The 43,134-nt window shown below is 72.0% G+C and carries 33 protein-coding genes and 1 tRNA gene; 25 read left to right on the top strand and 9 right to left on the bottom strand.

Annotated elements, in window-relative coordinates:
• Positions 1–728, top strand: a 728-nt coding sequence (locus AOJ26_RS26720) for an MFS transporter (RefSeq protein WP_159044397.1), incomplete at its 5' end; no start/stop codon positions are given.
• A gap of 112 nt (positions 729–840) precedes the next feature.
• On the opposite strand, the gene AOJ26_RS26715 is transcribed toward AOJ26_RS26720, so the two are convergent.
• Positions 841–1,419, bottom strand: a complete 579-nt coding sequence (locus AOJ26_RS26715) for a TetR/AcrR family transcriptional regulator (RefSeq protein ID WP_053850902.1) — start codon at positions 1,417–1,419, stop codon at positions 841–843.
• A gap of 176 nt (positions 1,420–1,595) precedes the next feature.
• Between AOJ26_RS26715 and AOJ26_RS26710 the strand changes: the two genes are divergently transcribed.
• The 7 genes from AOJ26_RS26710 (at position 1,596) to AOJ26_RS26680 (ending at position 10,532) form a co-directional block, all read left to right on the top strand.
• A complete protein-coding gene (locus AOJ26_RS26710; protein ID WP_053850901.1) occupies positions 1,596–3,023 on the top strand; it encodes an MFS transporter in 1,428 nt (475 codons plus the stop codon).
• An 82-nt stretch (positions 3,024–3,105) separates the two neighbouring features.
• Positions 3,106–3,179, top strand: a tRNA-Pro gene (locus tag AOJ26_RS26705).
• 161 nt (positions 3,180–3,340) lie between these two features.
• On the top strand, positions 3,341–5,161 hold the full coding sequence (locus AOJ26_RS26700) for a glycoside hydrolase family 15 protein (protein ID WP_053850900.1): 1,821 nt from the start codon (positions 3,341–3,343) through the stop codon (positions 5,159–5,161).
• Between the two features lie 88 nt (positions 5,162–5,249).
• Positions 5,250–7,928 (top strand): LuxR C-terminal-related transcriptional regulator, encoded by a 2,679-nt coding sequence (locus AOJ26_RS26695; RefSeq protein ID WP_053850899.1) that lies wholly within the window; start codon positions 5,250–5,252, stop codon positions 7,926–7,928.
• A gap of 112 nt (positions 7,929–8,040) precedes the next feature.
• On the top strand, positions 8,041–9,672 hold the full coding sequence (locus tag AOJ26_RS26690; RefSeq protein ID WP_053850898.1) for an MFS transporter: 1,632 nt from the start codon (positions 8,041–8,043) through the stop codon (positions 9,670–9,672).
• A gap of 16 nt (positions 9,673–9,688) precedes the next feature.
• On the top strand, positions 9,689–10,207 hold the full coding sequence (locus tag AOJ26_RS26685) for a hypothetical protein (RefSeq protein WP_053850897.1): 519 nt from the start codon (positions 9,689–9,691) through the stop codon (positions 10,205–10,207).
• Between the two features lie 127 nt (positions 10,208–10,334).
• Positions 10,335–10,532 (top strand): hypothetical protein, encoded by a 198-nt coding sequence (locus AOJ26_RS26680; RefSeq protein ID WP_053850896.1) that lies wholly within the window; start codon positions 10,335–10,337, stop codon positions 10,530–10,532.
• A 37-nt stretch (positions 10,533–10,569) separates the two neighbouring features.
• Here AOJ26_RS26680 and AOJ26_RS26675 read toward each other — a convergent pair whose 3' ends face one another.
• Positions 10,570–11,979, bottom strand: coding sequence for a DUF2252 domain-containing protein (locus AOJ26_RS26675; protein ID WP_053850904.1), 1,410 nt, complete (start codon positions 11,977–11,979; stop codon positions 10,570–10,572).
• Positions 11,980–12,224: 245 nt separating this feature from the next.
• Here AOJ26_RS26675 and AOJ26_RS26670 point away from each other — a divergent pair, with 245 nt between their 5' ends.
• From AOJ26_RS26670 to AOJ26_RS26645, 6 genes are all read left to right on the top strand, one after another.
• On the top strand, positions 12,225–12,881 hold the full coding sequence (locus AOJ26_RS26670) for an HdeD family acid-resistance protein (RefSeq protein WP_053850895.1): 657 nt from the start codon (positions 12,225–12,227) through the stop codon (positions 12,879–12,881).
• A gap of 39 nt (positions 12,882–12,920) precedes the next feature.
• Positions 12,921–14,273: a hypothetical protein gene (locus tag AOJ26_RS26665; RefSeq protein ID WP_053850894.1), complete on the top strand. Its 1,353-nt coding sequence runs from the start codon at positions 12,921–12,923 to the stop codon at positions 14,271–14,273.
• Between the two features lie 20 nt (positions 14,274–14,293).
• Complete coding sequence (locus tag AOJ26_RS26660) at positions 14,294–15,265, top strand: YhjD/YihY/BrkB family envelope integrity protein (protein ID WP_078960035.1); 972 nt, start codon at positions 14,294–14,296, stop codon at positions 15,263–15,265.
• Positions 15,262–15,723 (top strand): SHOCT domain-containing protein, encoded by a 462-nt coding sequence (locus tag AOJ26_RS26655; RefSeq protein ID WP_053850893.1) that lies wholly within the window; start codon positions 15,262–15,264, stop codon positions 15,721–15,723. The genes AOJ26_RS26660 and AOJ26_RS26655 overlap by 4 nt, the downstream gene beginning before the upstream one ends.
• A 31-nt stretch (positions 15,724–15,754) precedes the next feature.
• Positions 15,755–16,201 carry a DUF7144 family membrane protein gene (locus AOJ26_RS26650; protein WP_053850892.1) on the top strand — a complete coding sequence of 149 codons (447 nt, stop codon included), beginning with the start codon at positions 15,755–15,757 and terminating at the stop codon, positions 16,199–16,201.
• A gap of 61 nt (positions 16,202–16,262) precedes the next feature.
• Positions 16,263–17,627, top strand: a complete 1,365-nt coding sequence (locus AOJ26_RS26645) for a diacylglycerol/lipid kinase family protein (protein WP_053850891.1) — start codon at positions 16,263–16,265, stop codon at positions 17,625–17,627.
• A gap of 66 nt (positions 17,628–17,693) precedes the next feature.
• On the opposite strand, the gene AOJ26_RS26640 is transcribed toward AOJ26_RS26645, so the two are convergent.
• Positions 17,694–20,654 carry a GH59 galactosidase gene (locus AOJ26_RS26640; protein WP_234358682.1) on the bottom strand — a complete coding sequence of 987 codons (2,961 nt, stop codon included), beginning with the start codon at positions 20,652–20,654 and terminating at the stop codon, positions 17,694–17,696.
• A 164-nt stretch (positions 20,655–20,818) separates the two neighbouring features.
• On the opposite strand from AOJ26_RS26640, the gene AOJ26_RS26635 reads away from it, so the two are divergent.
• Positions 20,819–22,636, top strand: a complete 1,818-nt coding sequence (locus AOJ26_RS26635) for an ABC transporter ATP-binding protein (protein WP_373413160.1) — start codon at positions 20,819–20,821, stop codon at positions 22,634–22,636.
• 27 nt (positions 22,637–22,663) lie between these two features.
• On the opposite strand, the gene AOJ26_RS26630 is transcribed toward AOJ26_RS26635, so the two are convergent.
• From AOJ26_RS26630 to AOJ26_RS26620, 3 genes are all read right to left on the bottom strand, one after another.
• Positions 22,664–23,716, bottom strand: coding sequence for a TolB-like translocation protein (locus AOJ26_RS26630; protein ID WP_373413159.1), 1,053 nt, complete (start codon positions 23,714–23,716; stop codon positions 22,664–22,666).
• Positions 23,717–24,121: 405 nt separating this feature from the next.
• A complete protein-coding gene (locus AOJ26_RS26625; protein ID WP_053850887.1) occupies positions 24,122–25,426 on the bottom strand; it encodes an MFS transporter in 1,305 nt (434 codons plus the stop codon).
• 27 nt (positions 25,427–25,453) lie between these two features.
• Entirely contained in the window at positions 25,454–26,305 is an 852-nt protein-coding gene (locus AOJ26_RS26620; RefSeq protein ID WP_053850886.1) for a glycosyltransferase, read from the bottom strand.
• 248 nt (positions 26,306–26,553) lie between these two features.
• Between AOJ26_RS26620 and AOJ26_RS26615 the strand changes: the two genes are divergently transcribed.
• The 8 genes from AOJ26_RS26615 (at position 26,554) to AOJ26_RS26580 (ending at position 37,819) form a co-directional block, all read left to right on the top strand.
• Positions 26,554–27,993, top strand: a complete 1,440-nt coding sequence (locus AOJ26_RS26615) for a sugar transferase (protein ID WP_053850885.1) — start codon at positions 26,554–26,556, stop codon at positions 27,991–27,993.
• A 23-nt stretch (positions 27,994–28,016) separates the two neighbouring features.
• Positions 28,017–29,072, top strand: a complete 1,056-nt coding sequence (locus AOJ26_RS26610; RefSeq protein WP_234358680.1) for a Gfo/Idh/MocA family protein — start codon at positions 28,017–28,019, stop codon at positions 29,070–29,072.
• A 44-nt stretch (positions 29,073–29,116) separates the two neighbouring features.
• Positions 29,117–30,091 carry an NAD-dependent epimerase/dehydratase family protein gene (locus tag AOJ26_RS26605; RefSeq protein WP_234358679.1) on the top strand — a complete coding sequence of 325 codons (975 nt, stop codon included), beginning with the start codon at positions 29,117–29,119 and terminating at the stop codon, positions 30,089–30,091.
• Positions 30,088–31,227: a DegT/DnrJ/EryC1/StrS family aminotransferase gene (locus tag AOJ26_RS26600; RefSeq protein ID WP_078960036.1), complete on the top strand. Its 1,140-nt coding sequence runs from the start codon at positions 30,088–30,090 to the stop codon at positions 31,225–31,227. Before AOJ26_RS26605 ends, AOJ26_RS26600 begins: the two co-directional genes overlap by 4 nt.
• On the top strand, positions 31,224–31,913 hold the full coding sequence (locus tag AOJ26_RS26595) for a NeuD/PglB/VioB family sugar acetyltransferase (RefSeq protein WP_053850882.1): 690 nt from the start codon (positions 31,224–31,226) through the stop codon (positions 31,911–31,913). The genes AOJ26_RS26600 and AOJ26_RS26595 overlap by 4 nt, the downstream gene beginning before the upstream one ends.
• Complete coding sequence (locus AOJ26_RS26590; protein WP_053850881.1) at positions 31,910–33,028, top strand: DegT/DnrJ/EryC1/StrS family aminotransferase; 1,119 nt, start codon at positions 31,910–31,912, stop codon at positions 33,026–33,028. The genes AOJ26_RS26595 and AOJ26_RS26590 overlap by 4 nt, the downstream gene beginning before the upstream one ends.
• Before the next feature lie 232 nt (positions 33,029–33,260).
• On the top strand, positions 33,261–36,698 hold the full coding sequence (locus AOJ26_RS26585; protein ID WP_234358678.1) for a DUF4082 domain-containing protein: 3,438 nt from the start codon (positions 33,261–33,263) through the stop codon (positions 36,696–36,698).
• Between the two features lie 74 nt (positions 36,699–36,772).
• Positions 36,773–37,819 (top strand): glycosyltransferase family 2 protein, encoded by a 1,047-nt coding sequence (locus tag AOJ26_RS26580; RefSeq protein ID WP_053850879.1) that lies wholly within the window; start codon positions 36,773–36,775, stop codon positions 37,817–37,819.
• A gap of 17 nt (positions 37,820–37,836) precedes the next feature.
• Here AOJ26_RS26580 and AOJ26_RS26575 read toward each other — a convergent pair whose 3' ends face one another.
• Positions 37,837–38,499, bottom strand: coding sequence for a hypothetical protein (locus AOJ26_RS26575; protein WP_053850878.1), 663 nt, complete (start codon positions 38,497–38,499; stop codon positions 37,837–37,839).
• A gap of 71 nt (positions 38,500–38,570) precedes the next feature.
• Here AOJ26_RS26575 and AOJ26_RS26570 point away from each other — a divergent pair, with 71 nt between their 5' ends.
• Both AOJ26_RS26570 and AOJ26_RS26565 read left to right on the top strand, forming a co-directional pair.
• Positions 38,571–40,589 (top strand): O-antigen ligase family protein, encoded by a 2,019-nt coding sequence (locus tag AOJ26_RS26570; protein ID WP_053850877.1) that lies wholly within the window; start codon positions 38,571–38,573, stop codon positions 40,587–40,589.
• Positions 40,586–41,470 (top strand): glycosyltransferase family 2 protein, encoded by an 885-nt coding sequence (locus AOJ26_RS26565; protein ID WP_053850876.1) that lies wholly within the window; start codon positions 40,586–40,588, stop codon positions 41,468–41,470. Before AOJ26_RS26570 ends, AOJ26_RS26565 begins: the two co-directional genes overlap by 4 nt.
• Here the strand turns inward: AOJ26_RS26565 and AOJ26_RS26560 are convergent.
• On the bottom strand, positions 41,463–42,254 hold the full coding sequence (locus AOJ26_RS26560; RefSeq protein WP_053850875.1) for a glycosyltransferase family 2 protein: 792 nt from the start codon (positions 42,252–42,254) through the stop codon (positions 41,463–41,465). The two genes, AOJ26_RS26565 and AOJ26_RS26560, sit on opposite strands and share 8 nt — an antisense overlap.
• 11 nt (positions 42,255–42,265) lie before the next feature.
• Positions 42,266–43,134: hypothetical protein (locus tag AOJ26_RS26555; RefSeq protein ID WP_234358677.1), on the bottom strand; the 869-nt coding region annotated here is incomplete at its 5' end.

The raw sequence follows: 43,134 nt of genomic DNA, 5'->3' as shown, positions 1-43,134 counted from the left end.
GCTTCCTGGTGGCCAAGGGCCGCACGGAGGAGGCCAGGGCCCTGGCCGAGCGCTACGACGTCGAGGTGCCCGCCGCGAAGACCGGTGGCGCCGGGGACCGCTGGACCAACCTCGCGAACCTCTTCCGCGGCAAGGAGTGGATCCAGACGCTGCTCTACTGGGTGGCCTCCTTCGGCGGTCTGCTCCTCGTCTACGGCGTCGCCACCTGGCTGCCCACCCTGATGCGGGCCGAGGGCTACGAACTGGGCTCCGCCCTGTCCTTCGTGGTCGTCTTCAACCTGGGGGGCATCGTGGGCATGCTGGTCGCGGGCCGGGCCGCCGACCGCTTCGGCGCCCCGCGCATCTCCGCGCTCTGGTTCGCGCTCACCGCCGCGGGCGTCTTCCTGCTCAGCGTCCACATGCCGATGACCGTCACGATGATCGTCGTCTTCCTCACCGGCGTCTTCCTCAACAGCGCCCAGACGATGATCTACGCCACGGTCTCCATCCGCTCCGACGCCGACAGCCGCGCCACCGCCGTCGGCTGGACCTCGGGCATGGGCCGCTTCGGCGCCGTCTTCGGGCCGTGGCTCGGCGGCCAGCTCCTCGCCTCGGGCAACGGCGACTGGGGCTTCACCGCCTTCGCCGTCGCGGGTCTGTCGTCCATGGTCTTCATCGGCATCGCCGCCCTGCGCAGCTCCCGGCGGGAACCCGCCGGCAGCGAGCGGGAACTGGTCGCCGCGCACTGAGCGCTACGCGAAACGCCGGCCACCGCGCGAGTGCGGGGCCGGCGTTCGGCGTTCCCGAGGGCGGCCCGACCGCCGTACCGCGGCCGTGCCGGGCTCCCGGGCGCTGCCCGGCTCAGCGCGACGCCCGCACCCCGTCCAGGGCGATCGACAGCACCCGGTCGCGCTGGGCGTCGTCGTCGAAGGCCGTGGCCATGATCCCGGCCACCATGCGCAGCAGCTCCACGAAGCGCATGTCCGGCCGGGCCAGGCCCGCCTTCTGTGCCCGCTCGAACAGCGGCCCGCCCGCCGCGTACATCGACTCCCGGCACGCGGCGAAGATCTCCGACTCGTCGTTGAGCGCCTCGCGCACCGCCCGCTTGGTCACCATGTAGCCCGCGAACCGGTCGAGCCAGGCGGTGAGCGCCTCCCAGGGCTCTCGGTCAGCGACCTCCTGGGCCGCCAGCACTAGCTGGTTCACCTCGTCCGCGTAGACGCTCTCGAAGAGGTGGCGGCGGGTGGGGAAGTTCCGGTACAGCGTGCCGATGCCCACGCCCGCGCGCCGCGCGATGTCCTCCAGCGAGGCGTCCGCGCCGTGCTCCGCGAACGCCTCGCGGGCGGCGGCCAGCAGGGCGTCGTAGTTGCGGGCGGCGTCCTTCCGGTGCGGCCGACGGGCCGCCACGATCTCGGTGACGGGGAACGACGGGGCGGTCACGGCTGCCTCCCGGGGCTTAAACGGAGGTTCACCTCCGGTACGGGTTGAAGCGGAGGGGTGCCTCCGCTAGAGTGGAGGCGTACCTCCACTTTAGCAGTCGAGGTGCGTCCACCGTCCTTTCCCGCGACCGCTTCCCACGAGGCTCCGGCCGCACTTCGTGTTCGGAGAGGCTCTCCATGCCCCGCACGTCCACCCGTCTCACCTTCGCCGTCCTCGCGGCCGGCGCCGGCGTGTTCTCCATGCTCCAGTCGCTGATCGCCCCGGCCCTGCCGACCGTCCAGCACGCGCTGCACACCTCGCAGTCCACCGTGACCTGGGTGATGACCGCCTATCTGTTGTCCGCCTCGATCTTCACGCCGATCCTCGGCCGGGTCGGCGACCTGGTCGGCAAGAAGCGCACGCTCGTCGCCGTCCTGGTGACCGTGACCGTCGGCTGTCTGCTCGCCGCGCTCGCGCCGAGCATCGGCGTCCTGATCGTCGCCCGGGTCGTCCAGGGGGTCGGCGGCGCCCTGTTCCCGCTCTCCTTCGGCATCATCCGCGACGAGTTCGAGGCGTCCAGGGTCAGCGGCTCCATCAGCAACCTGTCCGCGGTGATCGCCGCGGGCGGCGGCGTCGGCATCGTCGCCGCCGGTCCCATCGTGAGCGCGCTCGACTACCGCTGGCTGTTCTGGATCCCGGTCGCCATCGTGATCGCCGCGACACTGATCGCCGTACGGTACGTGCCCGAGTCGCCCACCAGGGCGCAGGGGAACGTCAACTGGTCCGGTGCCGTCCTGCTGTCCGCGTGGCTGGTCGCGCTGCTGCTGCCGCTCAGCCAGGCGGGCCGGTGGGGCTGGGGCTCGGGCCGGGTGCTCGGCCTGTTCGGCGCGGCCGCCGTGCTGTTCGCGCTGTGGCTGTACTCCGAGGCCCGTTCCCGCACCCCGCTGATCGACCTCAGGGTCATGCGCCTGCCCGCCGTGTGGACCACCAACACCGCCGCGCTGCTCTTCGGCGCCGGGATGTACTCGATCTGGTCCTTCCTGCCGGGCTTCGTGCAGACACCGTCGTCGGCCGGGTACGGCTTCGGCGCGAGCGTCACCGCGGCCGGCCTGCTCATGCTGCCGATGCTGGTGGCGATGTTCCTCGCCGGTGTCCTGGGCGGCCGCCTGGAGCCGGTCCTCGGCGCAAAGACCCTGCTGACCACGGGTGCCGCGCTGGGCGCGGTGTCCTGCGGCTTCCTCGCCCTCTGGCACGACGAGCAGTGGCAGATCGCCGTGGTCGCGGGCCTGTTCGGCCTCGGCATCGGGCTCGCCTTCGCCTCCATGGCCAACTTGATCGTGGGCAGCGTCCCGGCCGACCAGACCGGCGCGGCGACCGGCATGAACGCCAACATCCGCACCATCGGCGGCTCCATCGGCGCCGCGGTCACCAGCGTCCTGGTCACCGGTCACCTCCAGGCCTCGGGGCTGCCCCGCGAGTCCGGCTACACGCACGGTTTCGCGCTGCTGGCCGTGCTGTGCCTGGCTGCGGCGCTGGCCGCACTGCTCGTCCCGGTGCGGCGGACCGTGCGCCGGGTCGTCCCCGGGCCCACGGAGGTGCGGGAGACCGTCGCCACCCGGGGCTGACCTCCCGCCAGTCGGGCCGGCCGCGTGCGGTGCGGTAGGGTTTACCTGCGCGATCACACGGAACACCCGTGGACATCGCGGCCGGGACGTGGCGCAGCTTGGTAGCGCACTTGACTGGGGGTCAAGGGGTCGCAGGTTCAAATCCTGTCGTCCCGACGGCACGAAGGGCCTCGTGGGCAACAGCCCGCGAGGCCCTTTTTCGCGTGCCCTCACCCGTGACGGGGGATGCCTGCCTCCTCCGGCGTTGACACGCTGGCGCGGCAAGGACCCGGGACATCAAGGGGTCCGGGAGTGCGCGGCCGGAAGGAGAGCTGCTCATGCAACGCTACGCTCCGATCGAGGACCACGGTCTGGTCGGCGATCTCCAGACGGCGGCACTGGTCTCCGCGGAGGGAACGGTCGACTGGTTCTGCGCGCCGAGGTTCGACTCTCCCAGCCTGTTCGCCGCCCTCCTCGACCACGAGAAGGGCGGGCACTTCGCCGTGTCCGTCGACACCCGACGGCCCCCGGTCCAGCTCTACCTCCAGGACACCGCGGTGCTCGTGACCCGCTTCCTCGCGGAGTCGGGGGTGGGGGAGGTCATCGACTTCATGCCCGTGGAGCGCCCCGAGCACCCGGCGGACCACCACCGCCTGGTCAGGATCCTGCGCGTGACACGAGGACAGGTGCGCTTCGCACTGGAGTGCCGGCCCCGCTTCGACTACGGACGCTCCGCGCACCAGGTGGTCACGCGCGAGGACACGGTCCGCTTCCACGGCGTCGGCGGGCAGGCCGCGCTGCAGGCCGTCGGCCCCCTGCACTGGGACCGCGACGGCGACGACATACGCAGTGAACTGACCCTGGCGCAGGGCGAGTTCGCCGCCGTCGTGCTGACCACAGGCGACCCTGACGACGCGCCCCTGACACCGGTGACCCAGGCGGACGTCATGGCGCTGTTCGAGCGGACCCGCGACTTCTGGCACGCCTGGGTCCGCCGCAGCCGGTACCGCGGCCGCTGGCAGGACATGGTGAACCGGGCGGCCATCACCCTCAAGCTGCTCACCTACGCGCCCACCGGCGCCCCGGTCGCCGCGGCCACCATGGGACTGCCCGAGCAGATCGGCGGCGGACGGAACTGGGACTACCGCTACACCTGGGTGCGCGACGGCTCCCTGTCGGTCGGCGCCCTGCTCGGCCTCGGTCATGTCGAGGAGGCCTACGCCTTCCGCCGGTGGCTGGGAGACCGGCTGCGCTCGGGCCGTACGGTGAGCGGCGAGCCCCTCCAGATCATGTACCGCGTGGACGGCGACCCGGAACTGACGGAAGAGGTCCTCGACCACTTCGAGGGCTACCGCGGATCGGCGCCGGTACGCGTCGGCAACGGAGCCGCCGACCAACTACAGCTCGACATCTACGGAGAGGCGTCCCTCGCGCTGGCGCAGGCCGCGGACGAGGAAGGCGAGGTCCCGCCGTACGAGGGCTGGCGGGCGCTGTCCGAACTGCTCGACTGGCTGGTGAAGGCGTGGGACCGGCCCGACGAGGGGATCTGGGAGACCCGGGGCGGCCAGAAGGACTTCACCTACAGCCGGCTGATGTGCTGGACGGCCTTCGACCGGGGGGTGCGCATGGCCCGGCAGTTCGCCCGGCCCGCCGACCTCGCCCAGTGGACCACGGCCCGGGACGACATCCTGCGCCAGGTGATGGAACGCGGCTGGAGCACGAGCCGCCGCGCCTTCGTCCAGCAGTACGACGACACCACCCTGGACGCCTCACTGCTGCTCATGCCCAGCGTCGGCTTCGTCTCGCCGACGGACCCGCGCTGGCTGTCCACCCTGGACGCCATGGAGGACGAGCTCGTGTCGGACAGCCTCGTCCACCGCTACGACCCGGCGGCCTCCCCGGACGGCCTGCGCGGCAGCGAGGGCACGTTCTCCCTGTGCAGCTTCCTGTACGTCGAGGCGCTCGCCCGCTCGGGGCGGCTCGGACCGGCGCGGTACGCCTTCGACAAGATGCTGACGTACGCGAACCACGCGGGTCTCTTCGCGGAGGAGATCGGCCCGACGGGAGAACAGCTCGGCAACTTCCCGCAGGCCTTCACCCACCTCGCCCTGATCACCGCCGCACTCTCCCTGGACCACGAGATGGACGCGGTCGCCTGAACCGCGGTGCGCCCTCTTCGTCGGGTGAATTTCCGGGCAGGGTGTAAAGCTGAGCTAAGGGCACCGCTGCCCCAAGACCTGACGAGACATGGTGGTGAGCACCGTGGTCACAGGCGACAGGAACACCGCGGTCCCGGCCGCAGCCCGTGTCGATCCGCTCGGGGACCCGTTCTTGCGGATGCGCTTCGCCGTGCCGTCGCGCCCCGCCACCTTCCTCTCCCGGCCACGCCTGACCAAGCACCTGGCAGAGGGCCTCGGGACGCCGCTGACCATGGTCAACGGCTCGGCCGGGGCCGGAAAGACCCTGTTGGTCGCCGACTGGACCGCGCGCCTCGACCGGCCCGTCGGCTGGCTCACCGTCGAGACGGAGGAACAACGCCCCGGCATGTTCTGGGCGTACTTCCTCCATGCGCTCGGCACCGCCGGCACCCCGCTGTCCGACCGGATCCGCTGCCCGGCGGACCCCGGCCGGGTGGGCCACAAGGTGCTGTCGGAGATCGCCGAGGACCTCGTCGGACGCGACCCGGCCCCGGTCGTCGTGATCGACGAGTTCGACCGGGTGAGCGCGTCCGAGGTGGCGGAGCAGTTGGAGTTCGTGCTGCAGCACGCCGGTTCCGGGCTGCGTCTCGTCCTCGTCACCCGCAACGAACCGCCGTTCTCCCTGCACCGCTACCGAGCGGCCGGAACCCTGACGGAGATCCGGGACGCCGAGCTCGCGCTGAACCCCGGGGAAGCCGCGGCCCTCCTGGAACTGCACGGACTCAGCCTGCCCGCCGACTCCGTACGCGCCCTCGTGGAGCGCACCCGCGGCTGGGCCGCCGGCCTGCGGCTGTGCGCCCTGGCCGCGCAGGAGAGCCCGGACCCGGAGCGGTACCTCAAGGAGTTCGAGGCCGACCACAGCGCCGTCGCCGACTTCCTGCTGGCAGAGGTGCTCACCCGCCAGCCGGCGGCGACGCAGGACCTGCTGCTGCGCGTGAGCGTCCTGGACCGCTTCTGCCCCGACCTGGTGAACGGGCTGACCCACCGGACCGACGCCGGGCTCATCCTGGCCGAGCTGCACCGCGACAACGCCTTCGTCGAACACCTGGGACAGGGGTGGTACCGCCTGCACCCGTTGTTCGGGGAGATACTCCAGACCCACCTGAGGGTTCGCCACCCGGGTCTGGAACCCGACCTGCACCGGGCGGCGGCCCGGTGGATGCGCAGCCGAGGCGCCCTCCCGGAGGCACTCGCCCACGGGGCCGCCGCCGCCGACTGGGACTTCACGGCCGCGGCCGTCGTCGACGACCTCGCGATCGGAGAGTTCTTCACCCGTCTGCGCTCCGACGACCTCAACGAGCTGTTCTCCCGGATGGCGCCCGGGTCCACGGGCCCCGCGACCGAACTCGTCCAGGCGGCCCGCGACCTCGCCCAGAGCGACCTCGACCGGGGCGTGGCCCATCTGCACCACGCCGAGGCACGGCTGGCGGCCGAGGACGGGGACCCGGCGGCCGCCCATCTGAGCTGGGCCTTCCTGGAGGCGGTGGCCGCCAGGCTGACCGGTTCTCCCGCACGGGCCGAACAGGCCGCCGAGACCGCCGACGAGATACGGCCGGAGATCCCCCCGCACCTCCTGGACAAGCACCCCGAACTGTCCGCCCTCCTGCTGACGCACCTGGGGTCCGCGCGCCTGTGGGCCGGACACTACGAGGACGCGCGGGCCGCCCTGTCCGAGGCGGTCGGCTGTCCCGGCGGGATCCTCACGGTCCTGCCCCGGGAGGAGTCGATGGGCCACCTGGCGCTGCTCGACTACCTGGACGGATGGCCCGGCGAGGCCGAGCACAAGGCCCTCGCGGCGATGACCGAGACGGAGCGGTTCAGTCTTCCGCAGCCCTCCGGTTCCGGCATCGAACGGCTCGTACTTGCCGCCGTGGCGGTCGACCGCCACGAACTGGGCCGGGCCCAGGCCCTCCTCGACGAGGCCGACCGACTCGACCTCGACACCCAGGACCCGGTGACGGCCGCCGGGCGGGCGATCGCCACCGCCCGGCTCCACCTGGCCCGGGGCAACGCGCGAGCGGCCGTGGCGGCGGCGACCCCGGCCCTGTCCACCGCCGTCGCCTCACCCTGGGCGGACAGCCTGCAACGGCTGGTCACCTCCACCGTCCATCTGGCCGAAGGGCGGCCCGAGGCGGCCGCCGAAGTGCTCCGGCACCTTCCCGACGACCAGCCGACGTGGACGGTGGAAGCCGCCCGCCTGCACCTCGCCTCGGGCCGGCCGGACGCCGCGATCGACCTCCTCGACAGCGTGCCCGCCGAAAGCCGGCCGGGGCCCGCGGTGACCGTGCGGGCGGCGCTGGTGAGAGCGCAGGCCGCACAGGCGGCGGGGGACGACGAAGCAGCCCGCCGGTTCGTCGCCCAGGCCCTCCTCCTCGCTCGCAACGAACGGCTGCGCCGCCCCTTCCTCGACGCCGGGCGCTGGATCAGGTCGTTCCTGGCCGCGGCCCCGCTGCGGTCGCTGGCCGCCGAATGGCTCGTGCCCGGCACCGCCCCCGGCCCTGCGGCGGCCGGCCCGCGCCCCGGGCCGCTCGTCGTGCAGGAGCTGAGCGAGCGCGAGCACGACGTCCTGCAACGGCTGGCGCAGATGATGTCGACGGAGGAGATCGCCGCGGACCTGTACCTCTCCGCGAACACCGTGAAGACCCACCTCAAGAGCCTGTACCGGAAGCTGGCGGTGAACCGCCGCAGCGAGGCGGTGCACCGCGCACGGGACATGGGCCTGCTGTGAGGACCGCCAGGTCGCCCGCGGCGGGTGATGCGCCGGGCCCCCCGCCGCGCTGACATGGGAGGAGCGGCCGCCTCCACCGCCGCTCCGAACCGACCCGGCGAGGTGGTTCACCGTGAGACGCTGGCGCGCACTGATCGTCCTGGGCACAGCGCAGTTCCTGATGGTCCTGGACACCTCGGTCATGAACGTCTCGATCAGCCAACTGGTCGAGGACTTCGACACCGAGGTCACCACCGTCCAGGCCGTCATCACCCTGTACGCGCTGGTCATGGCCGCGTTCATGATCATCGGAGGCAGGCTCGGCGACATCCTCGGGCGTCGCCGTCTCTTCTTCCTCGGGCTGATCGTCTACGGCACCGGATCGGCCCTGACCGCGCTGGCCCCCACCGTTTGGGTCCTCGCCCTGGGCTGGTCGGTCGTCGAGGGAATCGGCGCCGCCATGGTGCTGCCGGCCATGGCGGCCCTCGTCGCGGAGTCCTATCGCGGGCCGGACCGGGCCGTCGCCTACGGCGTCATCGGCGGCCTCGCCGGCGCGGGCATCGCGGTGGGACCGCTCCTCGGCGGCTGGGTGACCACCTACCTCACCTGGCGGCTGGTCTTCGCCGGCGAGGTGGTGGTCGTCGCGGCCGTGCTGTGCTGCCGACGGGTGATCACCGACTCCCCCCGCACCGGGCACCGTCCCCGTCTCGACGGCGTCGGCGCGGTGCTGTCGGCCGCCGGGCTCGGACTGGGCGTGCTCGGCGTGCTGCAGAGCAGCACCTGGGGCTGGGTCGCGCCCCGCAACCCGCCCTTCACCGTCCTGGGGTTCGCCCCGACGCTCTTCGTCGTCGGTGCCGGAGTGGCCGTCCTGTCCCTCTTCGTCCACTGGGAGCGGCGGCGCGACGCCCGCGGCGCGGACCCCCTCGTCCATCTGCCCCTCCTCGGCCGGCCGGCGCTGCGCTCCGGTCTGCTGACCCTGCTGAGCCAGAACCTCATCCTGCTGGGCCTGTTCTTCGTCATCCCGCTGTACCTGCAGGTCGTGCAGGGCTTCGACGCGTTCCAGACCGGACTGCGCCTGCTGCCCGTCTCGGTCGCCATGCTCGCCGCCTCCCTGCTCGCCTCCTCGCTGGGGCGGGCCGTCGGACCGCGCCGGATGGTCCGGCTGGCCCTCGCCACCCTGGCGGTCGCCGTCGTGTGGCTGCTGGCGACCATCGACCCCGTCATCGACGACGCGCAGTTCGCCGGAGCCATGGCCCTGGTGGGCGTGGGCACCGGCCTGCTCGCCTCGCAACTGGGCAACGTCGTCCAGTCCAGCGCCGGCGAGGAGGAGCGCAGCGAGGTGGGAGGGCTGCAGTTCACGGCCCAGAACCTCGGCTCCGCGCTGGGCACGGCACTGATCGGGTCCATCCTCCTCGGTGCGCTGGCGCACGCCTTCACCACCCAGGTCGACGACGACCCCCGGCTCTCCGAGGCGGCCCGCACACAGACCGGTGTCGCCCTCGAGTCCGGGATCTCCTTCGTCACCACCGACCAGGTGCGCGCGGCGGCGGCGGACGCCGGACTGCCGCCCTCGGAGGTCGACGCCGTCGCCGACTCCTACGCCTCCGCCCAGCTCGACGGTCTCAAGGCGGCGATCCTCGCCACCGGCGGCGTCACGCTGGCCAGTCTCCTCGTCACACCGAACCTCCCGGCCGGCCGGAGGACCGGAACCGGGGCCCGGGCGACGACCTCGGCACCGGCCCCGTCGGCCGGACCGACGCGCTGATCCACAAGGAGCCCCGATGTCCACGACCGATGACACGACGCGTCAGAGGACCGGCTCCGAGCACCGGAACCGCGCCGACTACACCGGCGGCGTCTACGGGTCCATGCTCGCGGCCTCCGTGGTGATCGGCGCCGGCGCCCTGGGCTCGTTCCCCCGCCTGGAACTGGTGCTGCTGTTGCTGCTCACCGGTGTGGTCTTCTGGCTCGCCCATGTGCACGCCCAGCTGTTCGGGGCGCGTCTGGCGCGGGAACAGCTCGACCGCCGGGTCGTCCTCCACGCCTGTCGTGAGGAGTGGCCGATCGTCAAGGCGGCCGTGCCACCGGCCGCGGCGGTGGCCGTCAGCCCGCTGCTGGGCCTGGACGTGCAGGGCTCCTTCTGGCTGGCGCTGTCCGTCGCGGTGGCCGGGCAGGTGGGGTGGTCCGCGGCCGCGGCCCGTCGAGCCCGCGCCACCTGGCCCCTGGTCGCCGCCACCGCCTCGGTCAACCTGCTGCTCGGCCTCCTGATCATCTCCTTCAAGCTCTTCCTGAAGCACTGACCCGAGTGGTCCGGGCCACCGGACCGCCAATCACCTGCACAGGGTGAGGCCGCCGGGCACCGCCCGAGCGGACCATGGCGGAACAGGGCCCAGACAGCCTTCCCGGCAGCCCGCGGGAGTACAGCCCATGCGCTACGAGATCCGAGTCGACGGACACATGTCGGACACACTGGCGGAAGCCTTTCCCGAGCTGGACCGCGTGAACATGTCCGGGCAGACCGTCCTGTTCGGCTCCGTCATCGACGAGGCGCAGCTGTTCGGCCTGCTGGCCCGCTGCCAGTCGCTGGGCCTGCACGTGGTGGAGATGCGGCGGATGCCGGAGTGACGGGGCCGTCCGTGCTCGACGGCCCCCTCGGTGACGCTCAGAGGCTCTGCGCGGCGACCCGCCCGGAGCGCACGGCCGCGGCCAGGAGCTCGAAGTCCCGCTCGTTCCGGTCGGCGTAGGACTGGGCGAATGCGGTGAGGGCGTGGTCGAAGCGGCCACCGGCGCCCAGGTAGGCGGCGATGGCGATCGGATCGCCGGAACGGGCGTGGGCCCGGGCCAGCGAGGCACCGCACAGCCGGGCGAACAGCCCGAGCAGGCCGGGGTCCATGGTCTCCGGCCGGGCGATACCCTTCCAGTCCCGCAACTGCCGTACGTAGAAGTCGCGTTCCCGCCCGTCGATGCCCACCACGCGGGTCCAGCCGAGGAAGATGTCGCTGGTCGTCTGGATCAGGCGCTGGCCGGTCACCACCCGGCGGCCCTGGTTGTCGAAGGGGTGGCATCCGGTCGGGCCGGCCAGCACCGACTCCTGGGCCTCCTTGGCCTGCAGCAGCAGCGGGTCGTCGTCGTTCCTGCCGAGCAGGAGCAGGATCCAGCAGCGGGTGCCGACACTGCCGACGCCCACCACCTTGCGGGCCATGTCCACCAGCCGGAAGTGGCGCAGCAGGTGCCGGCGTTCGGACGGCAGGGTGAGCGCGTACTCCTCCAGAACGGTCTGGAGCTCCTTCTCCTGCTGGTTGTCCGCCGCGTCGGCCAGCAGATCCCTGAGCGGGGTGACGAGCGGCGGGTCGGGGGCGATCCGGCGGCCCTCCGGGGTGGCGCGCGTGAGCTTCGCGAAGGCCTGCAGATAGGTGCGGGTACGGGCCTGCTCCGTGGCCCAGGCGGTGCGGCGTCTGGCCTTCTTGTCCATCGAGGAGGCGAGCAGCGCGCGCAGACGGTCGGCGTCGTCCTGGGCGTACCAGATGTCCAGGGTGCGCATGCCCGCGAACTCCCGCATCCGTTCCCGGTAGGCCCGGACGCACGTCCGCACGACGGCGTTCTGCTCCTGCACGGAGAAGCCGTTCGCCCGGCCCGCAATGGCGAAGCTGGTGGCCAGGCGCTTGACGTCCCATTCGAAGGGCCCGGGCAGCGTCTCGTCGAAGTCGTTGATGTCGAAGACCAGATGACGCTCCGGCGAGGCGAGCAGCCGGAAGTTCAGCAGGTGGGCGTCTCCGCACAGTTGCACCCGAAGTCCGGTGTCCGGGACGGCTCCCAGGTCCGCCGCCATGATCGCCGCCGCGCCGCGGTAGAAGCGGAAGGGCGACTCGAGCATCCGGCCGTAGCGGATGGGCACCAACTCCGGTACCCGCGTGGCCGACTGATCCTCGATCACCTCCAGCGGGTCGAAGCGCCCCTGGCCGTCCTCGAAGCCGCCGTGGCCGGAACGGGGCGCACGGGCGCGGGCGTTCGTGCCGACGGCCGCCCGTTCGGCGGGCGACAGCAGAACGGTGGAGGAGTTCGGTACGGCCATGGCGGAACCTCCCGGATCGGTGACGAGGACCGGCACCACGACCTGCCGGCGCGCCGCACGGCGCGCACGACCGCCCCTGACCGGCGCCGCCTCGGTTCCCAGCCCACCGGTACGGCCCTCGCCGCGGATCACCCGTGACGGGTGACCCGGCCGGGGACGATGCGCGGGACGCTGGCCGCGAGAGGACCCCCGTACCCGCCCCGGCCGGCACGGGGACGACCTGTCCGACGGGGCGAGGAGGAGTCATGACCGTGCCGCGTGGTCCGGCAGCGCCCACCGCAGCCGAGCAGAGCCCCGACGGCGCCGCCCCCGGCCGCACGGCCGACGGCGCGGAGATACTGGGGCGGCTCGGCCGTTCCTGGACCTGGATCCTCGGGTCCGCGATCGCCACGCTCGTGCCGGGCGTCCTCGTCCTGGTCTGGCCGGACGAGACCCTGCACGTCCTCGCCGTCCTCATCGGCCTGTACCTGCTGGTGACCGGCGCCTTCCGGTTCGTCGCCGTCTTCGCCCGGACCGGCGAACGGCTGCCCGGTCTGATCGTCGCCGTGCTGTACGTCCTCGCCGGGGTGCTGTGTCTGCGCGATCCGCTCCAGACCATCTCCGTGCTCTCCCTGATCGTCGGAGCCGTCTGGCTCGTCTCCGGGATCCTCACCCTCTACACGGCGATCACCGCCGAGGACCTGCCACACCGGGCCTTCGTGGCGGGCGCGGCGGTGATCGGCATCGTCGCCGGGATCGTGGTACTGGCCCTGCCGGCCGAGTCGGCCCGCGCACTGACCCGTCTGCTCGGTCTGTGGCTCGTCCTGCTCGGCCTGTGCGAACTCGCCCTGGCCCTCGCCTGGCGGGCCGCGCTGCGCAGAGCGGGCATCACGGACCGCCGGGAGCCCCCGGCGAACGTCTGAGACGGAGCCCGCCCCCGTCGGACCAACGAGGGAGACACCATGAACCCCGCCTCGAGCTCCCGGGCGTCGGGCGCCGGCGCCCCCACCGTCGGCGGGCACGCCGTGACCGCCGAGGAGCACGCGGAGTACCAGCGGCTGCGCCGCGCCGCGACCGTGCGCCACCGGCGGACGCGGCGCGCGGGAGCCACCGTCCTGCTGGTGCTGACGCTGCTGCTCGCCCCCCTCGCCCTCGTCGCGACCTGGGTGCACGACCAGGTGTCCGACACCGACCGGTACGTGCAGACCGTCGCGCCGCTCGCCTCGGACCCGGACGTGCAGAACGTCGTGATCGACCGGTTGACCGCCCGTGCGGTGGCCCAGGTGGACGTGGAGGCGATCACGGCGGCGCTCACCAAGACCCTGGCGGACAACGGGGCGCCGCCCCGGGTGGTCGAGGGGGCCGAGTCCCTCACCGGCCCGCTGCGCTCCGCGGTGCAGAGCGTCGTGCACCGCACCGTGAGCCGCGTGATCACCGGCGAGGCCTTCGCCCAGGCGTGGGAGGGCGCCAACCGGCGGGCCCACGCCACGGTGGTGAACATGCTCACCGGCGACCGCGACGGTGCGGTGCAGGCCGAAGGCGACACGGTGCAGCTCGACATCGGCGCCGTGGTCGACCAGGTACGGCAGCGCCTCGTCGACGCCGGCTTCGACAAGGCCGCCGCCATCCCGGACACCGACCGCACCGTCCCCCTGTTCCGTACCGAACAACTGGGCAAGGCCCAGGACGGCATGCGGCTGCTGGACATCATCGGGACCTGGCTGCCCGTCCTCACCCTCGCCCTCGCCGCCCTGGCCGTGTGGGTCGCCCCCGGACACCGGGTGATGGTGATGATCACCGCACTCGGCGTCGGCCTCATGGCGGTGCTGCTGCTCGTCGCGCTGGTCGTCCTGCGGCGCGTCTACCTCGACTCCGTGCCCCCGGCGGCACTGCCTCCCGACGCCGCCGCGGCGATCTTCGACACCTTCGTGCGCTTCCTGCGCGCTGCCGCCCGCACCCTGCTCGTCGTCAGCCTGCTCACCGCCCTGACCGCCTACCTGTACGGCCCGGGCCGGATCGCCCGCGGTGTACGCGCCGGGTCCCTGCGCGGGGCCTCGGCGGCCGGGCGTGCGCTGCGCCGCGCGGGGCTCACCACCGGTCTCACCGGACAGTGGCTGTCCGCCCACCGGCAGTGGACCACCGGTGTCACCATCGGCGCGGGCGCCCTCGCCCTGCTCCTGTGGAACCACCCCACCGTAGGCGCGGTGGCACTGGTCCTGCTGCTGGTCGTGGTGGTGCTGGCGATCACGGCGGTGCTCGCCGCCGCACGCCCGGCACGGGACGCCACCGACCGACCGGAGCACGCGGCCGCGTGAGCCGGGACGCCGCGTGAGCCATGACCAGGAACTCCGATCCGGCACGCCGGGCCCGGGCGGCGAGGGTCGTGGAGAGCGTGCGGTCCAACGCGCTCGTCCGGTTCCTTCCCCGGCTGTCGGCGCTCAACGTGGTGGAAGGCGCCATGAGACTGGCCGCGCAGGCCTTCCTCGCCGCGCTCCCGCTGCTCATGACGGTGGCCGCGTTCGCGCCTCCCGGCGTCCAGGACCTGCTGGCCGACTCCCTGCGCACGGTGCTGGGAATGCGCGGCGACACGCTGGAGGAGGTGCGCAGGACCTTCTCCGCCACCGGCCCCACGCGGGACACCGTCGGCGTCCTGGGGGTGCTGGTGGCCCTGGCGTCCGCGACGGCGTTCAGCCGGGCCCTGCAAGCGGTGTGCGAACGCTGCTGGCGCCTGCCCCGGGCGCCGCTGCGGGCCGCGATCTGGCGCTGGCCCCTGTGGCTGGTGGTCTGGCTGGTGTTCCTCCTGGCCCAGGCGCCGCTGCGCGCGGGCTTCGGCGCCGGCCCGGCCGTGGGCCTGACGATGTCCCTGCTCTCGACGACGCTGCTGTGGTGGTGGACCCAGTACCTGCTGCTGAGCGGCCGCGTCGGCTGGGAGAGCCTGCTGCCGGGCGCCGTCCTCGCGGGGACCGGCACGGTCGCTCTGAGCGGGGCCGCCCGGCTGGTCCTGCCCGCCGCGATGGAGCGCAGCCTGGCCGAGTTCGGTGCGCTGGGACCGGTCTTCACGTTTCTGTCCTGGCTGATCGGCGTCTTCCTCGTCGCCGTGTCGGGCCTGGCCGCGGGGGAGGGCGTCGCGTCCAGCGCCTGGTACCGCTCGGCCCGCGTCCTGCGGCGCCGCGCCCCCGTCGCCGACCCGGCCGGGGCGCCCGCTCACCCGCGCCGGGTGAAGCCGCCCGCTCCCTGCCGCGGGCACGCTGAGGACGGCACAGACAGGCGGCCGGGCGAAGGCCCCGGACGGAGGAGAGTGACATGAGTGCGTCCACGTACCTCGCGTACGACTACCCGCTGCTGAGCGTCTTCTGGTCCATGCTGATGTTCTTCCTGTGGATCATGTGGTTCGTCCTGCTCTTCCGGGTCGTCGTCGACATCTTCCGTGACGACGACCTGAGCGGCTGGGCCAAGACCGGCTGGCTGGTGTTCACGATCGTGCTGCCCTTCCTGGGCGTCTTCGTCTACATGATCGCCCGCGGCAAGAACATGGGGCGGCGCGAGGTCGCCCAGGCGCGGGCACAGCAACAGGCCTTCGACTCGTACATCCGTCAGACCGCCAAGGGCGGCGGCACCACCAGCGTCGACGAACTCGCCAGGCTCTCGGAGATCCGGGCCAAGGGCGACATCACGGACGCGGAGTTCGCCCGGGCGAAGGAACTGGTCCTCAGCGGCCACGGCTCGGGGACCTCCGACGGCGTCGCCGCCACCACCCGGCGCTGAGCCCGCCGGCCGATCGAAACGAGGGGTCAGGATGACCGCTACACACACCGCACACCGGTCCACGGCCAAGCAGGACTGGGCCGCCGGCACGATGGTCTTCGCCGCCGTCATGCTGATGCTCGCCGGACTGCTCGACATCTTCCGGGGCATCATGGCCATCGCCGAGGACGACGTGTTCGTCACGACGCGCAACTACGTCTTCGAGTTCGACCTGACGAGCTGGGGCTGGATCCACCTCTGCCTGGGCGTGGTGGGCGTGCTCGTGAGCCTCGGGCTGTTCCGCGCGGCCACCTGGGCACGGGTGTCCGGGGTGGCCATCGCCGGACTCATCATCATCGCCAACTTCCTCTCCCTGCCGTACTACCCGGTCTGGTCGCTCGTGATGATCGCGTTCTCGGCCCTCGTCATCTGGGCCCTGTGCGTGGTCCGGCGTGACGACTCCTTCGAGCCGTTCGAGCGTCCCGGACGCGACATGTGACGAGCGGTCACCACGGGGTCCGTCCGCGGCAGGCGACGACACCGTAAGGGAGGGCGAGGACATGGGACGCCACCCGAGCAGCGCCGAGCAGTCCGGCAGCGTCCCCCTGGCCCGGCTCGCCCTCCTGGCCCTCCTGGGCAGCGTCCTGGTGCCCCTCCTCGCGGCCGGACTGCGCAGTGTGCTGTGGGCCCTCGTCGGCATCGGCGGCCTGGCGCTCGCCGCCGTCGGCGTGTGGTGGACGCTGGCCCACACCGGCACGCTGCGCGTCCTCGGGCTGGTGCTGTCGGTGGCCGCCCCGCTCACCGTCCTGTGCCTGTACGGCGCCTCGGGGATGCTGGGGCCGGCCGTGCTGTCCCTGGCCCTGTGGGTGCTGGCCGTCGCCTCGGCACGCCTGGCCCTGGCACCCCCGGGTGCCGTGGCCGAGCGTGTCGCGGCACCGCGCGCCGCCTGGATCGTGATGAACCCGCGTTCCGGTGGCGGCAAGGTGGCACGCTTCGGGCTGGTGGAGAAGGCCCGGGCCGCGGGCGCCCGCGTCGTGCTGCTGGACGGCCGACAGGACGTGGCGGCCCTCGCCCGGCAGGCCGTGGCCGAGGGCGCCGACCTGCTGGCGGTGGCCGGCGGTGACGGTACCCAGGCACTGGTGGCCGAAGTGGCGGCGCGACACGACGTGCCCTTCGCCGTGATCCCCGCGGGCACCCGCAACCATTTCGCCCTCGACCTCGGCCTCGACCGCGACGACCCAGCGACGGCACTCCAGGTGCTCACCGACGGCGTGGAACTCCGCGTGGACCTCGGATTCGCCGCCGACCGCGTGTTCGTCAACAACGCCTCCTTCGGGACGTACGCGTCCGTGGTGGCCGATCCCGCCTACCGCGACGCCAAGCTGCACACGACCCTGCGGACCCTGCCCGGTCTGCTCACCGGCGAGGCCGCGCCGGTGCTGCGGATCCGGGCCGGGCCCGCCCGGGTCGGCGCGCTCCAGGCGCTGCTCGTCAGCAACAACCCCTATCTGCGGGCGGTCGACTCGGCCCACCCGGGGCGCCGCGAACGGCTGGACTCGGGGCAGCTCGGTGTGCTGGGCGTGCGGGTGGCGAACGCGGCCCAGGCGGCCCGCCTGGTGCGCGGGGACCGCTCGGGGTCCGTCATGCGGCTGCGGGCCGACGAGGTCGTCGTTGACGCGGACAGCGCCGACATCCCCGTAGGGATCGACGGGGAACACGTGGTGCTGCCGACTCCCGTGGTGTGCCGGACCGCGCCCGGAGCGTTGCGGGTCCGGGTACCCCGCCATCGCCCCGGCCGGCCGGTGACCGGGGCGTCGGCCGACTGGCGCCGGGTGGCACGGCTGGCCGGGCTGTCCCGGCCCCGGCGCAGGGCGACGGCTGCCGGCGGACCGGCCCGTGACAGGTCCGCTGACTCCGGCGGTTGACGGCACCGGGCAGGATGCGTCGCGCCGGCCCGATGCCGTCACCACCGTCCGGGAGCCTCGCGTCGGTCAGCCCTCCTCGCGCACCAGACCGGCGTAGGCGGCGCCGAGCCTGGCCGCGAGCTGTTCCACGCCGAGGGTGTCCAGGCCCCGCTGTCCGGACACCGCGGCCCTGGCGGCCGTGCGTGCGGAGGCGAACAGGGCCCAGGAGCCGGCCGTCCAGTCGTCGCGGTGCGGGGTGCCCACCGCCTTCAGGGCGCTGCGCAGCGGTGTCGTGTCGACCCGTCCGTCCACGTCGCCGGAGATCGAGGTGAAGGCGTCGAGGACGATCTTCCCGGACTTCAGTGTGAACGTCGCCGTGTGCCTGCCGTCGGGCAGACCCCGCAGTGAGTAGGTCGCCTGGCGCTTGTCGGTGGCGACGGTCCGCGCGTCCCGGACGACGGGCCGGCCGTCCACCGAGACGTCGAGGACGGCGCTTCCGTCGTTGCCGCCGATGACGTCCACGCCCGTGCCGCGGAACGGAATGGTGACCGTGGCGCCGGCCGCGGTGCCGGTCGACGTCGTCCGGTACCAGTTCATGGCGTCACCGAGGGAGGCGTTGCGGCTCCAGGCACCGGCGTACTCGACCGAGCCGTCCATGTTGTCAGTCAGCGCCGTGGCGTACGGGGTGTATCCGGCGACCTTCTCCACCTTCAGGTCGTCGAACGCGGTGCGGTGGAAGTCGGTGCCGAGCTTGACGCGGCCCCCGGTCACCGGCGCCGGGTCCGTGTAGGTGGCGACGGCCCGGCCGTCGACGTACGCGGTGACGTTCGCACCCCGGGCCTCGACGGCGAGGCGGTAGCCGTCGGACGCGGCCACCGTCCCGGTGCGCAGGACCGTGCCGTACCGCGAGAGGGTCCAGCCGCCGTCCGGGCCGATCCCGACGCTGTACGCGGCGTCCGTCGCGGCCATGCCCTTCTGCTGCCGTACGCCGAGGGTGGCGGCACCGCCCCGCGGGTCCGGGAAGGAGACGTCGACCGAGGCCCGGTAGTTCTCCCAACGGAAGTCGCCCACCGTGGTGTTGGGGGTGTTCCGGTTCCAGGCGCCGGTGTCCTTCATGGACTGGTCCAGGTACTGGTGGAGGACGTTGTCGCCGTCGGCGTCCTTCCCCACCTCCCAGGCGCCCGTCTGGTCGACCAGGTAACGCGGCTGGCCGCCCCGGGACGCGAGGTACGGCTGGGACGCCTTGCGGGCTCCGTTGCCGGTGCCGACCTGGACCCGGCCCTCCTCCTCGTACCCGAAGTCGTCGGCGTACAGGACGCTGTCGCGGGTGTCGTGCCCCTTGCCGCTCGCGTCGGTGTCGAGCACGGTGCGGGCCGTGGACCGCGGCAGGCGCTGCCGGGCCGCCTTGTCGTGGCTGCGGTCGAGGGTGGTGAAGGTGACGATCGAGCGCGGCTTCACCGTGTAGGTGTAGAAGCCGTCGTCGTCGGGGCCCAGCTGCGCCGCGAGGTGCTTGAAGTTCGCGTCGTAGGCCTGACCGGGGTCGGCCGCGCGGGTCTCCCAGACCTCCATGGCGGGATCACCGCCCAGGTCCATGTTCTCGGCCCTGATCCGGTACGTCTTCGTCCGGTCGCTGTCGTTGACGGCGATCGTGGAGAAGTCCTTCTTCTTCGGGTCGGCGAGCGTCAGGTAACTGGGCGCGCCGTTGGAGCCGTCGACGTTCTCGGTGCCGCTCACCCCGCTGTAGCTCGCCTCCGGCACGGTGCGCCAGATGCCGGCCGTGTTGCCGGCGTTCTCCCAGCCGGTCTTCGCGAACTGGGTGAAGTGCTGCATCACGTACACGGCGGCGTCGTAGTGGATGCTCCCGGACCACGGGTCGCGGGCGCTGACCAGCTCCTTGTGGCTGTACTGGGCGCCCTCGTAGAAGGCGCCGATCGCCGGCTGGAAGATGTAGTGCGTCCGCTTGGAGTTGGCGTAGCCCTTCACGGAGCGGTTGGCGAGGTCGAGGGCGCTCTGCACTCCGCCGATGCCCGTGCTGGCACCGCCCGGACCCTCGGTGTTGTCGACCCGGTAGTCCGTCCAGCCGAAGGAGCCCACACCCTCGCTGTACCAGACCTCCTTGTCCTGGCCGTGGGCGTTGGCACCGGTCGCCAGCTTCGTGTACGGCCGGTAGGTGGCGCTGTCGGGAGTGCCGTCGAGCCGGTCGTCGGTGGTGTAGTGGTAGCCCACCGCGTCGACCATGCCGAAGAGTTCGGTGTCCGTGAGCATCGCCGGACCGATGTTCTTCGTGGTGTTCTCGTCCGAGGCGACGATCTTGACGGCGTGGTACGCCTTCGCCGCCGCCAGTTGCTGGCGAGGCGTCAGGCCATAGCGGGGATCGGCGAATTCGGTGTCGTTCGCCAGGGCGTTCTTGTACCACTTGACGAAGGAGATGTCGGGCTTCGTGGTCTCGTTGGTGTCCGGATCGACGTAGTCCACCATGTACCCGTACTTCTGGTACGCGTCGAGGATCGTCTCCTTGTACCACTTGTACATCTCGTCGGTGCCGGTGCCCTTGTTCCATTCGGTCTGGACCCACTGGGGCATGACCCAGCGCAGGATCGAGACCTTGAGGTCCTGGTTCACCGTCTTGGCGTCGGCGGCGAGTTGGAAGCCGGGGGAGCGGGAGGCGTCGGCGAGCTCGTCCGCCGTGCGCATGGTCGCCGGGTCGGAACCGGTCGACGTGTTGGTGTCCGAACCCATCTCGATCTTCACGTGGTTGATGAGCGGGTTCCGCCCGCCGAACAGCACCCTGACGAGCTGCCAGTAGCGGTCGGGATGCTCCGCCTTGTAGTCCATCAGCAGGTTGCTGGTGCTGTTGCAACTGAGCAGACCGAGGCCCTTGTAGGTCAGGCCGTTCACGTTGTCGGCGCGTACGTCGTTCCCGTCGACCACGATCTGCACGGGATCGTCCGCGGAGTGGGCGGCCGGCGCCGCGGTCACTCCCGCCGCCAGTGCCATGGTGGTCGCCGCGGCCAGCGAGGCCCACCCGAATCTTCGCTGCATACCCATTCGGGGGACCGTAGGTGGCAAGCGCTTTCTACGTCAATCCCCTTGCGTCACTTGAGATTTGACGGCGTTCGCCGGGCGTGACCTGCCGAAAACGCGTGGACCCCGGGGTCGCCGTCGCGGGACACTGCCGAACTCGGACCGCAACCCTTCACACACACAGGGTTATGATGCAGACGCCTGAGGCACACAAGACCGCACCGCCCAAAGGCGCGGTGATCCTCGCACTTCGTTACTACGCACGGGAGTTGGCCCGCCTGCGGTGGCTGACGCTGCCCGCCATGCTGCTGTCGGCGCTGGGCAGCATCGGCATCAACTACATCGCGCCGCTGATCGTCGCCAAACTCGCCGGCACCATCGCCGACGGCGGGGGCACGACCCTCGGCTCGGCGCTGCCGTACGTCCTGGGCTTCGCCGGGGTCCTGCTGCTCGCGGAAGCGCTGTGGCGGGTCGCCCTGCACTGCCTGAACCGTCTCGACGCCCGCGGCATCGAGCACCTGTACGTGATCGGGATGGACGAACTCTTCGCCAAGGACGCCTCGTTCTTCCACGACAACTTCGCCGGGTCGCTCACCAAGCGCGTCCTGAGCTTCGCCACCCGTTTCGAGCCGTTCGTCGACACTCTCGCGTTCCAGATCGTGGGCAGCTTCGTCCCGCTGCTGTTCGGCTCCGTGGTGCTGTGGCGCTACGAACCGCTGCTCGTCGTCGGCCTGTTGACGATGATCGCGGTGACGGCGCTGTGCGCGGCACCCCTCATCCGGCGCCGCCAGGCACTGGTCGCCGAGCGCGAGGCGGCCGTCGCCCGGGTTTCCGGGCACGTGGCCGACAGCCTGATGAACATGGACACCGTCCGGGCGTTCGGCGCCGAGGCCCGCGAGGCCGCCGAGCACCGCTCCCGGGTCGCGGTCTCACGCCGGCTCATGCTCCGGTCCTGGGACTACGGCAACCTGCGCATCGACACCTTCGTCGCACCGATGTCCGTGCTGACCAACGCGCTGGGGCTGCTGCTCGCGGTAGCCCTGGGCGGGAGCGGGCACAACGTCGAGGCGGTCGTGGTCGCCTTCACCTACTACTCCAACGCGACCCGGATCATGTTCGAGTTCAACCAGATCTACCGCCGGCTGGAGGGCTCGATGACGGAGGCCGCGCAGTTCACCGAACTGCTGCTGACCCCGCCGACCGTGCTCGACCCGCCGTCGCCCGAACCGCTGGTGCCCGGGGCCGCCGACGTCCGCTTCGAGCGGGTGCACTTCGCCCACGCGGGCGCCGAGCGGCTCTTCGAGGGGCTCGACCTGGTCGTGCCCGGCGGGACGAAGGTGGGCCTCGTCGGCCGGTCCGGCGGCGGCAAGACCACCCTCACCCGGCTGCTGCTGCGCATGCAGGACATCGACGGCGGCCGGATCCTGGTCGGCGGACAGGACATCAGCCGGCTGCGCCAGACCGACCTGCGCAGTCTGATGGCCTACGTCCCGCAGGACCCGGCGATGTTCCACCGGACCCTGCGCGACAACATCGCCTTCGCCCGGCCGGACGCCACCGACGCCGAGATCCGCCGTGCCGCCGAGGCGGCCCACGTCACGGAGTTCGCCGACGCGCTGCCGCAGGGGTTCGACACCCTCGTGGGGGAGCGCGGCGTCAAGCTGTCCGGCGGACAGCGCCAGCGTGTCGCCCTCGCCCGGGCGATCCTGCGCGACGCGCCGATCCTGCTGCTCGACGAGGCGACCAGCGCGCTGGACTCCGAGAGCGAGATCCTGGTGCAGGAAGCGCTGTGGCGGCTCATGGAGGGGCGGACGGCGCTCGTGGTGGCCCACCGGCTGAGCACGGTCGCGGGCATGGACCAGCTCGTCGTCCTCGACCGCGGCCGGATCGTGGAGCAGGGCAGCCACCAGGAACTGCTCGCCCTGGACGGCCCCTATGCCAAGCTGTGGCGCCACCAGTCGGGCGGGTTCCTCGAAGACGACCCCCTGGAGGCGGAGTTGCGCTGAACCGGGACGACCACCCGGCCCCCGCTGCTACAGGGGGGCCGGGGAGGACGCGCCCGGGAGCAGCAGACGCGGCTTGCCCGAGCCGTTCGCCGGGACGCTCCACAGGTCGCTGGTGCCGACCTTGCCGTCGGCGGGCAGGGCGTAGGCGACCGTGCCGTTGTCCAGCCAGGTGGCCTGGTCGTCGACGCTGTGGCGTTCGGCGAGCGGGGTCTCCTTGAGGGTGCGCAGGTCGAGGACGTACTCGTGCCAGAGGTCGGTACGGGACAACACCCGCTTCTTGAAGGCGACTCGGGTGCCGTCGGGGGAGAGCGAGGGGCACTCCACGTTCTCGGCCAGGGTGGTGACCTCGCGGCCGGAGAGCGAACCCCGCACCAGGTAGGTCTTGTTGGCGGTGTTGAGGGTGGCGTAGAAGGTGTCGTCGTCCGAAGCGAAGGTGACGCCCCAGAAGTTGACGTCCGCGGCCCGGTAGGACCTGCCGTCCAGGGTGATGGAGAAGCTCTCCAGGCTGGGCGTCAGTTTCATGGTGCGGGTGTCCAGGACCGAGGTGCGGGTGGAGAAGAAGGCCGAGGCGTACGACTCCCCGGAGACGAAGACCGTCCAGGCGACGAAGCGTCCGCTGGGCGAGACCCGGGCCCGGCTGGGGGTGCCCGCGAGCGCGTAGGTGTGCCGGGTGCGCAGGTCGGCGTCCAGGAGCAGGGCGCGGTTGCTCTGCTTGAGGACGCCCGGGTTGGACTGGAGGCAGATGCCGGTGCCGGCCGCCGCGTAGAAGCGCGCGCACTTGAGGTCCGAGGCGGTCCGGCCGGCCTTCGGGTCGGCGGCCGGGACCGAGGCGACCGCGGTGCGGTGCGGGCCCGCGGCGGCGTTGATGAACGCCAGGCGGTTCTTCTGGCCGAGCGTCAGCCTGCCCGCGCTGACGGCGGGGCCGCCCGCCTGGGGCTTGTTCGCCCGGTCCGCCCGGTCGGCGGCGTGCAGCACCATGCCCGTACCCACCCCGGCGAGCAGCAGAACCGCCGTGAGCAGGACGAGCAGGCGGCGGCGCAGCGGTGTCATGTGGTTCCTCGGTGTCGCGGTGGTCGTCATCGGGGCTCCGGGGCCCTGGTGGGTACGGCGGTCATCGGGGGCCCCGGACGGTCGGGGCGCGGTGGTCGTCGGGGGTGCGGTCGGCAAGGCGGTCCCCGGGCGTGCCCTCAGGATTGTGCCGGGCGTGCAGCGCACGAGCCCCGGGAGCCGTGGGTGGTCGAGCGGGGCCAGGGGGCGGCCGTCGTGCCGGGTGTTCAGGAACGCGGTGGGTCGTGGTCATGCGGCGTTGCCTCTCGGGCGCAGCACCCTCGTCGCGACGGCGGCGCAGCACAGCAGGTCGCGGGCGGAGGCGGATAGTGCTGGGCAGGCAGCCCGCGACCCCGGGAGCCGTGGGTGGTCGAGCGGGGCCCGGGGACGGCCGTCGTGACGGGCGTCCAGGAACGCGGTGGGTCGGAGGGGCCGTGGTCATGCGGCGCTGCCTCTCGGGCGCAGCACCCTCGTCGCGATTGCGGCGCAGCACAGCAGGCCGAGTGCGGAGGCGGCCAGTGCCGGGCCGTCTCCCCAGACCGTCCAGGCCGCGCCGAAGGCCAGGGAGCAGCAGAAGCGGGCCAGTGCCTGGCTGGTGCCCACGATGGCGAGGCCGCTGGCGCGCAGCTGCTCGGGCACGATGTCCGCGAGGGCGGCCGGAAGCACGCCGTCGGTGGCCGCGTAGAACACGCCGTGCAGGGCGAGCACGAGGAACGGGAGGGCCGGGGTGTCCGGCGCCCACAGCAGGAGGGCGTAACCGGTCAGCAGCGCCGCATGTCCGGCGAGGAACACGGTGTGCCGCCCGACCCGGTCGGCCAGCGCGCCCACGGGCACGGCCAGCAGCAGGAACACCACCGCGGTGCCCAGCGGGAGCAGCGTGAACCACTGCTCGCCGATACCCGCCCGGCGTTGCAGGAGCAGGTAGACGAAGGCGTCGCTGACGGTGGTCAGGCCGAGGAGCGCGGCGCAGCCGGCGAGGGCGCGCAGCCGGGGCAGACGCAGGAGCGCGAGGGCTTCACGGACGCGGACCGGGGGGCTGGCGGTGGCGCCGGGTTCGTCCGTCCCGGTGGGCTGCCGCTCGCCCGGTACGTGCGCGTCCGTGCCGCTCTGCCGCCGGCCCGGCACGAACAGCACCAGCACGACCACCCCGAGCACCGCCACGCACGCGCTCACGCCGAACACCGCGTCGTAGCCGTCCGCCGCCGCGCTCAGGATGAGGAACGCGGCGAGCGGTCCGAGCATCGCGCCGGTGGTGTCCATGGCCCGGTGCACGCCGAAGGCCCGGCCCTGCTTCCCGGTCGGGGTGGACAGGGAGATCATCGCGTCCCGCGGGGCGGTGCGCAGGCCCTTGCCGGTGCGGTCCAGGGCGAGGACCGTGCCGAGCGCGCCGATGCTGCTCACCAGCAGGAGCAGCGGCTTGCACAGCGCGGACAGGCCGTAGCCGAGACCGGCGAGGAGTTTGTGGTTGCGGATGCGGTCGGCGAGGTGGCCGCCGGTCAGCTGCACCAGTGCGCTGACGCCGTTGTAGACGCCGTCGAGGGTGCCGAAGGCCAGCGGACTGAACCCGAGCGTGCTGACGAGGTAGAGCGGCAGGACGGCGGTGACCATCTCCGAGGAGATGTCGGTGATCAGGCTGACCGTGCCCAGCACGAGCACGACCGGGGCAACTCCGGGCCGCAGGCCGCGTCTTCGGGGCTGGTCGGTGCTCGCCCCCGCGGGCGCGGAGCGGTCGGTGAGGTACATGTTCGGGAGCTCCCGATCTGGTGCGCTTCAGTTCTGTCTGCTGCTCTCGTCCCGCAGCCAGGTGCCGAAGTCCTGGGCGCGGACGGCCTTCGCGGCCCCACGCCGGGCGACGACCGCCGCCGCGACGAAGACTACGACACCCGTGACGAGCCTCGGTTCGGCGCGGACCAGGGCGATCAGATCCGCCTTGCTCGTGCGCGCCGAGGCCTCCTGCGGGCTTTGGTGGTGCTGTTCGACCTGGGTCGTGGACACCGCCGCCCGGACCCGCCGTTTGATCAGATCCGGCCATGTTCGCGGCGGCCGGACCACGACCGTGGCCGCGTCGACCACGAGCCTTTCCTCGGGCGCGAAGGCCAGCGAGGCGGCCAGGTCGTCGGCCATCAGCGGCGGCAGCGCGGCGATCCGGGCGTGTCCGGCCTTGGAGACCGCGATGACGCCCCGGCCGAACAGCCCCTCGCGCACCGCGGGCAGCCGCTGCCACACGCGGTAGTAGGCGCGCACCCGCCAGGCGCTGCCGGACAGCGGAATCCGCCGTTGTGGCGCGGTGGCGAGGATGCCCGAGCCGGGGTCCTCGAGGGGCTCGGTCAGGGCGCGTACGTCGGCGCTTCCGAGTACGACGTCGGCGTCCACGTAGAGCCGCGGGAAGCCGCGTGCGTGGTCGTCGCCCGCCCGCAGAGCGGCGTGTTTGGACGGTACGGGGATCTCCACGACGCGCACGCGTGGACCGCGGGCGGCCGCTGTGCGCGCGGTGTCGTCCGTACAGCCATTGCACACGACCACGATGTCTGTCTCGTCCTCCACGGAATCGGCCAGAAGTGAATCGAGGAGCCGGCCGATGACTTGCGCCTCGTTGTGGGCCGGGATCACGATGCTCGTCACCTGGGCAGTATGCAGTCGATGTCACTATTGCGATGTGTGTTTCGTCCAACTGTTCCCGTGACTGCGTTCGGTGGTCTAGATTGAGGGCCGCCGAACCGATTTGGGTGGGGAACTTGAGGCGCTGGCCGTCATGTATGGGGACATGAGGCGGTTGGGGAACCGCTGAGGCTTCTTTTGTTTTCAACTGCCGCTGTGTTGGGGGCACATCGGTGTTCGGTCAGGGGTAACCGTGCACGTGTGGGGGGCGCATGACCATTGAGGTCACGCATGAGCAACAGCTTGTGGAACACAGGACTCCACAAGGTCGCCGAAGACCTTGGGAGCAGAGGTACCGGATAGTCCTGCTGGTCGCGGACAGCCTCGCGGCTGTTGCCGCGGCCTTCGTGATCCACGCGGTGTACGGCCGCTGGGCGGTGGCCCTGGTGCTGCCCCCGACGTGGATCGTGGCGATGGTCGCCCATCGCTCCTACGACCGCAGCGCCTTGGGGCTGGGGACCGAGGAGTACCGACGGGTGCTCCGCGGTGCGGTCGCACTGCCGGCGCTCGCCGCGGTCGCGCACTGGTCGTTCACCCACGACTCGGACCTCCTGCATGACATGATCATGGCTGCGCTGCCGGCGGCCGCCATCGCCCTGCTGGTGCGGTACGCGCTCCGGCGCCGGCTGCACCACAGGTGGGCGAGGGACCGGGGCCGCAGCGCCACGCTCCTGGTCGGTCCGGCGCACGGCATCGCGGAGCTGGTCGCCGTGCTGCGGCGCGGTGGCGGGCAGGAACTCCGGGCCGCCGGCGTGTGCCTGAGCGACCCCGGGAACGCCGCGGAGGTCCGCAAGCTGGGCATCCCCGTCCTCGGCGGTGTGGACACGATGGACGACGTCATCCGGACCATGGGCATCAGCACCCTGGTGGTGCTGCCCGCGCCCGAGTTCGACGCCTCCGTCCTGCGCCGGATGTCGTGGACCGCGGCCGCGCGGGGCGTCGACTTCCTGCTGGCCCCCGTCCTGGCCGACGTGGCCGCCGCACGGCTCGCTGTACGGCCCACCAACGGGGTGCCGCTGGTGCGCGTCCAGGCGCCGAACCTCTCCCGGGCCTCCCGGCTGCCGAAGGAACTGCTGGATCGTTCCTTCGCGGCGGCGCTGCTGCTTCTGCTGGCCCTGCCCATGCTGCTGATCGCCCTGGTCGTCCGTCTGGACAGCTCCGGACCGGCACTGTTCAGGCAGCAGCGGGTGGGCCGGTACGGCGACCACTTCACCATGTTCAAGTTCCGCACCATGCGGCCCGATTCGGAGGCCCTGCGCGCGGAGCTGGAGCACCTCAACCAGAACAGCGACGGCCTGCTGTTCAAGGTGAAGGAGGACCCGCGGATCACCCGCGTCGGCTCCTTCCTGCGCCGCAGCTCCCTCGACGAACTGCCGCAACTGATCAACGTGGTCAGGGGCGACATGTCACTCGTCGGACCGCGCCCGCCGCTGCCCGAGGAGGTGGACGAGTACCCGGCGGAGGTCAGACGCCGGCTGCTCGTGAAACCCGGCCTCACCGGACTGTGGCAGGTCAGCGGCCGCTCGGACCTGCCCTGGGAGGAAGCGGTCCGGCTCGATCTCGCATATGTGGACAACTGGTCGACCAGCCTCGACCTGTCCATCCTGGCGCGCACCACGACAGCGGTGGTGCGCGGAACGGGGGCCTACTGATGGACCGAAGGAAGAGGGACCAAGTGACGCAGACCAGCGAGCCGTTGGGGGTGGCGGTCGTCGGGGCCGGCTACTGGGGGCCCAACCTCGTCCGCAACTTCCAGGCCAGCGAGCGGTTCCGGCTGCGCGCGCTCGTCGACCTCGACGTGGACCGGGCCCGGCGGGTCCTCGGCGGCTACTCGACCGTCGAGGCCACCTCCGACTACACGGCCGTCCTCGCCGACCCCGAGGTGGCCGCCGTCGCCGTGGCCACGCCCGCCGGAACCCACCTCGACATCGCCCTGGCCGCCCTGCGCGCCGGTAAGCACGTCCTCGTGGAGAAGCCGCTCGCGGCGACCTACGCCGACGGGATGCGCCTGGTCGCCGAGGCCGAGGAGCGCGGGCTCACCCTGATGTGCGACCACACCTACTGCTACACACCCGCCGTGGGCCGGATCAGGGAACTCGTCCACTCCGGCGAGCTCGGCGAGATCCACTTCGTCGACTCGGTCCGCATCAACCTCGGCCTGGTCCAGAAGGACATCGACGTCCTGTGGGACCTCGCCCCGCACGACCTGTCCATCCTGGACTTCATCCTCCCGGCGGGCGTCGAACCGGTCGCCGTCGCCGCCCACGGGGCCGACCCGATCGGTGCCGGACAGGCCTGTGTCGCCTATCTGACGCTGACGCTCAGCACCGGCGCCATCGCCCACGTGCACGTCAACTGGCTCTCCCCGACGAAGGTGCGCACCACCATGGTCGGCGGTTCCAAGCGCACCCTGCTCTGGGACGACCTCAACCCCCTCCAGCGGGTGTCGGTCTACGACCGGGGCGTGGACATGGCCGCGCCGCAGGAGATCGGCGCGGACGAGCGCCGGGACATGCTCGTCTCGTACCGCTCCGGAGACATGGTCGCGCCCGCGATCGGCGAGAAGGAAGCGCTGCGGAGCATGGTCGACGAGTTCGCCGACGCGATCGGCACGGGCCGGGCACCGCTGACCGACGGCCGGGCCGGCCTCAGGGTGCTGGACATCCTGGAGGCGGCCTCCCGGAGCCTGCATTTCAAGGGCGCGGTCGTCGGCCTGCGCGCCGAGCGCTGAGCGACATTCACCAAGCCATGCGATTCCCTGAGAGGGCACAGCAGTTGAGCAGCGTACGTGGCAAGAAGATCCTGGTCACCGGGGGAGCGGGCACCATCGGCTCCAACCTGGTCGACCTGCTGGCCGAGGGCGGCGCCCGCGAGATCGTCGTACTCGACAACTTCGTGCGCGGACGCCGGGCCAACCTCGCGAAGGCCCTGCCCAGCGGCGTGGTCGAGGTCGTCGAGGGCGACGTCCGGGACGTCGACACCGTGAAGAAGGTGACCGAGGGCGCGGACCTGGTGTTCCACCTCGCCGCCATCCGCATCACCCAGTGCGCGGAGGAGCCGAGGCTCGCCAACGAGGTCCTCGTCGACGGCACCTTCAACGTGCTGGAGGCCGCGGCCGCGGCCGGCGTCGGCAAGGTGGTCGCCTCCTCGTCGGCGTCCGTCTACGGCATGGCCGAGGACTTCCCGACGACCGAGCGCCACCACCCGTACAACAACGACACCTTCTACGGCGCGGCCAAGGCCTTCAACGAAGGCATGCTGCGCAGCTTCCACGCCATGTACGGGCTCGACTACGTGGCCCTGCGCTACTTCAACGTGTACGGCCCCCGGATGGACATCCACGGCCTGTACACCGAGGTGCTCATCCGCTGGATGGAGCGCATCGAGGCGGGCGAGCCGCCGCTGATCCTCGGCGACGGCACCCAGACCATGGACTTCGTCGACGTCCGCGACATCGCCAGGGCCAACGTCCTGGCCGCCGAGTCCGACGTCACCGACGAGGTGTTCAACATCGCGAGCGGCACCGAGACCTCGCTGCGCGAACTCGCCGACGGGCTGCTGGAGGCGATGGGCGCCGAGGGCCTGGAGCCGGTGCACGGACCCGCCCGCTCGGTGAACTCGGTGGTGCGCCGGCTCGCCGACACCACCCGGGCCGCCGAACGCCTCGGCTTCACCGCGGAGATCGACCTGCGCACGGGGCTGAAGGACCTGGTCCAGTGGTGGCGCGCGGAGCGGGAGGCCGCCCGGTGAGCACCGACCGCATCCCCGTCATGATCCCCTGGCTCGGCGAGGAGGAGGCCAAGGCCGCCTCCGACGCCGTGCTGTCCGGATGGGTCGCCCAGGGCCCCCGGGTCGCCGCCTTCGAGCGGGCCTTCGCCGAGCGGGTGGGCGCCGAGCACGCCGTCGCGGTCAGCTCCTGCACCACCGCCCTGCACCTGTCGCTGGTCGCCCTCGGCATCGGGCCCGGCGACGAGGTCGTGGTGCCCTCGCTGTCGTTCATCGCCACCGCCAACGCCGTGCGGTACGTCGGCGCCGAGCCGGTGTTCGCCGACGTCGACCCCGTCACCGGCAACCTGACCCCGGCCACCGTGGAGCAGGTCCGCACCCCGCGCACCGAGGCCGTCCTCGCCGTCCACCAGGGTGGCGTACCGGCCGACGTGCACGCCCTGCGCGCCGCCTGCGCCGACTGGGACCTGCCGCTCGTCGAGGACGCGGCCTGCGCCATCGGCTCGACCGTCGGCGGCAAGCCCGTGGGCCACGGCGCGCTGCTCGCCGCCTGGTCCTTCCATCCCCGCAAGCTCGTCACCACCGGCGAGGGCGGCATGGTCACCACCGACGACGCCGAGTGGGCCACCCGGCTGCGCCGGCTGCGCGAGCACGGCATGAACGCCTCGGCGGCCGAGCGCCACGCGAGCAACAAGCCGGTGCTGGAGAGCTACCTGGAGGTCGGCTTCAACTACCGGATGACCGACGTCCAGGCCGCGATCGGCCTGGTCCAGCTCGGCAAGCTCGACGCGATGATCGCTCGCCGCCGCGAACTGGCCGCGCGCTACGACGAATTGCTGAGCGACCTGCCGGGCCTCACCCCGGTCCGGGACCCCGCGCACGGGCAGAGCAACTTCCAGTCCTACTGGGTGCTGCTCGCCGAGGACTTCCCCGTGGGCCGGGACGACCTGCTCGCCGCGCTGGCCGACGCCGGGGTCTCCGCCCGGCGCGGGATCATGGCCGCGCACCTCGAACCCGCCTACGCGGACCACCCGAGCGTGCCGCTGCCGGTCACCGAGCGGATCAGCCGGGACTCGCTGATCCTGCCGCTGTTCCACACGATGACCGAGGCCCAGCAGGACCGGGTCGTCGCGGCACTGCGCGAACAGGCCCGCGGATGACCGGACTTGTCATCGTCGGCGCGGGCGGCTTCGCCCGGGAGACCGCCCAGGCCGTCGTAGGCACGGGTGAGTTCGAGCTGCTCGGACACGTCGACGACAACGCGGACCTGCACGGCACCGAGGTCGACGGCGTGCCCGTCCTCGGCGGCTGCGACCTGGTCCGGGAACTGCCCGACGTGCGGGTGGTCATCTGCGTGGGCAACCCGCGCGACTACGCGGCCCGCGCCCGGCTGGTCCGGCGGCTCGGCCTGCCCGAGGACCGCTACGCCACCGTGGTCCACCCGACCGCGGCGGTCTCGGCGACCTCCACGCTCGGCCCCGGCTCGGTCCTGCTCGCGCACTGCGTCCTGACCGCCGCCGTCCGGGTGGGCGCCCATGTGGCGGTGATGCCGCACGTCGTGCTCACCCACGACAACACGGTCGGGGACTTCGCGACGCTCACCTCCGGGGTCCGCCTCGGCGGGGGAGTACGGCTGGGGCGCGGCGCCTACGTGGGCTCCGGCGCCCTGGTCAGGGAGGGCACGACCGTGGGGGCGTGGTCGCAGGTCGGCATGGGGAGTGCCGTGCTCGACGACGTTCCGCCGGGTGAGGTCTGGGTGGGGAGCCCGGCCCGCCGGCTGCGCGCGGCGGGGGCGCCCGCGCTGGAAGAACTCGCAACACCGACAGTGGGGGGACCGCTGACATGAACCAGATTCCGCTTGTCGACCTCAAGGCGGCCCATGAGGAGGTCGCCGACGAGGTCAGGGCCGGTTTCGACCGGGTGCTGGCGAACACCGCGTTCGTCGGCGGCGACGAGGTCCGCCGCTTCGAGCGCGAGTACGCCGAATTCGGCGGGATCGCCCACTGCGTGGGCGTCGCCAACGGCACCGACGCCGTCGAACTCGCCCTGCGCGCGAGCGGGGTGGGCCCCGGCGACGAGGTCGTGATCCCCGCCAACACCTTCATCGCCACGGCCGGCGCCGTCGCCCGCATCGGCGCCCGGCCGGTCCTCGCGGACTGCCTGCCCGACAGCCATCTCCTCGACCCCGGCGCCGCGTTGGACGCGGTCGGCCCGGCCACCCGCGCGGTCGTGCCGGTCCACCTGTACGGGCAGATGGCCGAGGTGACCGAGCTGGCCGCCCGACTCCCGGACCGGGTAAGGGTCGTGGAGGACGCGGCCCAGTGCCAGGGCGCCACCCGCGACGGCCGCGCGCCGGGCAGCGGCGGCATCGCGGCCACCAGCTTCTACCCGGGCAAGAACCTCGGCGCCTACGGGGACGCGGGCGCGGTGCTCACCGACGACGAGGAACTCACCGGCCTGGTACGGGCGATCGCCAACCACGGCGGCATCGCCAAGTACCGGCACGACGTCCCCGGCTTCAACAGCCGCCTCGACGGACTCCAGGCCGTCGTCCTGCGGGCCAAGCTCAAGAGGCTGGCCGACGGCAACGCGGCCCGCCGGGCGGCCGCCGCCCGCTACGACGAACTCCTCGCCGACCTCGCGGACGCCGGCCGGGTCGTCCGCCCGGTGACAGTTCCCGGCAACGTCCACGTCTGGCACCTGTACGTCGTCCAGATCACCGGAGCCGACCGCGACGACGTCGTCGGCAAGCTCAACGCCGAGGGCATCGGCGCCGGGGTGCACTATCCCGCCCCCGTCCACCTCACACCGGCCTACCGCCATCTCGGCCACCAGCGGGGCGACTTCCCGAACGCCGAGAAGGCCGCCGAGCGGATCCTGTCGCTCCCGCTCTACCCCCAGATCACCCCCGACCAGCAGCACCAGGTCGTGGCCGCGCTCGCCGAAGCGCTCCGAGGCTGATCGGTCCCCTCACCACACGCCTCACCCCGACTTCCGGGTCGGTCCTGCACAGCACCGCTGAGAGGTACACATGAACAGATGGAGCAGACGGCTCCGGGGCGGGCGCCTCGCCGTCGTAGCCGCATTGGTATGGGCTGTGCTCCCGCAGGCGGGGTCCGCCCAGGCGGCGGCCGATCCCTGCGGTACGGGCTCGAACCCGGTCGTATGCGAGAACTCCAAGGCGGGCAGCCCGATGTCCGACTGGTACTCGCCCAACGCCTACGGTGACATCAAGGGGTTCTCCACCAAGGAGAGCGTCCAGGCCGGTGACACCGTCCAGTTCAAGATCCAGTCGCCGGTCTCGTACCGCGTGGAGGTCTACCGCCTCGGCTGGTACGGCGGTGACGGGGCCCGCCTGATCTCCACCCCGGCCCAGGCGGCGACGACCTACCCGGCGAACTACACGACGAAGCCCGCCAGTTGCACCACCAAGGCCGCCACCGGCCTGGTCGACTGCGGCAACTGGCCCACGACCGTGAACTGGACGGTGCCCGGCGACGCCGTCTCCGGCCTGTACATCGCGAACCTCACCCAGACCGACGGCGACGGCCTGATGCCGTACCCGTTCGTCGTCCGCAAGGACTCCAGCACCTCCGACGTCGTCGTGCAGACCAGTGACCAGACCTGGCAGGCGTACAACGACTACGGCGGCCAGGACCTCTACGGCGGCACCGGCCCCGCGCCCGACGGCCGTGCCTACGAGGTCAGCTACAACCGCCCGCTGGACATCGGCGGCGACAACGGCATCTACGGCTCCGAGTACATGATGCTGTCCTGGCTGGAGCGCAACGGCTACGACGTCAGCTACCTGTCCGGCGTGGACGTGTCGGTCAACGGCGCCACCCTGCTGAACAAGCACAAGGTGTACATGTCCTCCGGGCACGACGAGTACTGGACGCAGAGCCAGTACTCCAACGTCCTGGCCGCGCGGAAGGCCGGCGTCCGGCAGGCCTACTTCAGCGGCAACGAGGTGTTCTGGAAGACCCGGCTCGCCCCGAGCATCGACGGCGCCAACACGGCCAACCGCACCATGGTCTGCTACAAGATGACCAAGATGGTGCAGAACAACGGCATCGCCGACCCCAGCGGCGAGTGGACCGGCACCTGGATGGACCCGACCAGCACCCAGTACGGTCAGGCCTACCAGCCGCCGAACATCCTGACCGGCTCCATGTTCACGGTGAACGGCTACCGCGCCGACGCCATCACGGTCCCCGGTTCGTACGGCAAGAACCGGCTGTGGCGGGGCACCTCCGTCGCCAACCTCACCGCGAACCAGACGGCCACCTTCCCGACCGGCACCCTCGGCTACGAGTGGGACAGCGACATCCCCAACAGCACCCGTCCCGCGGGCGCGATCCACCTGTCGTCCACGACCGTGGACATCAACGACGGGAAGTACCGCCTCGACTGGGGCAACATGTACGGCAACGGCACCGCCACGCACAACCTCGTCGAGTTCCGCGACCAGGACTCCGGAGCCCTGGTGTTCGGCGCGGGCACCGTGCAGTGGTCCTGGGGCCTGACCAACCTGCCCACGTACGACCCCGCGGACACGGTGGTCACCGAGGACGCCCGCATGCAGCAGGCGACCGTGAACATCCTCGCCGACATGGGAGTCCAGCCGCTCACCCGGCAGAGCAACCTCGTCGCCGCCACGGCCTCCACCGACACCACCGGCCCGGCCGTCACCGTCACCAGCCCGGCCTCCGGGGCCACGGTCCCGGCGCTGAAGCCCGTCACCGTCAAGGGCACCGCCGCCGACTCCGGTGGCGTCGTGGCCCGCGTGGAGGTCTCCACGGACGGCGGCTCGACCTGGGAGGCCGCCACCGGCCTGACCTCCTGGAGCTACACCTGGACGCCGACGACCCCGGGCTCGGCGTCGGTCAAGGTCCGCGCGGTGGACGACAGCGTCAACATCGGCTCCACCACAACGGTCCCGCTCACCGTGGGCCCGCAGACCTGCCCGTGCACCATCTGGCCGGCCTCGTCCGTGCCCGGCACCGTCAACGCGGGTGACGGCAGCTCCCTGGAGCTCGGCGTCAAGTTCCGCACCACCACGGCCGGTTCCGTCACCGGCGTCCGCTTCTACAAGTCGCCCGCCAACACCGGCACCCACACCGGCAGCCTGTGGACCGCCTCCGGCACCCGCCTGGCCACCGGCACCTTCACCAGCGAGACGGCCTCCGGCTGGCAGCAGCTCAACTTCTCCACCCCGGTGACCGTTAAGGCCAACACCACCTACGTGGCCTCGTACTTCGCGCCCAACGGCGGGTACTCGTACGACGGCGGCTACTTCTCCGGCAAGGCCGCGGGCCTCGCCCCGCTGACCGGGCTCCAGTCCGGCACCGACGGCGGCAACGGCGTCTACCGCTACAGCTCCACCAGCGCCTTCCCGTCCTCGGCGTCCTCCGGCAGCAACTACTGGGTCGACGTCGTGCTGGACACCTCGACGGCCAGCACGACCCCGCCGGCGGTCACCTCCACCTCGCCGACCTCCGGCGCGACCGGCACGTCCATTACCGCTCCGGTGTCGGCCGTCTTCGACCACGCCATCGACGCCGAGAGCCTGACGTTCACCGTGAAGGACCCGGACGGCAACACCGTGCCGGGCGCCAAGACGCTCCCCGCGTCGAACAAGGCGACCTTCACCCCGTCGACCGAGCTGGCGCTGCACACCACCTACACCGCCTCCGTCCAGGCCTCCGACCTGTGGGGCAACACCATGGCGGACCCGGTGACGTGGAGCTTCACCACCAGCTCCCAGCCGCCGGCGGTCACCTGCCCCTGCACGCTGTGGAACTCCTCCGCCACCCCGGCCACCGCCGCGGTGACCGGCGACGGCAACTCGGTCGAACTCGGCACGCGGTTCACGTCCTCGGCGGACGGCTGGATCACCGGCGTCACGTTCTACAAGGGCGCGACCAACACGGGCACCCACACCGGCAGCCTGTGGTCGGACGACGGCACGCTGCTCGCCACCGGCACCTTCACCGCCGAGTCGCCGTCCGGCTGGCAGACGATGACGTTCGCCAACCCGGTGGCCGTCACCGCGGGCACCGCCTACGTCGCCTCCTACCACGCGCCGAACGGCAACTACGCGGTGGACGGCGGCTACTTCACGGCGGCGCACCAGTCCTATCCGCTCACGGCCACGGCCGACACCAGCGCCCACCACAACGGGCTCTACCGGTACGGCAGTTCCACGGCCTTCCCGAACGGCTCGTACGGATCCGCGAACTACTGGGTCGGTCCGGTCTTCACCGCCGACGACCCGAGCGCGTCCCTGGCGACGGCCAACGCCTCGGAGGTGACCGCGTCCTCGCTGGCGCACACCGCCGACGCGACGAGCCCGCTCGTCACCACGCTGCCCGCCTCGACCGAGCTGTCGTCCGTCACGGCGACCGTGACCGTCCTGAGCGGTTCCAAGGCCGCGAAGAAGCTCCACCTCACGGCCGTCACCTCCTACGACCGGGCCACCCACAAGGTGTCCGTGCACCTGTCGTCGCCCCTTCCGGACGGCACCCGGTTCAGGATCGGCGTCAAGGCCCAGGACAAGAAGCACCACACGGTGAAGTCCCGGACCTGGACCCTGACCAGCAGGACGACCGTCCACAAGAAGAAGAACTGACCGACCAGAACCCACCGGTGGTGTCCGCGCCGGGCTTCCGGCACGGACACCACCGGGGATTGGCTTCCCCACAGATGAGCACCGTCAGTGTTGTGATCCCCTGCTACAAGTACGGCCATTTCCTGGCCGACTGTGTGAGCAGCGTCCTGGACGAGCAGGACGGCGTCGACGTCCGGGTGCTCATCATCGACGACGCCTCGCCCGACGACTCCGCGGAGGTGGCGCAGAAACTGGCCGCCTCCGACCCGCGGATCGAGGTCCACGTCCACGAGACCAACAAGGGCCACATCGCCACGTACAACGAAGGCCTGCTGGAGTGGGCCGACGGCGACTACGTGGCCCTCCTCTCGGCCGACGACCGGCTGGTCCCGGGCGCCCTGGTGCGGGCCGCGGCCCTCCTGGACGCCCACCCCGAGGCCGGCTTCGCCTACGGGCGCCCGCTGCGCTTCCAGCACGGCGGCCCGCTGCCCAAGGCCCGTACCCGCAGCACCGGTTCGGTCGTCTACCCCGGGCACTGGTGGCTGGACCGGCGCTTCCGCGAGGGCACCGGCTGCATCACCTCACCGGAGGTCGTGGTCCGCACCGGCCTCCAGCGCAGGGTCGGCGGCTACGACCCGGCGCTGCCGCACGCCGGCGACATCGAGATGTGGATGCGGCTCGCCGCGCACGCCGACGTCGGCTACATACGCGGGGCCGACCAGGCCTTCTACCGCGTCCACGGCAAGAACATGTCCACCGTCGACTTCGGCGGCCAGCTCGACGACCTGCGCCAGCGGCTCGTGGCCTTCGACTCGGTGCTCACCAAGTGCGGCGACCGGCTGCCCGACGCCGACCGCCTGGCCGACCAGGTCCACACCCGGCTCGCCCGCTTCGCGCTGCGCCGCGCCTACCGGGCCTACGACCGCGGACGCACCGGCGTCGTCCCGGTCGACGAGTGCGTCGCGTTCGCCGAGGAGTGCCTGCCCGGCTACCGGGCCCTGCCCGAGTACCGGGCGCTGCGGCTCAGACGGCGGATCGGGCCGAAGGCCATGCCCTACCTCCAGCCGCTGGTGTGGTCGGCCGTGGCCGAACGCGGGCGGGAGTGGCTGTGGTGGGAGTCCTGGAAGCACCGCGGCATCTGATGAGCGACCTGTTCCACTCAGCTCACGACGGGCACCGGCTCGGTGCGACGGCGGCGGCCCGGGGCGTCCTTGCGGCGGCTCAGCAGGAACCGGTCCAGCCACAACGCGCCGAGGACCCCGCCCGCCGCGCCCAGCAGCGCCGTACCCGCGAGACCACGGCTCTTGTTCCCCTGCACCCGGGCGGCGCTCGGGGAGGTCAGGACGGTCGCGGTGATCCGCGCCCCGGCCGGCACCCCCTGGGCCTTCTGCAGCGCGTCGACATGACGGGTGTAGACGTCGATGATGCGGCTCACGGACGTCACCGCGGCCTCGGCACCGGACGCCTGCGACTGCACCTGCAGGGAGGGGATCAGATAGCGGGGCGTCGCGCTGGTGCCGCTGTTGCGGGGCACCAGATGGTAGGTCCCGCGCACACCGGCCGCCTTCAACTCCCTTGCCCCGGCGGGGGATTCCAGCTGCCGTACGACCCCGTAGGAGAGCACGGCGAGCGGCGGCTGGAGGTTGGTGAGCTGGTTGGGCTGGTTCTGCGTCACCGGCGGCTTGAGCACCACCACCGCGGAGCCGACGAACTGGGGGGTGGGGCGCACCACGTGGTAGGCCCCGGCAGCCGTCAACAGCAGCGCCACCACGAGGACGTACCAGCGGCGGAGCAGTGCGTCGGCGACGTTCCCGGGCGACATGTGAGTTCCTTCCGTCGCCCCCGATACTGGCAGGACATGTGTCCGGATGCCACCGAAAGGAGGAATGGTTCGTGAGCATTGGTGAGATATGGGCCATTCTGCGCCGACGGTGGTACTTCATGGTGCCTTTCACGGTGCTCAGTCTGCTCGGCGGCGCCTATCTGTACGAGACCGTCCCGGTCTCCTACCAGTCGCAGAGCTCGGTCGCGCTGCTGGACTCCTCGGCCGTCGCCCGGCTGGCACCCACCTTCGGCAACCCCATCTCGAACGCGGGCGGTTCGCTGATCGTCACCGCCGACGTGCTGATCAGAACCCTCGAATCGAGCGACGCGGCCAAGGAGTTGCACGGCAGGGGCGTCACCGACCCGTACACGACCGGCTTCGCCCCGGACAGCGAGAGCCCGCTGCTGGTGCTCAGCGTCACCGGGACCGACCGGGAGAAGGTCCTCAAGGAGACCGACATCCTGACGGCCTTCGCGGGCGAGCAGCTCGACGCCCTCCAGGCCGCCGCCAAGGTGCCGCCCGCCTATCTCGTGCAGACGGCCCCCGTGGTCCTGCCGCAGACCCCGGTGGCGGAGTCGAAGAACCGCTACCAGGGCATCGCGGCCGTCGTCATCGGAGGCGTCGTCAGCGCCTTCCTGCTGTCGATCCTGATGGAGGGCGTGACGGTCGTACGGCGCCGCCGCGGCGCCGCCGCCCGGACCCGCCAGGCCCGCGCCCCCACCCGCGCACGGGTGGGGTGGCTGAACCGCCGGGTCGACGCCACCGCGATCCTCACCGTCTACCTGGTGCTGGCCTTCTTCATCCCCTCGAACCTGGCCCTGCCCGCCCTCGGCGGCGTCGGCACCCCGGCCAACGTCTTCGCCCTGCTCGGCCTGTTGTGGTACCTCGCCACCTGGCTCGGCGGCCGCATCCTGCCCGCCCCGGGCACCAGGTTCGTGCGGGTCTCGATGTGCGTCCTCGGCACGGCCGTCCTCATGGCGTACATCGCGGACGCCATGCGCGAGAGCTCGCACCAGGAGGTCCTCGGCGCCGACCGCGGGCTCATCGGCTACCTGGTGTGGGTCTCGCTCGTCGTCCTGACCTCCGCCGCCGTGCAGGAGCGCGGCCGGCTGGACGTCCTGATGCGCCGGGTGGTCGTCCTGGCCTCCGTCGTCGCCGCGATCGGCTTCTACGACTTCTTCGCCGCCACCAACATCGCCGACTCCATCCACATCCCCGGCCTGCAGACCAGCGTGGCCCAGGTGAGCGTCATGGACCGCGGTGCCTTCACCCGGCCCCGGGCCACCACGGCCCAGCCGCTGGAGTTCGCCGGCATGCTCGCCATCCTGCTGCCCTTCGCGATCCAGCAGGCCTTCGACCCGGTACGGCGCCACCGCCACGTCCTGCGCCGCTGGGGCCCGGTGGTGCTCATGGGCGGCGCGCTGCCCCTGTCGGTGTCGCGGACCTCGATCGTCGGGCTGCTGCTGGTGGCCCTGGTGATGGTGCCGCGCTGGAAGCCCGCCCGGCGCTGGGCCGCGATCGGGGTGATGACCGCCTCCGTGGCCGTGTTCAAGGTGCTCGTCCCCGGGCTGATCGGCACCATCACGGGCCTGTTCGCGTCCTTCCTGTCCAACTCGGACAGCAGCACCCAGGCCCGCACGGTCAAGTACAGCGCGATCGTGCCCTATCTGAAGGAACACCCGCTGTTCGGGCGGGGCTTCGGCACCTTCACCCCGGACCTGTACTTCTTCACCGACAACCAGTACATGCTGACCCTGGCCGAGATGGGGGTGCTCGGACTCGTCGCCCTGCTCGTCCTGTTCGTCACCGGCATCCACCACGGCGGCGCGATCCGCAGGCTCGCCCGCACCGGGTCCGACCGCGAGCTCGGGCAGGCGTTCTTCGCCTCCTCACTGGTCGCCCTGGTCAGCAGCGCCACCTTCGACTCGCTCAGCTTCCCCATGTTCGCCGGCATGTTCTTCCTGGTGCTGGGGGCGGGGGGCAGCTACCTCGGGTTCATCCGGCGCGAGGCGACGGCCGCCGCTGCCCCCGCCGTACCCGCCGAGACCGCCGAAGACCGGCTTCCCCAACTCGTGGAGTCCCGTTGAGCCCCGTCGCCGTCATCGTCGTCACCTGGAACAGCGCCGAAGTGCTGCCCGGCTTCCTCGCCGCCCTCCCGGACGGCATGGCCGGCCTCGACTGGCGGCTGGTCGTCGCCGACAACGACTCCGCCGACGACACCGTGGAGGTCCTCGCCAGGCTGGCCCCCTACGCGACCGTCGTGCAGACCGGCCGCAACGCCGGGTACGCGGCCGGGGTCAACGCGGCGTTGCGGGCCGCCGGTGACCTGGGGGCGGCCCTGATCTGCAACCCCGACATCCGGATGCGCCAGGGCTGCGCCAAACGTCTCGTCGACAGCCTCGGCGACGGCGTAGGGATCGCCGTACCCCTGCTGTACGAGGAGGGCCGGGACACGCCCCACCACTCGCTGCGGCGGGAGTCGAGCGTGCTGCGGGCCCTGGGGGAGGCCGTGATCGGCAACCGGCGGGCCGGGCGGTTCCCGCGGCTGAGCGAACTGGTCACCGACCCCGGGGCGTACGAGCGGCCCACGCGCGCGGACTGGGCCACGGGTGCGCTCATGGCCGTGTCGGCCGAGTGCCGGGCCGCCTGCGGGCCCTGGGACGAGTCCTTCTTCCTCTACTCCGAGGAGACCGAGTACTGCCTGCGGGCCCGGGACCTGGGCTGGGCCACCCAGCTGGAGCCGTCCGCCGAGGCGGTCCACCTCGGCGGCGACTCACAGGTCTCGCCCCGGCTGTGGTCCCTGCTCACGGTCAACCGGGTGCGGTTGTACCGGCGGCGCCACGGAGCCGTCGCGACCGCCTGCTTCCGGGCCGCCGTGCTGCTGAGGGAGACGTCACGGGCCGCCCTGGGCCGACCCGCCAGCAGGGCCGCGGTCGCCGCGCTGCTCCGGCCGGGAGCGCTCAGCTAGACCACGTCGTCCAGAAGCTCCCGGGGTTCACCAGATACCGCACGGTGGCGTGCGGGACATGCCGGACGGTGTGCCCGCGGCTGTAGCGGTACACGAGCTCCCAGTCCTCGCGCGGCAGCACCTGGGGGGTGCGGCGCAGCCGGCTGAAGCGCAGGGAGCCGTCGCGCCGGGCGACGAACGCGTTGGTGTCCAGGAAGGACTCCCGGGCGGCCCGGCGCCGGTCGAACTCCACCGACAGCACGTCCCGTTCGGTGCCGTCCGGGAGGACCCGGCGCAGCGCGGTGTAGACGCCGTCGGGACCGCCGGGCGCCTCCAGGACCGCCAACGCCCGTTCCAGGTGGTCGGGTTCCCACAGGTTGTCGTCGTCCAGGAACGCCACGTACCGCGAGCGGGTCAGACGGATGCCGACATTGCGCACCACGCCCGCCACGGCGGTGTTGCGGGCCAGGGAGACGGCGAACAGGCGTGGGTCCTCCGGGAGTCCGGGGAGGCCCGCGCCGTCGTCGACGACGATGACGACCTGGTCGCGCACGGTCTGGGCCAGTGCCGAGGCGACCGCGGCCCGCAGTGCCTCGGGGCGCCGGTGGGTCGCGATGACGGTGGCGACAAGGGCCTCCGGCACGGGCCCGACGACAGCGGTCAGACGGCGGGTCTCGGCGTCCTCCAGGCGGCGCAGCCGCACCGCGGAGGGCAGCAGCAGGACCTTGTTGCGCAGCTCGAAGAGGACGAGCCAGCCGAAGGCGCGCTTGAGGAGCTCCCAGGGGGCGCGGGCGATGCGTCGCATGATCCTCTTCCTCAGCCTGCCGGTTCGGGCGTGATGGGGGTGCCGTCGGAGAACCGGTTGCCGCGCCAGACGTTGCCCGCGCCGCCCGCGTTCCAGGCGGTGACCGCTCCGTAGGCGCCGGAGTAGCGGTGGTACCGGGTGGAGAACACGTTGTTCGTGACGGTGATCCCGGTGGCGCCGTCGCCGCCGCCGTACAGGGCGTAGGCACCGCCGGCCAGCAGGTTGCCGTCGATGACGGTGTTGGAGACGTGCCCGGTGTCCGCGAACAGGCCCACGGCGGCCGACGCGCCCTGGTCGACGGGGACGGGGTTGAGCAGGGTGTTGTGCCGGACGACCAGCGTGCCCTTGCTGCCGCCGCCGCTGATCACCGCGTCGGTGTGCTGCCACTCGCCGCCGTTGTTGCGGAAGGGGACCAGGCCGTGGACGTAGTTGTCGTGGAGGTTCCCCTGGCCCATGGAGAGGGCGTTGCCGAACACCGAGATGTCGCACCAGCCGACCTCGATGGAGCTGCTGCCCATGTTGGAGACGGCGTAGTTCACCCCGCCGTTGTCGGGACCCTTGCCCGGCACCGCGGTGATCGTGGTGTGCAGGACCCGCAGCCCGCTGTAGCCGGGACGCAGGTTGATCCCCCACCAGTTGGTGGAGGTGATCCTGCTGTCCACGACCGTCACGTCGTTCGCGTAGACGTCGAGCGAGCCGGTGATGTCCTGGCCCCTGATCACGGCCCCGTCGGTCCTGACGCTGATGTTCCCGGCGGCCCGGGGCTTGAGCCGGACGCGGGGGCCGGTGTTGCCGGCGTTCGGGAAACCGGCTTCCGCGCCTCCGGCGGTGGGGGCCGGGGCGGTGCCGGGAGAACGGGCGGGCGCGGACGGCCTGGGCC

This window comes from Streptomyces sp. NRRL B-24085, from assembly GCF_001282115.1.
Taxonomy (GTDB): Bacteria; Actinomycetota; Actinomycetes; order Streptomycetales; family Streptomycetaceae; genus Streptomyces.
This window is presented reverse-complemented; position numbering and strand designations above follow the sequence as displayed.

Excerpts from the sequence above, each read along its gene's own strand:
- AOJ26_RS26710 (WP_053850901.1), top strand. The coding sequence starts at position 1,596 with ATGCCCCGCACGTCCACCCGTCTCACCTTCGCCGTCCTCGCGGCCGGC.
- AOJ26_RS26700 (WP_053850900.1), top strand. The coding sequence starts at position 3,341 with ATGCAACGCTACGCTCCGATCGAGGACCACGGTCTGGTCGGCGATCTC.
- AOJ26_RS26695 (WP_053850899.1), top strand. The coding sequence starts at position 5,250 with ATGGTGGTGAGCACCGTGGTCACAGGCGACAGGAACACCGCGGTCCCG.
- AOJ26_RS26685 (WP_053850897.1), top strand. The coding sequence starts at position 9,689 with ATGTCCACGACCGATGACACGACGCGTCAGAGGACCGGCTCCGAGCAC.
- AOJ26_RS26680 (WP_053850896.1), top strand. The coding sequence starts at position 10,335 with ATGCGCTACGAGATCCGAGTCGACGGACACATGTCGGACACACTGGCG.
- AOJ26_RS26675 (WP_053850904.1), bottom strand. The coding sequence starts at position 11,979 with ATGGCCGTACCGAACTCCTCCACCGTTCTGCTGTCGCCCGCCGAACGG.
- AOJ26_RS26670 (WP_053850895.1), top strand. The coding sequence starts at position 12,225 with ATGACCGTGCCGCGTGGTCCGGCAGCGCCCACCGCAGCCGAGCAGAGC.
- AOJ26_RS26665 (WP_053850894.1), top strand. The coding sequence starts at position 12,921 with ATGAACCCCGCCTCGAGCTCCCGGGCGTCGGGCGCCGGCGCCCCCACC.
- AOJ26_RS26660 (WP_078960035.1), top strand. The coding sequence starts at position 14,294 with ATGACCAGGAACTCCGATCCGGCACGCCGGGCCCGGGCGGCGAGGGTC.
- AOJ26_RS26655 (WP_053850893.1), top strand. The coding sequence starts at position 15,262 with ATGAGTGCGTCCACGTACCTCGCGTACGACTACCCGCTGCTGAGCGTC.
- AOJ26_RS26650 (WP_053850892.1), top strand. The coding sequence starts at position 15,755 with ATGACCGCTACACACACCGCACACCGGTCCACGGCCAAGCAGGACTGG.
- AOJ26_RS26645 (WP_053850891.1), top strand. The coding sequence starts at position 16,263 with ATGGGACGCCACCCGAGCAGCGCCGAGCAGTCCGGCAGCGTCCCCCTG.
- AOJ26_RS26640 (WP_234358682.1), bottom strand. The coding sequence starts at position 20,654 with ATGGGTATGCAGCGAAGATTCGGGTGGGCCTCGCTGGCCGCGGCGACC.
- AOJ26_RS26635 (WP_373413160.1), top strand. The coding sequence starts at position 20,819 with ATGATGCAGACGCCTGAGGCACACAAGACCGCACCGCCCAAAGGCGCG.
- AOJ26_RS26630 (WP_373413159.1), bottom strand. The coding sequence starts at position 23,716 with ATGACGACCACCGCGACACCGAGGAACCACATGACACCGCTGCGCCGC.
- AOJ26_RS26625 (WP_053850887.1), bottom strand. The coding sequence starts at position 25,426 with ATGTACCTCACCGACCGCTCCGCGCCCGCGGGGGCGAGCACCGACCAG.
- AOJ26_RS26615 (WP_053850885.1), top strand. The coding sequence starts at position 26,554 with ATGACCATTGAGGTCACGCATGAGCAACAGCTTGTGGAACACAGGACT.
- AOJ26_RS26595 (WP_053850882.1), top strand. The coding sequence starts at position 31,224 with ATGACCGGACTTGTCATCGTCGGCGCGGGCGGCTTCGCCCGGGAGACC.
- AOJ26_RS26590 (WP_053850881.1), top strand. The coding sequence starts at position 31,910 with ATGAACCAGATTCCGCTTGTCGACCTCAAGGCGGCCCATGAGGAGGTC.
- AOJ26_RS26585 (WP_234358678.1), top strand. The coding sequence starts at position 33,261 with ATGTCCGACTGGTACTCGCCCAACGCCTACGGTGACATCAAGGGGTTC.
- AOJ26_RS26580 (WP_053850879.1), top strand. The coding sequence starts at position 36,773 with ATGAGCACCGTCAGTGTTGTGATCCCCTGCTACAAGTACGGCCATTTC.
- AOJ26_RS26575 (WP_053850878.1), bottom strand. The coding sequence starts at position 38,499 with ATGTCGCCCGGGAACGTCGCCGACGCACTGCTCCGCCGCTGGTACGTC.
- AOJ26_RS26560 (WP_053850875.1), bottom strand. The coding sequence starts at position 42,254 with ATGCGACGCATCGCCCGCGCCCCCTGGGAGCTCCTCAAGCGCGCCTTC.